This window comes from Bacillus cereus group sp. BfR-BA-01349 (assembly GCF_022663795.1).
Taxonomy (GTDB): Bacteria; Bacillota; Bacilli; order Bacillales; family Bacillaceae_G; genus Bacillus_A; species Bacillus_A cereus.
Genome location: NZ_JAKUGE010000006.1, coordinates 1 through 57,671, shown reverse-complemented (window position 1 = coordinate 57,671; position 57,671 = coordinate 1). Strand labels below are relative to the sequence as shown.

The following is a 57,671-nucleotide window of genomic DNA, read 5'->3' as shown; positions in this document are numbered from 1 at the left end:
ATTTTATCCGAACTCTTTTTTATTTTTATTTCACATGAACGACTAATTCGTTATTTTCTACATCAACAACTACGTGACTATTATCAGTAATTGTTCCTGCAATTAATTCTCGTGCTAATTTCGTTTCCACTTGACGCTGTACGTATCGTTTTAATGGACGAGCTCCGTACATTGGGTCGAAACCAGCTTCTACAACAAATTCTTTTGCTGCATCTGATAATTCTACTGTAATGTGACGGTCAGCTAGACGACCTTGTAGTTCTTTTACAATTTTATCAACAATGCCTTTAATTTCATTCGTTGTAAGAGGTTTGAATAAAATAATTTCATCAACACGGTTTAAAAATTCAGGGCGGAAATGTCCTCTTAATTGCCCCATTACAAGGTCTCTTGATTCCTCTTTAATCGAACCATCTTCTTCTAATCCATCTAGTAAATGAGCAGATCCGATATTTGAAGTCATAATAATAACTGTATTTTTAAAATCCACTGTACGACCTTGCGAATCTGTAATGCGTCCATCATCTAACATTTGTAATAAAATGTTGAATACTTCTGGATGTGCTTTTTCAATTTCATCTAATAAAACAACGGAATATGGTTTACGTCTTACCGCTTCTGTTAATTGACCGCCTTCCTCATATCCTACATATCCAGGAGGTGCACCAATTAAGCGTGACACTGCGTGTTTCTCCATATACTCAGACATGTCAATGAGAATCATTTGCTCTTCACTATCAAATAAAGACTGGGCTAACGTTTTTGCAAGTTCTGTTTTACCAACACCTGTTGGTCCTAAGAAGATGAAAGAACCAATCGGGCGGTTCGGATCTTTAATACCAGCGCGAGCACGAAGAACTGCGTCTGACACTAGGCTTACTGCTTCCTCTTGTCCGATAACACGCTCTGATAAGATTTGCTCTAAGCGTAATAATTTCTCGCGTTCACCTTCCACGAGTTTCGCAACAGGAATACCAGTCCAGCGTGAAACAATATCTGCAATTTCTTCTTCACTTACTTCCTCACGTAATAAACGATTTTCTTGTTTATTATGCCCGCCCATTTCTTCCGCTTCTTTTAACTCTTTTTCAATTGCTGGAATTTTCCCGTGACGAAGTTCGGCTGCTTTATTTAAATCGTAATTACCTTCTGCTTCTTCTAATTCACGACGCAGACGTTCTAAATGTTCACGTAAGTCACGAACTTTGTGAATTTCTTCTTTTTCTTTCTCCCATTTCGCTCTCATACCACTTGCAACTTCTTTTAAATCCGATAATTCACGTTGCAATGTTTTTAGACGCTCTTGGCTACCACGATCCGTTTCTTTTCCAAGAGCCGCTTCTTCAATTTCCAGCTGCATAATGCGGCGCGTTACTTCATCTAATTCTGTCGGCATAGAATCAATTTCTGTACGAATTGTTGCACATGCTTCGTCAACAAGGTCAATTGCTTTATCAGGTAAGAAGCGATCTGAAATATATCGATCTGATAAAACTGACGCTGCTACAATCGCACGGTCATGAATATTTACACCGTGATAAATTTCAAAGCGTTCTTTTAATCCACGTAAAATTGAGATTGTATCTTCAACAGTTGGTTCTTCTGCTAATACTTGTTGGAAACGTCTTTCTAGCGCTGGATCTTTTTCAATATATTTGCGATATTCATCTAGTGTTGTGGCTCCAATACAATGCAGTTCACCACGTGCAAGCATCGGTTTTAACATATTTCCTGCATCCATGGCTCCTTCTGTTTTACCAGCTCCAACTATTGTATGAAGTTCATCAATGAATAATAAAATGCGGCCCTCACTCTTTTTAATTTCATTTAATACAGCTTGCAGACGCTCTTCGAACTCACCACGGAATTTCGCACCTGCTACGAGCGCACTCATATCTAACGCAAAAATCGTTCTATCTTTCAATCCTTCAGGTACATCTTTTTTCACAATACGCTGTGCTAGCCCTTCAACGATTGCTGTTTTACCAACACCTGGCTCCCCAATTAAAACAGGATTGTTTTTCGTTTTACGTGAAAGAATACGAATTACACGTCGTATTTCACTATCACGGCCGATTACAGGATCGATTTTCCCTGCTCTCACTTCCGCCACTAAATCACGGCCATATTTTTCTAACGCTTCATAAGTTGCTTCTGGATTTTGACTAGTCGCTCTTTGATTCCCCCGAACTGTCATTAAAGACTGTAATAAGTTATCTTTCGTAATATACAATCTTGTAAATAATTGATTTATATCGCCTTTTTCTTCAGAAAAAGCAAGCAATACATGTTCTACTGAAATGTAATCATCCTGCAGTTTTTCTGCTTCTTTCCCTGCTCTTACAAGCAGTTGTTGCAGAGCGCTCGTTACATACAATTTTCCAACTTCTGCACCGCTCCCCGTTACAGAAGGTTTCTTTTTAATTAAACTTTCAGCACCTTGCTTTAATGCTTCTATATCAACATTCATTTTTTGAAATATACGTACTGCTAATCCATCTTGCTCTTCTAATAATGCAAGTAATAGATGAACAGTATCCACCTCTTGGTGATGATGAGATACCGCTAAAGATTGGGCACTCATAATCGCCTCTTGTGTTTTTGTTGTCATTTGATTTAAGTCCATCTTTACAGCCCTCCAAAAGTTTGACTTTCTTTGACCTTTTATTTGATTATACGCCAACTGACTTTTTTATACAATAATTTTGCCTATGTATTTTCAAACTTATTATTTGAAAAAGAAAAAGAGAGCATTCATTATACTGCTAAAAATACGGTAAATGAAATTACAATGTGTAACGACAAAAAAGCCGCAATAATGATTGCGGCTTCTGTTACGGTTTTCTTTTATATGTCCACTGGCGGTTATGATTCGTGTTATCCGGAAACTTTTCACCGGCAGTTAATTTCACCATTTGCGGATCTTTCACCATACTTCCCGTTTCACCAATTTCTACGTAAATGCCATCATTCGGCGCTTTTTGTCCAGAACGAAACCTGCGATTTTGTCCCATCTTCATTCTCCTTCCATGACGTCTTGCCTCATTAGTATATCCATTTTAAAAGAAAGCTTTTCTGTCATGTTTAGGAAACAGTACTACATCTCATTCTTGTACATATATATGAATGACACAAGCGTAAGCAGGGATTTCTTTCTTACTTGTAGAAAAAAAAGAAACCAACCTACCCTAGGCTAGTTTCAAAGGAGAGTCAAACATATACGAGAAGATTACATGTTCATTGTATGTCTCATCACACGAGCAATGTAACCCTTTTCACAATTTGTACATAATGAAAGAAACATTGTTTGAACTTTCTAAAAAGATGTTGACTTTTCTTAATTTCCAACGATAAATAGTAGACACCACAGCACTTTGAGACGTAAGATGGATATATAGTGAAATTTCCATCTATGGTGATTTCACCGAGTCTAACCTCTTATTTCTGCATATTAAAAACGGAAATACAGATAGATACAAAAAAATTATTATAAGAGGTGAAATTATGAACAAACAACATTTAATCGCATTAGACTTAGACGGCACTTTATTAACAGACAACAAAATAATTTCCACTCGAACGAAACATACAATTGCAAAAGCAAAGGAACAGGGACATATTGTTGTTATTTCAACAGGACGTCCATTCCGTGCTAGTTATGATTACTATAAAGAACTTGATCTTAACACACCTATTGTAAACTTTAACGGCGCTTACGTACATCATCCTCTTGATTCAAACTGGGGAACACATCACTCTCCTCTTGAGCTAGCAACAGCGCAAGAAATTGTCCGAGCTTGCTTTGATTTTGGCGTAAAAAATATATACGCGGAAGTAATGGACGATGTGTATGTTCGTGAAATTGATGAAGATAAAAAACATATTTTCGAATTCGGCTCTCCTAAGATTTTTACGGGAGACTTATTAAATATTTTAAACGATCATCCAACTTGCTTATTAATTGACGCACATGACGAGCATTCTACTGCAATTCGTCAACATTTAACCGATATGCACGCGGAAGTAATCGACCATAGAAAATGGGGCGCACCTTGGCCAATTATTGAAATTGTGAAAAGCGGATTAAATAAAGCGGTTGGATTACAAAAAATTTCTAGTCATTACAACATTCCACAAGAGCGAATTATTGCTTTCGGTGATGAAGATAATGATTTTGAAATGATTGAATTCGCTGGTCACGGCATCGCAATGGGAAATGCCATCCCTGAATTAAAATCACTCGCAAACCATACGACGTTAACGAACGAAGAAGATGGTATTGCTTTATATTTAGAAGAGGTTCTTGGGTTGTAATCTAAAAATTCCCTACTTATAGTTTCCTGCCAAATGTCCATACTATAAGTAGACGCATGAGACATTGCGTCGATTGTTTTCAGCTAAATAAAGGGGGTTTTTCGAATGGGTAAAAAGAACAAATCAAAACGTTTTATCCAACAAGGAGCCGATACTGTTATGAAGCATGATGCAAGATTCCCGTACAGAGGTACATTAGCTGAGGCAGAAAAAGCAAGAAGTAACTCTTGTTTTGGAGGGGTTTAAATGGGGAACTTACTATTCCAACAAGCTAGAGATGCTGTTGAAAATGCCGTATCTTGTTCAAGCGGTACTGAGCAACAAGATCTCGTGTATAGAGCAAAAAATGCTTTGCAATCCGCTTACGCAAACTCTTCAACTGCTGAAAAAGTTCAGCTCCGTGAAATGCAAGAGCAATTGCAAAACATCACGAATTTACATTAAAAAAGAGGACCAACTTTGGTCCTCTTTAATCTTTCCGAAACAATCCGAACACCCCAACTGTTTGCAGTATATTTGTAAATGCACCTGGGTCCACTTGTTTAATAATCCTCTCTAATTCGTATAACTCGTAACGGGTAATAACCATCATTAACATTTCTTTATTTTCATTCGTATAAGCACCTGTTGCTGGTATCGTTGTAATCCCTCTTACTAATCGCGAGTGAATCGCCTTTCTTACGTCTGTCCCATTCTTCGTAACAATTAATGCTGTAATCTTTACATGACGAGTATGAATTGCATCAATAATTCTCGTTGATACATATAAAGTCACTAGCGTATACAACGCTTTTTCCCATCCATATACATAGCCAGCAGCGATAATGATAATTGCATTAAAAAAGAAAAAGTATGTACCGACAGGCTTATCTTTTATTTTTGATAAAATCATGGCGATAATATCTAATCCACCTGTAGAAGCACCCCACTTTAAAGCAATCCCTACTCCAATTGCCGAAATAATCCCGCCAAAAATCGCATTTAATATGATATCATTCGAAACCGCTCTAACAGGGATGATTTCTAGAAACAGAGTCATAAATATAACACAAAGAAAACTAAAAAAGGTGAAGGCCTTTCCAACCTTTTTCCACGCTAAAATAACGACAGGAATATTAAATAAGCTAAATAATACTCCCGTAGATATGTGAATCGATAAAAAATCACCTAATATTTGCGATAATAATTGAGACAATCCAGCAAAGCCGCTCGCATACACTTTTGCTGGCGTTAAAAATAAATTCATCCCAATCGCGTTTAATAAACCTGCGATGATTACAACGATTAACTTCTTTATAAGTTCAGTATAATTCAACTTCAAATCCATTTGGAATCCACCTTTACCCTTCATAAATGCACCGCTATACATAGTCTTTACGAAAAAGGAAATGATAAACGTACAACGTTTAGAAATGGAGTTGATACATATGCCACATACGAGTGATAACGACAAAAAAGCACGCGATAATAACGCAAAACGCACACAAAAAAATGAGCAAGAGCAAAAAAATATTCAGCAAGGTAAACGTGCATACTCTAAAAAGACCGATCACCTTTGATTCCATCGTACATCAACAATTATGTTGATGTACTTTTTTACATTTTAAAGGAAAAAAACATTAAAAATTCACTTCATGTTCACTTCTATATTCTACAATAGCGATAACATATTCGGATGAGGTGTTGGCATGAGAGGGAAACATATTTTCATTATTACTGCACTAATAAGTATATTGATGTTATCTGCTTGCGGACAAAAAAACGGCTCAGCTACAGTCGCTACAGCAACAGACTCGACCATTACAAAGGATAACTTCGAAAAACAATTGAAAGATCGTTACGGAAAAGACATGCTATACGAAATGATGGCACAAGACGTCATCACAAAAAAATATAAAGTATCTGATGAAGAGGTAAATAAAGAAGTAGAAAAAGTAAAAAAACAATATGGAGATCAATTCAAAAAAGTATTAGAAAATAATGGTTTAAAAGATGAAGAGGATTTTAAAAATCAAATTAAGTTCAAACTTGCTATGAATGAAGCGATTAAGAAAAGCATTACAGAGAAAGACGTAAACGACCACTATAAGCCAGAAATTAAAGCGAGTCACATTTTAGTAAGTGACGAAAATGAAGCGAAAGAAATAAAGAGTAAACTAGATGCTGGTGCTTCATTTGAAGAATTAGCAAAACAAGAATCACAAGATCTACTATCAAAAGATAAAGGCGGAGACCTTGGATACTTCAATTCAGGTACAATGGCTCCTGAATTCGAAACGGCTGCCTACAAACTAAATGTTGGACAAATTAGCAACCCCGTAAAATCATCAAACGGTTATCACGTTATTAAATTAACTGATAAAAAAGATTTAAAACCTTACGATGAAGTAAAAAACTCTATTCGCAAAAACTTAGAGGAAGAACGTACTGCTGATCCTGTATTCAGCAAAAAATTGTTACAAGAGGAATTAAAAAAGGCAAATATTAAAATAAATGATAGTGATTTGAAAGATACATTTACTCTTGTTTCTCCGCAAGGAAATTAAAAAAAGCACAACCTTATTTTTTTAGATAAGGTTGTGCTTTTTAATCTTTTATCTTATTTCTTAAAGTAAGTCCAACCTTCTTCTTGGTAAACCTTTTCTTCTTTCATCAACTTACCAAGTGCACGCTTAAATGCAGCTTTACTCATGTTAAAGCGTTCTTTAATATCTTCTGGATGGCTCTTATCCCAAAACGGCATTGCTCCGCCTCGTTCTTCCATATAATATGCATAAATTACTGCAGCATCGTCTTCCATTCCTTCTTCTTTACGAGGAAGAAGTGAAATGTTAATTGTACCGTCATCTTTTACGTCAATAATACGGCCTGTTACACGCTGACCGATGCGGACTTGTTCTTTTCTTTCTGTATGGTGTAAGAAAGCACGGAAATGTTCATCTGTTAAAACGAATGAACCTACTTGAAGCGAACGATATACACGTCCATTTACGTTTTTATTACGCATAGATGGCGTTGCATCTACGATAATTTCTTGCATATCACTGTCTCTTGCCGGAAGAGCAATTAAACGATCACGATTCGTTAATTTTAACGTACAATATAATTCGTCGCCTACTTCTGGCCATACTGGCATATAAATCGGGAACTCATCAGCTGGAATTAGTATATCTTTTGACACACCAATATCAACAAACACACCTAAACTAGGAATAACTTCTACAACCTTTACCCAGTTCCAATCATAAGTTGTAATAATTGGTTCCTTCATTGTTGCTGAAATACGATTTTGGTGATCAAGGTATAAGAATACATCAATCGTATCGCCTTCTTCAATTTCTCCAGCTACTTCGTTTTTATGTAGGAAAATTTCTTCTTCTTCATTCCCAACCATATATCCGATTTCCGTTTCGCGTAAAACAGTTACCTGTTCAATCGATCCTATTTGCAAATACATATTTTTTAATTCCCTTCTATATATATAAAATTATCTTTTTTATCATTCCAAACAAAAGTTAATTATAACATGATTTTTCCTATATTTGTCCAACTGCCCAAAATTCACTATAATAAAATGAGGTTACATGAATATAAGTACGAAAACACTTAAGTCTAGACTCGTTTTCAGATATACTTTAGTATGTACAGTACATAACAAGATTAGAAATTTATTTGGAGGTGCTAACTATGGCAAAAGATAGTTCTTTTGACATCGTTTCGAAAGTAGAATTACCTGAAGTAACAAACGCAATTAACATCGCATTAAAAGAAATCCAAAACCGATATGACTTTAAAGGAAGTAAAAGTGATATTAAATTAGAAAAAGAAGTACTTGTTTTAACTTCTGATGACGAGTTTAAATTAGAGCAAGTAAAAGACGTTCTTATCTCTAAACTTGTAAAACGTAACGTTCCAATTAAGAACTTAGATTACGGAAAAGTTGAAGCTGCAACTGGCAACACTGTTCGCCAACGCGCAACACTTCAACAAGGTATCGATAAAGATAACGCGAAAAAAATTAACAACATCATTAAAGAAATGAAATTAAAAGTAAAAACACAAGTACAAGATGATCAAGTACGTGTTACAGCAAAAAGCCGTGATGACTTACAAGCAGTAATCGCAGCTGTTCGTAGCGCTGATTTACCAATCGACGTACAGTTCATTAACTACCGCTAAAAAGAAAACTCCTCTTAATTAGAGGAGTTTTCTTTTTTGTCTTGTAGAGACAATATTACGAGAACAAACTATAGAAAAAGGTATATGCGGTGAAAATTGCTAAGTGAACAGGGTCTAACCATACGCATACTTTACAAGTGACCGTATGATTAAACTAGGCCTTATTGTAGAATTTGTTTTATACATGTATTTAGCAGACCTTATTGAAAATAAGAAAAAGACACCTCAAGACGTTTCCCCCTTCGATTTGAATTACTTTTCTTAGTAACTACACCCTAGACCAAAGTCATCTTAAAAATCGCTGTAACTCATAATTCCTCCCCCGCCAAAACGTAACAATTTATGAGTATAAGAATATTTCCCAACCTTTAATGTAATGTAAAATTAATAAGGAACTTAAAAAATGTTAATTAAAAAGAGTTAGAAGTGGTTATATGAAGAAATTAATACTCTGGTTTTTATTGGCCACATTCTCCCTAAATACTGTAGGATGTTCTAATAATGCGAATTCACTAACGGATAAGTCTAACTGTATCAACAAAGCTTGGTACAAAAAAACTATGTCATGTAATCATTTAAAAAAACATTAAATAGTTAATGATAAAGGTCTAAAGAAAAGACACCCCAAAGTGCCTTCCTCCGACTTGAACCAATAATATTCGGATGGATTTAAAAAGAAGCATACATCGTTAATAAAGATGCAGACTTCAAAATAAAAAGTACACTAAGTAAACTCTTATTCAAAAATTTATATTAAACACTAATATTTTAGAAGAAAGTTTATAAGTTTAGAACCTACAGGGATTTTCCCTGTAGGTTCTATTATATTTCAAGTAATCCCCAAATGAATTATGAGTGGCTTTTTTCATTTTGGTTTTCAAAATATTTTTCTTTAACCATTTTTATCAGATTTTCTTTTTCTGTTAGTTCAAATATAAATAATGCTTTTTTCATGTTATTTGCAATATCTTCTTCATTCTGTTGTTTAAATCTTAATAAATTCCATCCCTTTAAATAGTAAAGTTCACCTAATAAGTATAAAGTATTTAGATTAATAGCTAATTTGATTCCTTTATCAATGTATTTTACCGCCTCTTCATATTGATAGGTCATACCTAAACATTTCGCTAAATTAAAAATGATTTTTAATTTAATCGCTTTATCTCTCGGAAAATCTAACTTATTAAAATTAGTTAAACACCTTCTTAATATAGTAATACTTTTATCATATTCTTTATTTTCCGCATAAAATATAGACATTGTCTGCATAATATCTATTTCTCTTTCTGATAAAAAATCAACATTGGTTAAAGTTAGTTTTAATGCATTATTTAAAAGCTTTAAAGCAGTTTTTATGGATCTGTTCGCCTCAAATATAGCAATTGCTTCATGCCATAGGAGAAATTGTTTATCTTCTTTTGCCTGGAAATTCTTTTCATCTTTCTCTTTTTTCACGATTTCATAAAGTTCATTATATTGTTTTTGCTTTAAGCAATCTTTTATTACGCATTTTACATTTTCTACATATTTTAGTTTTTTGTTTTGAGTTAATGCAAATATATTATTTGGGTCAATACCAAGTCTTTCTGATAATTGATATAACAATATACTAGATGGATAAATCACACCTTTTTCTATTTTGCTAATTTGACTTTGCGAACATATTCCATGACATAATTCGGATTGTGATATATTTTTTTTAATTCTAAGCTCTTTAATGGTAATACCCAAATCGTAAAACTCCATTTGCTCACCTACTATTTAGCACTATATTAGTATAAGAGTATTCTCTAACTTTTAATGTAATGTAAAATTAATATAGTTGCAATTATTGTTTGTTTCAAAGGTCTTCCTCTATCCGTATGAACACAAAAACAGGTTAGAAAGAAGACTTTTTCTCCCTAACCTGAAATCCCCCTCTCATTAGAGAAGTTTTCATTTTCGCATCGTTTCTCTTAAGAAATTTCATATCAACAGAACAAACACTATTGCCCCGCCGAACAAACTTACAAATACAATAAGAAGACATGAACATAGAACGAGCAACTTCTCATCTACGTTTCCTTTTAACTGCAATTAAAAACGCAATAAATAATACATTTACACCAACGATTAAGGAGATAAATAACCAATTCACACCTGTTTCGCCGTTAACTTTATACACGTTTGATTCTTCACGCTTTAAAACGAGATAAAATTTCCCGTTTTCTTCTCTTATAATTTCATCCTGTAACAATCCTCTTAACTCTTGTTTTTCACCAATTGCACTTGCAGGTAAGGAGACTTTTTGTGTTTCTTTCGTATTATTAATTGCTACTAAAGTTACTTCATCTTTATATTTTCGTTTTAGTATGCTCATCCCGCTCTTATCATACAGAAGCTCAAACGTACCGCGTCGTAAAGACGGTCTCGCCTGCCTAAGTTCACCTAGTTTTGCTATGTGTTGCATAAACTTTTCGTCTGACTTAAAATCCATTAATCGTCTATTATCGGGTACACTTCCTCCATCTAATGCAATTTCAGTTCCGTAATAAAAATTCGGAATTCCAGGTGATGTTAACAAATAAGTAAGCGCCAGTTTTAAACGTGATGGCGGATAATACATATGTTCTTTTGCAATACGCGCATATCTTTTTGTTTCTTGATTATCTAAGAACGTAACAAATTCTCCTTCTTTTTTACTCACATCGTATAACGATTTCACCGATACATCTGCTTTAGAAAACGACTCTACTATTTTTTCGTTGTATTCGCTATCCTCCTTTGTCATAATACGAAAATCTTTCTTTATCACTTGCATATCTTTTTGCGCGTTATCCCAAAAGGAACGCGGCTTTTTTTCACTATGTATAACATAACTTCCGTCTAAATCAACTTCTTTTATCCACCATTTCATTGCGTTAATTACCTGTTGTTTGTTTTCTCCAAGCGGAAATTGAAATACAACTTTCATTCCTTTTGCATGAACTTCTTTTACAAGTTCTTTCACATCATTGTCTGTCCCGAAATGTTCATTTACCTTTTTAAAATTTCGCACGTCTAATCCATCGTACTTTCCACTTTCAAAAAGTGGTGAAAGCATAACGGTAGTAAAACCCATTTCTTTTATGTAATCCAACCTTTTTATAATTCCTCTTATATCCCCTCCTTGATACCCTTCTAAATTACCAACTTCTAACTGTTTGTCATTTTTCGGTTCTCCATTATTGAAGCGATCAATCATAATGGAGTATATAACTTCATCTCGCCACTCTCTTTTTTCGTCTGCAAAAGTATGTATTGGTACAAACAAAACAATAGCTAAGCAAAAACAAATGAATAGTTTCCTAGTCCGTATTTTTCCCACACGCATCCCCCAAGTTTTTTAATTGTAAGAATATTATACCAATTATCCGAATGAAACGCATATGTCGATTTTAATCCTCACAAAATAATTCATGTTAGGTTTCATGACATCATTCATATAATTTTCTGAATTTTTAGTTTATTTTTAGTTTAATTTCGAATATGATATGAAACATAACAAATAGATGTTATTTTTTCTAACATTACAGGAGGAGAGATCATGGATATGGGAGATACAGTTTTTATGTTTGTAACGACAGTAATGGTCATGTTGATGACACCAGGATTGGCACTTTTTTATGGAGGTATGGTTCGCAGCAAAAATGTACTCAGCACAACGATGCATAGTTATAGCGCAATGGCTATCGTTTCGATTCAATGGATTGTTATCGGCTATTCTTTATCATTCGGACCAGATTGGCACGGGCTTATCGGTACACTTGATTGGTTCGGTCTAAACGGAGTTACCTACGCACCAAATCCAGACTACTCCTCTACTATTCCTCACAATTTATTCATGATGTTTCAACTCATGTTCGCCATTTTAACTCCAGCTTTAATTTCAGGTGCATTTGCTGAAAGAATGCGATTTTCTGCCTTTCTTATTTTTATCCTTCTATGGACAACGATCGTTTACAATCCTGTCGCTCATTGGGTATGGGGCGTCGGCGGGTGGCTAAGGGAACTTGGTGCACTCGACTTCGCTGGCGGAAACGTCGTTCACATCACTTCTGGAGTTGCCGGTCTTGTATTAGCTATTTTCCTTGGAAAACGAAAAAACATAAATGGTTCTTCTCCTCACCATTTGCCATTTACAATGTTAGGAGCAGGTTTATTATGGTTTGGCTGGTTCGGTTTTAACGTCGGCAGCGCATTATCCTTAAACGACGTAGCGTTAACTGCATTTATTAATACAAATATAGCCGCCGCTGCCGCCGCTCTAACTTGGATGCTTTCTGAATGGTTCTTCCAATCAAAACCAACCGCAATGGGAGCTGCTTGCGGAGTTGTTTCTGGTCTAGTCGCTATTACACCAGCTTGCGGGTTCGTTACACCTTTCTCCGCCCTTCTTATCGGAGCAATTGGTGGCATATTATGCTTTGGCGCCGTTTTCTTCTTAAAAACAAAATTTGGGTATGACGATACACTTGATGCCTTTGGATGCCACGGCATCGGAGGAACTTGGGGCGGTATTGCAACAGGACTATTTGCAACTACTACCGTAAACGGGGATGGTGCGAACGGATTGTTTTACGGAAACGCCGCGTTACTGTTTAAACAACTTATAGCGATTGGCGCAACATATGCATTCACAATCATCATGACGTATGCCATTATTAAAGCGATCAACTTCTTCCTCCCTGTTCGAGTAGATGAATATGAAGAACACATGGGTCTTGATATTTCAATGCATGGTGAGAAGGCTTATGAACATGCAGAGCGAGCAAACTAAAAAAGAGATGCAATCTATCGATAGTAGATTGCATCTCTTTTTAATATACTGTCAGGAATATATCGACGTTCCGACACAGGATACCTATTTACCAACAAATTCCAACATGAAGAAGATGAAAAATACCCCGGCATAAATTTACACACAAAAAAGACGACCGAAGCCCGGTCGTCTTTTCCTATTTATTTCGGAGCATCTCCTACATATTGCGTAATATCAACATTTAATGCCTGCGCTAAACGCATACCGTATTCTTGATCTGCACGGAAGAAGTTACAAACAGCTAATAATTTTGTGCGTTCATTTACGTCTTTTAGATCATTTGTTAAGTTTGCAATTAAGTTATCTTGCTCTTCTTTAGAGAATGAACGGTAACGCTCACCTGCTTGTTTGAAGTCATTTGGTTTCTCGATTTTTTCACGAGATACATAACCTTCTACTTTCATAGTTGAATCGCGGTAAGCTTTGTCTTCAACCGGATTCTCTGCATGACGGCTCGGTTCGTAGTTGATTGTAGATGGGTTTTGATTTACTTGCATCGCACCATCACGTTGTTGATTCTGAACAGCTGCGTATGGGCAGTTTACAGGAATTTGTAAGTAATTTGCACCAAGACGATAACGCTGTGTATCTGGGTAAGAGAATAAACGACCTTGTAATAATTTATCTTCCGATGGCTCAATACCATTTACAGTTGCACTTGGAGAGAACGCTACTTGTTCTACTTCTGCAAAGAAGTTTTTCGGATTACGATTTAACGTCATTGTCCCTACTTCCATTAATGGGAAGCGATCTTCTGGCCATACTTTCGTTGGATCTAGTGGATCAAAGTCTAAAGAATCCATTTCATCTAATTGCATAACTTGTACGTGTAAATCCCATTTTGGGTAATTTCCTTTCTCGATTGCATCGAACAAGTCACGAGTTGCATGATTGAAGTCTTTCCCTTGTACTTCTTGCACTTCTTTCGCATTTAAGTTACGTACACCTTGCTGTGGTTTCCAGTGGTATTTAATATAAACAATTTTACCTTCTTCATTAATCCATTTAAATGAATGGACGCCGAAACCTTCCATTTCACGATAGCTTGCTGGTGTACCGTAATCAGAAAATACCCATGTCATCATATGTGTAGATTCTGGACTTAACGTCATGAAATCCCAATAACGATCTGGCGTTTGAATATTCGTATCAGGTGCTGGTTTTAAGGAATGTACCATATCAGGGAATTTAATTGCATCACGAATGAAGAAAACTGGTAAATGATTACCTACGATATCGTAGTTTCCTTCTTCTGTATAAAATTTAACAGCAAACCCACGTGGGTCACGTGCTGTTTCAGGAGAACCTTGACCATGAATAACCGTTGAAAAACGAACAAATACAGGCGTTTCAGTTCCTTCATTTTGTAAAAATGCTGCTTTCGTATATTGCTTCATACTATTTTTCGTTACGAATACACCGTGAGCACCTGCACCACGTGCATGCACAACACGCTCCGGAATACGTTCACGATCAAAGTGCGCAAGTTTTTCTACTAAATGATAGTCTTCTAATAATACTGGTCCACGACGACCAGCTGTACGAGAATTTTGGTTGTCTCCAACTGGAGCACCTTGGTTTGTTGTTAAGCGATTATTTGGATTCATCTAGGGGGATCCTCCTCTTTCTTTCGTAGTAATCATTATTTATTTAAAATTATTATAAATTAATTATTATTTAAAACTAAATCTTTGTCAACTATTTCCTTCACTTTTTTGGAAACAATTTCAGCCAAACAGTCGATAAATGCAGATTGTGCATTCGGCATATTTGGTCTGAAATATTTGGCATTTAATTCATCCGTTACAACTTTACATTCATAATCGTTGTCATATAAAACTTCTAAATGCTCCGCTACAAAACCAACTGGGCAATATACGAAAGATTCGTACCCATGCTCTTCATATAAATCTTTCGTTAAATCTTGCACATCTGGACCAATCCACGGATCTGGAGTATTCCCAGCACTTTGCCAACCGATTGTATAGTTTTGAATATTTGCAGCTTCTGCAATTAAATCTGCCGTATGCTTTAGTTGTTCTACATATGGGTCTCCTGTTGCAATAATTTTTTCTGGCAAACTATGCGCTGAAAAAATTACGACTGCTTTCTCTTTATTATCAATTTCTGTAAACGTCTCTTTTATTTGGTCTGCCCAATACGAAATAAATTTCGGTTCATCATACCATTGTTCAATTGGTTCAATAACAGGACCACCAATTTCTTGCGAAAGACGAATAGCACGGTCATTATACGCTTTAATGCTAAATGTAGAGTAATGTGGCGCTAATACGATACTAATCGCTTGCTCAATCCCATCACGCTTCATTTCTTCTACCGCATCTTCTATAAATGGTGCAATATGTTTTAAACCTAAGTAACAAGTAAATTCATACTCTGTAAATATGTTATTCATTGAATCTGTTAATTTATGCGCCTGTTCTTTCGTAATTTTTGCAAGCGGCGAAATTCCACCAATCGCTTTATAGCGCTCGATTAAATCTTGGAGTGCCTCTTTGGAAGGTTTACGACCGTGGCGAATATGTGTGTAGTACGCTTCTACATCATCTAATGATTCTGGCGTTCCATACGCCATTACGAGTAAACCTATTTTTTTCTTTGGCATCTATATAACACCTCAATTTTATAAATGAGAATCTTTTTCAAGAACATTTGTTTCCAATTATAACAAACAATAATAAGTACGTAAAGATAATTATTCTAAATAAGTATTTTTTCTAATATGATTTTAAATTTCATTTGACAATTTCTTTAATAAAAAGCGACTTACATAAAAGTAAGTCGCTTTTCCCTTATTCCCTAATATTTACCCCATACTCTTTAAACCAAACGTGAATTTGTGCTAAATGAGCTAAAAGTTGAGGACCTGTCATTAATTGCCCGAACCAAGGTGATTGAAATGCACTGCCGCCAGACTGAATCAATCCGCTCAACTGCTCTTTATCAAATAGTTCGTGTAAAATTGAACCTTTATCTGTTAATAAATCTTGTAGCCATACTGTGACTGCTTTCGTATAGTGCGGATTATGCGTTTTCGGATAAGGACTCTTCTTTCTATATAAGATGTCATGTGGAAGCACATCTTCTAACGCTTTACGTAATAGACCTTTTTCGCGGTTTTTATACATTTTCATTTCCCAAGGAATATTCCACGCATATTCGACAAGACGATGATCCGCAAATGGAACACGTACTTCTAAGCTTGCCCCCATACTCATGCGGTCTTTTCTGTCTAATAATGTTGTCATAAACCATACCATATTTAAATAAAATAATTGGCGTCTTTTCGCTTCTAGCGGACTTTCTCCCTCTAAAATAGGAACTTCTTGAATCGACTCTTCATAGCGCCTTTGTACATATTGTTGTAAATTTAATTTATTTCTCCATTCTTTTTTTAGAAGTTGTTCACGCGCTTCTGTAGAGCGCATCCACGGAAATGCACTCGATTGTAGATCATCTTCTCTATAAAACCACGGATATCCACCAAATATTTCATCTGCACATTCTCCAGATAAGCCGACGACAAAATCTTGTTTAATTTCGCGGCAAAACCATAATAATGACGAATCGATATCTGCCATACCAGGCAAATCACGAACGAGTACCGCCTCCGTTAAATACTCTGCTAGTTTTTCATTCGAAATGACGCAACGATGATGGGTTGTTTGAAACGTCTCTGTCATCAAATTAATAAACGGAGCATCTGAATTTGGCTGAAACGCATTCGCTTTAAAGTATTTGTCATTATCTTCGTAATCAATTGAATACGTGTGTAATTGTCCTTTTCCTGATCTCTCGTATTCTTTCGCCGCAATAGCTGTAATAGCGCTCGAATCTACACCACCTGATAAAAAGGTACATAGTGGTACATCAGAAACAAGCTGTCTTGTAATGGCATCTTGTAGTAAAAAGCGCGTTTTCTCTACTGTTTCTTCAAAAGAGTCTTCATGTTTTTTACTTTCTACATTCCAATATCTCCATATACACAAACCGTTCTTTGAAAATGTCATCGCATGACCTGGACGTAATTCTTTTATACCAGCATAAATACCGTGGCCAGGCGTTCTTGACGGTCCGAGTCCGAATATTTCTGATAACCCTTCTAATGTTACTTCCGCCTTCACATCTGGATGCGACAATATCGCTTTTAACTCCGAACCAAATAGTAAGCGTCCGCTATCATATTTATAAAAAAGTGACTTTACACCTAATCGATCTCTCGCAATAAATACTTGTTCTTTCTGTTCGTCCCATACTGCAAACGCATATATACCGTTTAAATGATCGACACATTCTTCTTTCCATTCAATATAAGAAGCTAATAATACTTCTGTATCAGAATGACCTTTGAACGTATACCCTCTTCTTAATAATTCCTTTCGAATGTCTTCTGTGTTATAAAGTTCACCGTTATAGCAAATGGCGTAATTCGTTTCATCTTTTAAACAAGTCATCGGCTGTTTACCGCCCTCAGGGTCTACAACGATTAACCGTTTATGCCCAAATGCGACATTTCCTTTAATCCAAACTTTATTATCATCCGGCCCCCGCTTCGCTAACGTCTCAGCCATCTTCGTAACGACATCTCTTTCTCCTTCTAATGAGTGTTTATAATCCACCCATCCTGTAATCCCGCACATATAAATCATCCTTCCATCTTATTTCTTTTCTTGAACGTGCAGTAATCCCCACCCTAAGAGTGCGGATCAAAAAATGAAAAACTTGACGATAACCTACTATCCACATATGGAATAGCATTCTCACTCAGTAAAACGTGTTTTATTGTATGCCCACCTATGTCTAGATGTGTCTAGTTATAAAGAACGCACGAACTGTCTATAACAGGAATAACTACTTTTCATAAAGGAGAAATCGTATATGATACAACGTAAACATATTTTATATAACCAGCCCCGTGCTCATACAGTCGGTAATGTAGAATATATAAACAATGAATGGGTATTCTTTGATGATGAAAATGATGAAGCGTTTCTATTAGAAGATATTGCCGAAGATGGGTTTGAAATTTTGTATAATAACAATTGGTTACCAGCCCGTTTCTATGAACAAGATGTATTACAAATCGCCAACGAGCAACACCATTTGCAAAATGGTGAAATGGTACGTATTCGAAAAAAGTTACTTCTTAGCTATAATGAATGGCTCGAGGAATTACCTGACTCTGTCTTCACATTATTAACTGAATCATTGCAATCACTTCACTACTCTTTATATGATTGCATGTATTGTCATAATTATTTATCTTTCTTACCGAAAGAGGAGTCACGCGAAGGAGTAAATATTCTTTTGTTTGATAACGAAGAAATGATCTGTACACTGCAACACCATTTCGTCCGTCACACTACGTCAAATAAAAATATGTTCCGTTTTACGAAAGTAAATGGAGAAGAGTTGCATATCGATGCGACATAAAAAATAAAAACCACCTTATCTCCCAAGTCTTTGAGATTATAAGGTGGTTTTATTTTTATTTGAATACGTACCAGCCAAGTGGCAATTTCAGTCCTAAGTATAATACTGCTACTAGCGCAACAATAAATAAGCCCCAAACCGCCCCTGTTGGTTTGTTTTTGCTCATTTTTACAAGAACCATTTCCATTCCGCCGATAACTAAAATACCAGCTAACATTTTCAGGCCGTACCACATGTGCATGCTACCTGTTGCTGTCTTCACAATACTCATGTACAACATGAAGCCTGTCACAATAATGATGATATACATTAGGCGAAGCCCCATATGTACACCTTTACCTTTTCTTCCTGCTGAATAAAGTGAATACGCAACGAAGAATAAAATTAAACCTAACGCCCATGCTGTAATATGCATATGTACCATCGTATCCCTTACCTCCTCTTTTCACACTTTTTCACTCTATATGATAACATGTTCATTTATTTTCAGGAAATGTTTCGCTTTTTTACATTTAAATGATATAATATTTAGAGTATTTACAAACTTCTTGTAATAACAAAAGGGGGAACAATCATGATTCAAACTAAGGATATTATCGAACTTACAGACACATATGGAGCAAATAACTATCACCCACTTCCAATCGTTATTTCTAAAGCAGAAGGTGTTTGGGTAGAAGATCCTGAAGGAAACCGCTATATGGACTTATTAAGTGCATATTCTGCAGTAAACCAAGGTCATCGTCACCCGAAAATTATTAACGCTTTAATTGACCAAGCAAATCGTGTTACGTTAACTTCTCGTGCTTTCCATAGCGATCAATTAGGTCCTTGGTACGAAAAAGTTGCGAAACTAACTAATAAAGAAATGGTACTTCCAATGAATACAGGTGCTGAAGCTGTTGAAACTGCAATTAAAACAGTTCGTCGCTGGGCTTATGATGTGAAGAAAGTAGAAGCAAACCGCGCTGAAATCATCGTTTGTGAAGATAACTTCCACGGACGTACAATGGGTTCTGTTTCTATGTCTTCAAACGAAGAGTACAAGCGTGGATTCGGTCCAATGCTTCCTGGCATCGTTGTAATTCCTTACGGTGATTTAGAAGCATTAAAAGCCGCAATTACACCAAACACAGCAGCATTCATTTTAGAGCCAATTCAAGGTGAAGCAGGAATTAACATCCCGCCAGCTGGTTACTTAAAAGAAGCTTTTGAAGTATGTAAAAAAGAAAACGTTTTATTCGTAGCAGATGAAATCCAAACAGGCTTAGGCCGTACTGGTAAAGTATTTGCTTGTGACTGGGACGATGTAACTCCTGACATGTACATACTTGGTAAAGCACTTGGTGGCGGCGTGTTCCCGATCTCTTGTGTTGCAGCAAACCGCGATATTTTAGGTGTATTTGAGCCAGGTTCTCACGGTTCTACATTCGGTGGTAACCCACTTGCATGTGCTGTTTCTATCGCAGCTCTTGAAGTGTTAGAAGAAGAAAAATTAACAGAGCGTTCTCTTCAATTAGGAGAAAAATTAGTTGGGCAATTAAAAGAGATTGACAACCCAATGATCACTGAAGTTCGCGGTAAAGGTTTATTCATCGGTATCGAATTAAACGAGCCAGCTCGTCCTTACTGTGAACAACTAAAAGCAGCTGGTCTACTTTGTAAAGAAACACATGAAAACGTAATTCGTATCGCACCACCTCTAGTAATCTCTGAAGAAGATTTAGAGTGGGCATTCCAAAAAATTAAAGCTGTATTATCGTAATGATAGAGAGGTTGTCCGACATGTTGGGACAACCTCTTTCTTTTTATATTCATTTATATTAAGATGAAATTTTAATTTTCTGTATTTTAAAATCGTAAAGGAGGTGCGATATGCTATTAAAATATGGTAAACATATTAACTATTTAGCTACATCTTTTATTTTAGTTACATTCTTTGGCTTCCTACTTTCCACAACATGGCTTACTCACTACTCAACTCCTACTACATTCACACTACTGAAAGCATCATTTTGGACTGCTGTTATTCTTACTATCATTGGTTTTGGACGAGAAAAAAGCGCACTTACGGTTATACTATTTGGCATTTGCACACTTGCATTCATTGGTCTTTACACTTTTTCCGTTATTGATTACCTCTATAACCCAAGGCCATAAAAAAGAGCTATCTTTTAACAAGATAGCTCTTTTCTTCACTTCACTACATTTCGCAAAGTACCAATTCCTTCTACTGTAATAACCACTTCATCACCAGCATGTAAAAACTTCGGTGGTGTGAAACCTTTTCCGACACCAGCCGGGGTTCCTGTTGCGATAATATCGCCTGGTTCTAAAGTCATTCCTTTACTTATCGTTGAAATAATTTCTTCTATTGAAAAAATCATTTTATTTGTGTTGGAAGTTTGCCTTACTTCTCCATTTACTACCGTTTCAATGTGTAATGCATTCGGCGCATTAACCACCGATTTATGAATTAAATACGGTCCCATCGGACAAAATGTATCGAAGCTTTTCCCAAGGAAAAACTGTTTATGTTTTCTTTGAATGTCTCGAGCTGTTACATCATTGATAATCGTATAACCAAAAACATGCTCAAGCGCTTTTTCTTTTTTAATTTGTTTCCCTCGCTTACCAATAACGATAGCTAATTCTCCTTCGTAATCTAGTTCGTCCGTTGCATGAGGGTGACCATTAATTTGCTCATTTATGCCAATAACTGTTGTTGGTGCTTTCGTAAAGATCATTATATTTTCTGGAATAGACTCTACTCCACCCATTTCTACCGCATGCTCACGATAGTTTTTTCCAACGCACAAAATATTCTTTCTTGGCCTTGGAATCGGTGCTAATATTTTCACCTCTGTTAACGGATAATACGCCGCTTCCCCGTTTTCTTTTGCCCAATTTACAATTTCACATACTTTCTCAAAGCATTCAGTCCCTCTTTCAATACACTCTAACATTGTAATAGGGATTGTAACCTTTTCCCCTTTTTGTCTTTGCGCTTCTCTTAAGTGTAATACCTTTTCTTCTTCTTCATCCACAATACCTACAAATACCTTTTCTTCTTTCTTCGCCGTTACAAAACGCAATATTTCCACTCTCCATCCTAAAACTCATGCCCTTTAATTGTATTCGCATCCTTAAGAAAAAAACCTTCTCATGCACGCTAATTTTTACAATATTCTTCTCATACCCTATTCGTTACCCTTTATCATTTGGCATAAAATGTAGAAATTTTACTTTTTTTAGCGAATGCATTTCTTTTTTATGAAGTTTTTGTATAATATGTACTACATATATACTAAAAATTTCATTTAGAGATGGAGCCGATTTCAATGTTTGAGCAAGCGATTGAAAAAAAACGTGAAAAAATGATTTATTTTGCTGAACGCTATGGAATGACTTCTCAAAAAACAGTGGATTGTAGCCAAGAACTGGACAGGCTCTTAAATGTAATTTGTCATGTACATACGGATTTACACCCTAATCAAACATTCAAAACACACACGCAATAATGCGTGTGTTTCTTTTATTTCAAAAAAATACACATTTTATTGGAAACGCCCATACAATAGTAGAAAAGAAAATTTTAAAAACGAAGGGTGTTTTGTATGCCAGCTATGGTCGGACATATTCGTATCGTCAATATTGGATCAAGTGGTATTTTTCATATTGGAGATGTATTTGCGATTAGGCCTATTAGTTACTCACGTGCTTTCGCCGGGGCCGGCTCTTTTAATGTTGGAGATAACGTTTCTGTCTACAATTATCAAAGTGCAACGACTGTCAACGATTCAGATGTCGTCGATCAAGCGATAATTGGTTCAACTTAAAGGGGGCGATTGTATTGAATTTTTACGTAAACCAAAGCATCATCATTAACAGCATTAAAATTGATAGCATTACAACCTCTTCTGTGTTCCAAATTGGTACTGCCGGAAGTATTAAAGCCCTATCTAAATTTTCAAATACGGGCGGATTTACGGAGCCGCTTCGCCCATTACAAGCGAAAGGACAAATTATTTCTATCAAACCATCAACTAGTTCTTCTTAAGACATCCTTGTCATAAATATATAGCAGGAATATTTTTACCCTCCCTATTGAAAAGGAGGTTTCACAAATGAATCAAGATATATATACTTACTTACACCAACTTCAACAAGCTCTTCAAACACAACAAGCAGCCATCCTGAATTTAGAAGATCAAGTGCGCCAACTCCAAGAAGAGCTTAACGAATTAAAAAATCGCCCCTCCTCTTCTGTAGGAAAAGTGGAATACAAATTCGATCAATTAAAAGTCGAAAATTTAAATGGTACTCTAAATATTGGTTTAAACCCATTTTCAGCAAAAGGACAACAAATTGAAGACCTTCAAGTGGATACAGAAACATTGAAGGTAAACCCTGAAACCGAAACAAACCCAGACTTTTATCAAGGTATCCTCCAAGAAATGCATCGATACTTAGATGAAGAAGCATATAATCGTATTCTCCATTTTGAACAAGAAGAGCGAACACCGCTTGATGAAATGTATCGACAAATGATGGTGGATGACATAAAAAAACAGATGGAGCATCGACTCCCTTATTATTTATCACAAGCGCAATCATATGAAGGTATTTCAACAGATCCAGATTATTTACGAGATATCATTATTCAGGCAATGAAACAAGATATTGACAAAGCCTTTCTCTCCTTTATTCAGCACATACCGGGAAATTTCCGAAAGGAGTAAGTATGTATGAACCTTAACGTTGTAAACCGTGAGTTAAAAGTCGGACAGATTAAAATGAACGGTGTATCGTCGTCCGCACTCTTTTTAATTGGAGATGCAAATCTCCTCATTCTATCTTCTATTCTCGATACACCATTTGAAACAGTTACAGAGGGTCCATTTGTACCATTAGTAACAGATGTCCCTCCTACTCCAGGTTAAGGAGACTGAGAAATTATGTTGCATCATGTGTCTATTGTCCAAAATGTTTCTATTATTTCTTTAGGGATTGCTGCTGTATTTCAAGTTGGAGATGCAAACCAAATGGAATTAAAAATTGCCGTCCACCGTGAAATTCCTTTTTATATACGGGGAGAAGGTCGCTTTGATGCTTTTGAAATCTTTACAGATGAACACATTACAATTCCAAAACGAACGACAGATGTAAAATTAAACATTGTAAATGAATGCCCTTTTATTGAAGTTAATAACGTTGAATTACGCACACTTTTAAATTCTGGTTGCTTTCAAATTGGAAATGTTGATTATGGTTTTAATAACTCTCGTATTATACAAATCCGCCAATATATTACGGATGAACCTTCCGCACAATAATTCATATAGTAATTAAAAAGCTTAGTAAAGTAGGTGGATGGTATGCCTTCGGTTGTAGGAAATCTCGTCGTGCAAAACAGTAACGGCTCTTTCAACTTAGGAGATTTTTATAACGTATCTCCGAAAGAAAACACGAAAGCCTATAACGGATCTGGAGCTTCCAATGTTGGGTTTGTCGTGAATACGTTTAACGGTGTTAGTGCAACGAATACATTTGATTCTGATGTGGCAGATCAAGATCAGATTGGAACAGCGTAAAAAAAGTAGGAGAATATCTCCTACTTTTTTCTTTTATCTAATTCAAAATTATTAAAATAAAATTTTAATAAGCAAGAGCTTTACTGTCCACAAATAGTGGTATAAACAAGTAAGTAGTGAAGAGGCACTATTTCATTTTATTTAAATGATAACCCGCTCTCCTCCAAAGCCTTCCTAAGCTTCGGCAAAGACGCAGGCCCCATACCATGCAGTTTTGAAATTTCTTTTTCACTATATTTTGAGAGTTCTTCTACAGTTTGAATTCCATGGTGTTCTAATGCCCTTCTTGCTGGCGCTGAAAGAAGAGAGAGAAAACCTTCTTTTGGTTTTCTCTCTTTCTCACAGGTTGGGCAAGTTGGACAAGTTGGACAATCGCTACTTTTATAGTACTCGTGTCCCTGTTCACAAGTTCTTAACGTTTTTTCCGTTACCATTTTCAAGCCCCTCTATTCTTCAATATTTACAACGTGATTCCCATCAAAGAAATATAAACATTTCTCTTTCACAGGATGTTGTAAGCTTTTCTCCAGTGCTTTTGCATATAACGAAAGCTGCACTTTATATCGATCTTCTAAAATTGGTTTCGCTTGTTCGAATCCGCCTGGGAATTTCCCTTCAATCGTATCTGTTTTGAAGTCGATTAACGTAATGCCATCTTCCTCTTCAATCATGCAGTCGATAACCCCTTGGACAAGGATCGATTCCCCGCTATTCCCTTTCCAATCTTGATATGCTTCTTCTGCTGCAAGCATCATCGTAAATGGTACTTCACGCTCAACACTTTTCGCCGCTAATACCCTTTTGCCTAAGTCACTGTCAAAGAATGAAATTACTTTTTCAATCGCTATTTCTTCCGCCTGCTCGAATGTTAATAATTCCTTATTTACCATTCCAGCAATTTGCTCTTGAAGAACTTCAACCGTAATCGGCTTCTTCAAATCAACATGCTGCATAACGGCATGGACTGCTGTTCCGCGCTCTGCGTACGTTAACCCTTTTTTCTCCATAAAGCGCGGACGTGTTTTAATTGGTGCACGTAGTTTTTTAATAAAGGCGTTATCGCTACCTTCTTCAGATTGATAATTTCTCTTTATTTCTGTAACAGATTGCTTCGCACGATGAGATGTCGCATCCTCATATCCGTACTTCCACATTAATCTGTCGTACACTTCTTCTTTCCGTTCACTTTGTAATGGCACAGCCTTTTTCTCACGAAGCGCTTCTAATAATTCTTGTTTCTCTTCTTGAACTGGCTCTGGTGCAAGTAGCGTATTACCGTCCACAACTTCTACTTTCCAGCTCGTGTCATACCCGTAAATTTCATCCGGAATACTTCCTTGTCCTAATTCAAGAAGCATTTCACTATCACGGTGTCTATATAATGAAGGTGCAATCCAGTCTAAATAACAAGACGACCCGGCACGTATATGATCTGGTAATAACCATTCACTATGTTCCCTCGCATCAAGCCATTTTTCCATTTCCTTATTTGCATCCTTAACTGTTCCAATTAAAATTAACTTCTCTTTCGCACGCGTCAATGCTACGTATAGTACGCGCATTTCTTCCGCAATTAATTCCATTTTCATTTTACGCTTAATCGCAAGCTGTGATAATGTTGTATATTTAATTCGTTTACGCGGATCGATAAATTGCGAACCGAAACCGAAATCTTTATGCAATAAGAAACGTTTCATTAAGTCTTGTGTATTAAAACGACGACCGAGTCCAGCTACAAATACAACTGGGAACTCTAACCCTTTACTTTTATGAATCGTCATAATGCGAACAACGTCTTCTTGTTCACCGAGGGCCCTCGCCGTACCCATATCATCACCGCGTTCTAAAATACGTTCAATAAAACGTAAGAAGCGGAATAATCCTCTAAATGATGTTGCTTCATATTGTCTTGCGCGGTCATATAGTACGCGTAAGTTTGCCTGCCTTTGCTTTCCAGCTGGTAAACCGCCAACGAAGTCGTAATAACCTGTCTCACCGTACACTTTCCAAATTAAATCAGAAAGTGATTGTTGGCGCGCGAATTCACGCCATCCTTGCAGTAAGTTATAAAACCACTCTAATTTATCATGAAGTTCTTGCTCCTCTTCAAGTGGTGCCCCTTTTAAGAATGAGCTCATTACTTCATAAAATGACCCTTTCTTTCCGTGAGCACGAAGCGTCGCAAGTTCTTCGTCATTTAATCCAACGATCGGTGAACGAAGTACTGCTGCAAGCGGGATATCTTGCATCGGATTATCAATAACGCGGAATACGTTCATCATAATATTTACTTCTGTCGCTTCAAAGTAACCAGTCGCAAGGTCTGCATATACTGGAATTCCTTGTAATTTTAACTCTTCCATAATTTGCGGTGCCCACGGCATGGAGCGAAGTAAAATAACGAAGTCGCGGTATTGTACTGGGCGCATACCATCATTTTTACGGTCATACACTTCATAACCTGAATCAACCATCGCTTTAATGCGCTGCGCCATAAGACGAGCTTCAAGCTGTGCTTTTTCGACTTCTGCACCTTCTTCTCCGTCTATTACTTCTTCTTCCGTTTGCTGAATGCACAGTAGTTCTGCCGCTACATCTTCACCTTCTGGATAGGTAGCACCTAACTTTAATTCAGCGTCTGCATCGTAGTCGATTTCTCCGACTTCTTCACCCATAATTTGTTTGAAGATAAAGTTCGTACCTGCTAGTACTTCATGACGACTACGGAAGTTTTTCGCTAAGTCGATCTTCATTCCGCCGCCCAATCCTTCTTGTGTGAAGCGTTTATATTTTCCTAGGAATAGTCCTGGTTCGGCTAGTCGGAAACGATAAATCGATTGCTTTACGTCACCAACCATGAACAAGTTTCCTTCACTCTCAGAATCTTTCGTTACGAATTTAATAATGGATTCCTGTACAAAGTTCGTATCTTGATATTCATCGACTAATACTTCAGCAAATTTGTTACGATATTGGAGCGCCACTGCTGACGGATTCATTTCACCATTTTCACTTTGTTCACTTAAAATTTGCAAACAAAAATGCTCTAAATCTGTGAAATCGACCATTCCTTTATCTCGCTTCATCGCTTGGAAACGCTCTGTAAATACTTTTACAAGTTGAACAAGCTTTTCTAATACTGGGTGCATATCTTGAAAATCTCGTAAGAAACTTTCAGGTTTTCGGCTAAATAACTCTTCTTGTAATTTCTTCACCTCATCTTTCGCTTTATTACGAAGAGAGTCTACTTGTTTTACAACATCTTCATTGTAATCACTTTTCTTAATACGCTTTAACGTTTGCCACGATACGTTTTGCATCGCTTCATACAAACTTGTCCACGACTCATGAGCAGCTGATGATAGCGTTCCAAGTAAAGCTAGATCTGCTTGCAGGGTTTCAATGCGAGGCGCTGGACCGTCAGGAAGCATTGCGAGTTCAGTTGCCTTACGAATATGCTGTTCCGCTGTTTCAAGCTGGAATTTCACATCTTCTAATAAATAAGAAGCATATACTAAGTCTTCAATTGTCTTTCCTTCTACGTCATATGCTTCTACTAATTTATCAAGCCATTTTTCCGGATTTGGATGCGCTCTTGACTCTGTATGAAGCGCTAAAATCATACGTTGTAAGTCATCATCACTACGGTCACTCGTATAACGATCAACAAGTTCAAAGAAGATTGTATTATCTTCGATTCCGTACTCTTCTTCTAATATGTCATCTAGCACTTCTTCTTTTAACAATTCATTTTCTGTTTGATTCGCAATACGGAAACGAGGATCAACATCAAGCATGTAGTAATATCCTCTAATTACTTGTAAACAGAATGAGTGAATTGTTGAAATGGAAGCTTTATTTAATAGGCTCAGCTGCTTTCTTACGTGTTGAGAGCCTGGTTCATCAATTAATACCTTTTCTAACGCTTCCCCGATTCGGTTTTTCATCTCTTGCGCCGCTGCATTCGTAAATGTTACAACGAGCAGGCGGTCGACATCGACTGGATTCTCTTCATTAATAATCTTTTTAATAATACGTTCAACTAATACTGCTGTTTTACCTGATCCAGCTGCAGCCGCAACTAAAATATCACGCCCGTTCGCTACAACAGCTTTCCACTGGTCATCTGTCCATTGACTATCTTCTGGTTTTTTAGGCCAATTTTCTATCATTCTCCGCCAACCTCCTCTCTTATTTTCTCCATCGCTTCGCTATCTTTCATATCTTTTAACGATCGGAACTGATTATCTTCAAGTGACTCATCAAATTGACAAACAGATTTGAAGTTACAGAACGTACATGCTGCTTTATTTCCCATTTTATAAGGAGCAATATCGATAACACCTTCTGTAATATCTTTTCCGATATTTTCAAACGTATGGTGTACATATTTTTGCAGTACGTTAAACTCTTGCTCACTTGCAATACTTGAACGCGCACTAAAGCTACCGTCTTTTTTCAGGCCAGCAGAAATAATATCTGAACTTCCTGTTGAAAGTTTGTTATCCATTAAACGAACAACGTCAGCATCTCCTAATACGAGTCCTTTCATTTTAAATTTCTTTAAAATTTCTTTTTCAATTTCAGCTTCAGATGCGTCACCTTTCATCTCAACGATTGGGTTATGAATATGGAAATACAATACACCAGCTGGTGATGCTGCGTGACCTTTTTTCATCCACGTCTGCGCATTCGAAGTAACAACATCTAAATACGTTAACATTTGAAGTGCTAATCCGTAATACACTTCCGTTAAATCTAACGCTTTTGAACTTGATTTATAATCAATAATACGTAGGAACGTCCCGTTTTCATCTTCTGCCTTATCAACACGGTCAATACGGCCGACAACTTCCATCTTCACACCATTTGGTAATGAGAATTCCATCGGCGGAAGTGAGCCTGTACCACCCATACCGAACGGCACTTCTAAATCAACTGGTACGAATCCGCTTGACTTCGCATGTTCACGAAGAATGATTGACGTACGGAAAATGATTTGTTGTAGTTTTTGTTTTAAATAGAAATGACGGTTTGAACTTAATAAAATTTGTCGTTGTAATAACGGTGCGATTTCTTCTATTACTAAAACAGAAAGATGCTCACACTCTTTTATGGATAAATCCGCCCAAGTACGGTTTTCACGCAATAACTTGTCCGCAATTTTCTTTAATGCCGCATGGAATAATTCGCCGATATCCGGCGCATCAAGCTTGAAAATATCACGCTCTCTAAGCGATAAACCGTGCTGCGCAAAATGAGCGTATGCACAACGGTTAAATAGTTCCATACGAGAGACGCTTCCTTTAATTATATCTCCGTATAAATCTCTACTTACTGCTGTACTTAGTTTCTTCGCACGATTTCGATAGAATAAACTTGATAAGACGCGGCTACTTTTTTGTTTCCATTCATCTGAAGTTACGTAGAAATTATATACGTCCCACCAAAAGTCTAAATTCCCTTCAAATCCGTATCGCTTCCACGTTTGTAGTTGCTGCATAACGTAAGATAACGTTACTTCTGGCGTTGCTACGTATGAAATTTGTTCTGAACGTGATAAATCGTTTACGTCATTCGTAATAAATAAATCTTTCACATTAGGGAACATTCTTTTTATTTTCTTAATAAAGCTAGACGCAAGTAACGTCTTTCCTTCTTCATCTGCAAGCGGGCATGAAATATATAACTTCTCAGATGCTCTCGTTACCATTTGATACATAACGAACTGTTCTTCTAACAAAGTTTGTCTCGTCGTTGGCGCTAATTCAATCCCTGCTGCACCAAGAACTTCTCTTTCTTCATCAGAAAGCATACCTTCGTCCATAGGTGCTGCTGGAATAACACCCTCATTTACACCTATAATAAACGTTGCTTTCACGTCAGATAACCTGGAGTGATCAATATTAGCAATTAACACTTGGTCTAATGACGGCGGAATGTTAGCAAATTGAAGTGCCTCAAGACCTGTCGACATAACGTCCGTAAACATAGAAAGAGACATTTTCTCTTCACCAAGCATCTCTACAAACGTATCAAGAAGGCTCATTACTTCTTCCCATACTTGTTCATGATCTGTCGCAAATAAGAAATCTCCACTTTCTTCTGCACGTATACGTAATTCTTCTAGTTTTTTCGGAACATCCAGCTCTTCTAGAAATAAGTAAACTGCTTCACACATTTGCATAACTGTTCCTGCACGCTTTAACCTTTTTTGCATGCGAATAACAGGTGTTCTTACAACGTCACGTAACCTATTTATTTTCTCTTCCATTTCACGTTCACTGTCTGTAATCATCCCGTTCGTATCATCAAGAGAACGATAACGGCGATACATCCATGAATCCTCTGAAGTCCACCTCTTTCCTTGTACACCGTACGCTAAACAGTAATTTTCAAATTCATCCATTTCTTCACGCATCGTTTCTTTTCTTACGTCTAATGGATATAAAAGCTCTGTTTTCACGCAGCGGAACACCGCATCATAACGCCAATTCCCACCAATAATCTCGAGTGCAGAACGAATACATTCTACTAATGGGTGGTGTGACATCGGGCGCTTTTCATCGATGAAGTGCGGGATATTGTAATCTGTAAATAACGTGCGCATCACATCGTAATAACTTTCCCCATTACGAAGAAGCACTGCAATATCTCGGTAACGATATTTTTCATTCGCAACAAGTTTACGAATTTCACGAGCAACACCTTCTACCTCCGCTCGTAAATTCGCAGCTGTGCTAATCGTTACACTCGCTTCACCGTTAAATTTTTCATTCGGACGCGCTTCATAATGAGCTTCTAAATGCGCTAATGCGGGAGAATGAAAACGCGGCTGTTCCATAAGTGGAATTGTTTTTTCAATTTCTATTTTCTCTTCACGCGCTACTTGTTTTATTTTTTCATACGTTAACGTCGTTTCATAAAATAAATCGAGTTCATTTACTGGCTGTGCTAACGTTTTTTCATCTATCGTTAACGTGATCGTAACTCTCGCTCCGCAAATCATAAGCTGTCTTACAATCTCTAACTCTTGCGGGGAGAATGAATGAAATCCATCTATATAAATTTCCGCACCATTTACATATTCAGACTGCGGAAGCTTTTCCACTAGCAATTGCAGGTAGTCTTCTGAATCTAAATATTTTCCAATTAAAGCACGTTCAAAATCATCGTATAATAGCTGTAAATCATACACTTTATTCGCTAGTAACTTTTGTTCGGCACTGCTACTATGCGCATCCAATTGTTGCCACATTTCATATACGTTAGATGGCGTTACATTGTAACGTTTAAACTCTGCAATCATACTGCCAAGATGTTCAAAGAAACCGTTTTGCTCCGCTGCTTTTTGGTACACCGATAATCCATCTTTACGAGACTCTACAATTTTACGGAGTAACATATGTACACCCGCTTCATCAATATGAAGACGACTCGCTCCGCCAACTTCTTGTAGTACCTTCCACGCTAATCGTGAAAAACTAAAAACTTGTGCCCGAATAGAACCTCTTACATCCTCACTTCCAATTAACGCCTGCTGCGTCTGGAATGTCATCTGTTCTGGCACAAGATATAATATTGTTTTCCTTCTCGGGCGTTGTTTTAACTCTTCTTGCACTTCGCGTAAACAAAGTGTACTTTTTCCACTTCCCGCTCTACCAATTACAAATCGAAGTGACATGTAACCCCACCTTTCACTTACATAACGAACGTTAGTTTGCTACTATAATTGTATTATAGTACACGAAAAAAGACAAACTGAGTTGTTTGTCTTTTCTATACTTCTACTTCATTATATCAACCTTTTGAAAAATTCGTTTGCACCTCTTGAATTGGCCAATATCGCAAATCAACTTTACCGACAACTGTATCAGCTTTTACAAAGCCAAAGTGTCTACTATCCCAGCTCCCGAGCCGGTTATCACCTACTACAAAAATAAACCCGGGTGGCACCAGCTTTTCTTTCGTTAACTCTTCTAATGTAAAGTCGCCTGTTAGTTGCCTTCCATTTATCTCTTTCTTATACTTCTCTAAATACGGCTCATCAATAAATTGACCGTTTATATATAACTTATCCTGCTTATATTCAATATGATCTCCAGGTAAACCGATAACCCGCTTTACATAGTCCTCTTTTTTATTCGCATGAAATACCACAACGTCAAATCTGTTCAAGTCCCCAACTTGATAACTCACCTTATTTACAACTAGCATATTGCCATCTTGCAATGTCGGCATCATTGACTTCCCCTCTACAACATACGTTGAAAAGAAAAACGTTCGAAAAAATACAGCTAATAATACACCAATTAAAATTGTTCGTATCCACTCTATGCCTTCTTTTTTCAAAGTTTTCTTCATCTGCTTCTCCCCTTATCCTTTAATACTGAAGCTTTCCTTTACAAAGAAGACTATTCTTAATGTAGTTCTAACTTTACTTCGATTTTCTTACCGACATACCATAAAATAAAAATACCAATCCCTACAATAACTGATTTCACTGGATTATGAATAAATGACATTAAATCATGACCGATATACGTTAAAATAAAAATCATCACAAGTTTTCCGAATGCTAACGCTAGACCAAACTGTTTTACACTAATTCGGGATAAACCAGCAACAACATTTATTAGCGCTGACGGTGTAAACGGAAAACAAAATATAACAAAAATCGGTGCGAATCCTTTCCTTTCAATCCACCCCATTGCTTTTCGTACTCTCTCATGCTTATTTACAAACGAAAAGAAACGACTGCGACCAAAATGGCGGATGATGAAAAAGACAAGTAATGCACCCATTACTGATCCAAGCCATGAATAAAGAAAACCGAGCCAAAAGCCAAATGCAACAGCATTCGCCAGTACAAATACAATAAGCGGTAATACCGGAATCAACGCCTCTATCATCGGTAAACCAATACCAAGAAGTGGTCCGAACGCTTTATAACTCTCAACAATATGATCCATATTTTCTGGTGAAAAATACTCTTTGATTGTCTGAAAATCCATTCTACACTTTACCCCTTTACTCTAAATACTATCCCTACTGTATCATTGCTTATATGAAAGAGGAAATGGTAGATACGACATACGGAGATGTATTTATTAAAGTTTCCATATCTTTCATAAGAATTCCTTCATTATTTAGCTATGATAATCTATCAATATTTGACAAGATATTACATATTAATAACACCCTATCCAACAATATCCTTATATCCCTTCAAAAATAGTATATTACAAATAATTTATTTAAATATAAAAAAATAGTATTTTTTACATTTTTTATTAAAAAAAACAACATAAATCTGTTATACTAAATATCGCAATATATTTATTTTATATTTTTAGGAGGAAATACTTTGAAAGACACAGTAAAATTATTAAAATGGGTTACTGGTGCCTTAGAGGCTTTACTGGGAATACCTGTACTCGGAGGAACTATTGTTGTTTCTTTACTTTGGTTACCACTTCTTTTCATGCTAGTATTACATATTGTTACTTTAGTATTGGCTAAAAAAGCTAATATGAGCGCTAACGGTAATGTGCTAGGAATTGTAACTTCTTGCCTTGCATGGATTCCGTTTGTAGGAATGATTTTGCATATTTTATCAGCTATCTTCATTATGATGGATGCTGCCCGTAAGGAAGAAACTTATTAATATTTAAATAGCAAAAAAGCTGTCCTAGAATGCCGCTTAAAGCAACATTCTAGAGGCAGCTTTTTCTATATTACACTTCTTCTTCTCTAACAAAATACACCTTCTCATAAGCGGGTCTTAATGTTGATTCCTCTTTTTTATCGACCTCTTTAAAACAAGGATTCCCTTGTTTTTTCCTACGATCTTCATATTCAGTACGTAATTTCGCTGTACGATTTTGTTGATTTTCAAAACTAGTTTTTGATATTTCTAATTTCACAGCAAAGCCATTTATAAATCTAATAATAAGATTTCCATCTTCTAATTCTTTATTACTTTCAATATAAAAATGAGACAACCAAGCGCACTCTTTTCTAGAGTAAGAATAGGTAGGGAAAAAATAAAGTTGATCTGCTGGACTAATCGCAATCGGTGCTTTATGTGTAATATGAGTTAACTCTTTCGTTCCTTCTTTTCTGCCTAAGAAACTAGAGCCATGCTTGCGGCAACTTCTTTCTATAATATCTAGAGGTTTTTGAAATACGAAAAAAGAATCATTCATTTCAACGACTCGCGTAACAATTTTCTTTTCACTTAGAATAACAGGAAGTAAGGCCATCGTATTTTTCGTTACAACATAATTTTCGACATAGCGTTCCACTTTACTTTCCATACTCCATTATCTCCTTTTTTCCATTTATATTAGCAGCTGTATATATAATTTTAGCATCTATGAAAAGGAAATAGCTTACAAGTTCCGCTTTTTTACAATTTTTTATCATTTATCAAACATTTGTTAAACAATAAAATCACAATATAGAAATTAACTAATTTTAAAGTTATAAAAACAGCATTTATACTACCTATAAATATTTATTATCCATTCCTCATTTCACATCATTACAACAACTAACTTTGCTATAATTAAAATGTAAATCCAATATATGGAGGGCCACTATGGAAGAAAAAGAGATCCAACCATCGATTCAAATGAAAAATAGTAGCGTCATTATCGTGAAAAACTCAGCTAGTATTATATTCGGTTTATTTTTCATTCTGCTATTCTTTGCCAAACCGTTTCGTAAATCAAAATGTCCAGAATGTAAAAAACGTGAGAAGAAAAAATCAGGGCAAGAACAATAAAAGGCCTTCCTTTATGGAATGCCTTTTTACATTCGTAGTATCATTTTATTTATTCTTCTTCCCCCTAAAAAACGACTATATTTTCTTCCAAGGTTCTCTACATCTTTTTTGATTTGTAATATGATCCTTATATAAAACATGAGAAAGAGTATTTGTACTTGTTACCCGCTTTTAATTTTTATTAAAAAATTAAAATTTGTACATCTTTATCCATCACTAACAATTCGTTAATTAGTTAACTTTGCAATATAAGTTTTGTATATAATGTCATTCAAAAACACAATATATATAAGTAGCTATTTATAATTACATTGCTTTTTATCGAATTCTACAAAGGAGTTGTATACTATGGATAAAGAAAATCCATTAAATCAGCAGGTTAATAGCATTCCCTCAGATGCTCTGAATACCCCTAGTAAGGAACAAGAACAACTGTTAGAAACATCATCTCAAAACGTACAAAATTCCAACAACAACGCTAACAAAAAAGATGTTACTCAAGGTCTATCTGGAAAAGATTTCCCCATTTCAACAGAGAATACAAATTTATAGTTATTTACTATCATACGCAGCAAATGCTCTTGCTGAACTAATTCTTCTACAGAAACTAATACGCATTCCAGATAATTTTTTACCAGTTGTAACATCGAAAAAGAGATTTAGATATAAAAACAGGCTCTAAAAAAACTTTCTCCACAACAAAAAAAGGATGGCATTAGCCATCCTTTTTTCCATCATCAACTATAAAATTATAGTTTGATTACGTTTTTAGCTTGAGGTCCACGGTTACCGTCTTCGATTTCGAAGCTAACTTTTTGACCTTCTTCTAAAGATTTGAAACCGTCAGTTTCGATTGCTGAGAAGTGTACGAATACGTCGTTTTCGCCTGGAACTTCGATGAAACCGAAACCTTTTTCGTTGTTAAACCATTTTACTTGTCCTGTTACTGCCATAATTATTTCCTCCTAAGAAAATACAAATTTTAAATTTTTTAGTCTTCCTGTCTAAAAAAAGAATCCACACATTATCAAATACGAAACATAAACTAGTTCTCACATACTTTTTCTCGTTCGTTTTCAGCACTTGATAACATATGGATTGCTTAATTTAACTATTCAACTGACATCATCATAGCACATTAAAATAAAATGTACAATCTTTTTCGAAAATAGAATTTCTAATTTTTAGTATTTCTTATAAAATATAATTATCTCTATTCTAAATAAGGAGGAATTTATGACCAATAAAATTCCTAGAAAAACATTAAAAAGAATTGAAGAGGATATTGAAAATAATAATCTTGGAAAAGCAAGAGATAGGTTGCATGGCCTCATCTTTACATACCCAAATGAATTACATCTTCGAAAACAACTCGGAGATATTTATTATAAATTACAATATCCAGAAATGGCTGGACGTTACTGGTATCTAGAAGAGCATAAAACAGATATTATGCATGAATCATGTTTATTATTTGAAAAATCAATGGGAAATAGTCCTCATCATATTGCACGTGCTTTAAAGTTTAAAGGCGATTCTAACCATATAAAAGGTTTGTATAAAGATCAACCTTTATCTTCAGTGCAGAAGAAAGTAGCAGAGGAGTTAATTTATGAGTATAAAGAAACATGGAAAGATAAGCTAGTTCCTTTTGGCTGTCTAGCATTGCTTGCTTCCCTTCTCTTTTCTGCCGTTGTTGGTCTATTCACTATTTGGAATTGGATTTTTTAATCACAGGGGGAATTTTCACATGTCAAACTACGCTAAAGAAGAAAGGCTAACAGGGGGAAACGTCTCAAGCGTATATCGTTCTGAAAATACTGTTCGGCGAGAGTTAAAGCCAGGCAGTGAAAAGATTCATAAGCTATTGCAACATTTAGAAAACAAAGGATTTCATTATGCTCCAAAGTTTTTAGGTGTAGATGAAAAAGATAGAGAGATTTTATCCTTTATTGAAGGAGAAGCTGGCAATTATCCTTTAAAAGAATATATGCGATCTAATGATGTATTAAAAAAAATAGCAAAGATGCTCCGCCTTTACCATGATGCTGTAAGTGATTTTCCGTTATTAGCTGATTGGAAACCGATGGATCATACTCCAAATAACATTGAGGTTTTATGTCACAATGATTTTGCCATATATAACATTATTTTTAATAATGAGAAGCCAGTAGGGATTATTGATTTCGATGTTGCTGCTCCTGGTCCAAGACTATGGGATATCGCTTATACACTCTATACTTGTGTGCCTTTAAGTAGAGTGTATTATACTGAATCCGGTGAAGCCGTTCATTATGACTCATCGCAACATGCAGATCGTATTAAAGAGAGAGTGAATTTGTTCGTTCAGTCCTATGATAAAAATATGGATGAAGATTACTTAGGAATGGTGTTGCTTCGATTAGAAGGGTTATGTACATATATGAAACGAAAAGCTCCAGAAGGCGACTTGAATTTCCAAAGAATGATCGATGAAGGACATCTAGAGCATTATGAGAAAGATATGAAGTTTATTCGTGATCATAGGGCTGAGTGGAGTTGATTTAGTAATAAAGAAAAGTTAGTATCGTTTTTTGCCGACAACTCAATCTCTCTTTTCGAATCGTTTAGAAAATAACAAGGGGCACCTTTCAAAAAGGTGCCCCTTCCTTTTATTTCGTAAACTGTGCTTCTTCCGTAGATCCTTTTAACGCTGTCGTTGATGAAGTTCCGCCTGTAATCACTTGTGCCACTTCATCAAAGTAACCTGTTCCTACTTCGCGTTGATGACGTGTTGCAGAGTAGCCATGTTTTTCAGCTGCGAATTCTGCTTGTTGTAGTTCAGAGTATGCTGCCATGCCGCGCTCTTTATAGCCACGTGCTAGTTCAAACATACCGTAATTTAATGAATGGAATCCAGCAAGTGTTACGAATTGGAACTTGTAACCGTAAGATGCGATTTCCTTTTGGAAGCTTGCAATTGTTTTTTCATCTAGTTTTTGTTTCCAGTTGAATGAAGGTGAGCAGTTATATGCAAGTAGCTTCCCTGGATGCTCCTTATGAATTGCGTCCGCAAATCGTTTTGCATCTTCTAAATTTGGTTCTGACGTTTCACACCAAACGAGGTCTGCGTACGGTGCATACGCTAAACCGCGCGCAATTGCTTGATCAAGACCTGCATTCGTACGGTAAAACCCTTCTGGTGTTCTTTCTCCTGTAATAAATGCTTTATCAACAGGATCAATATCGCTCGTAATTAAATCAGCTGCATCCGCATCTGTTCTTGCAACGATAATTGTCGGCACTCCCATTACATCTGCTGCAAGGCGTGCAGAAATTAAATTGCGTACTGCTGTTTGCGTTGGTAGTAGTACTTTTCCGCCTAAATGGCCACATTTTTTCTCTGAAGATAATTGATCTTCAAAATGCACACCTGATGCACCTGCTTCAATCATACCTTTCATCAGTTCGAATACATTTAATTGCCCACCAAATCCAGCTTCTGCATCTGCTACAATCGGTACGAAATAGTCTGTATCATCGCTTCCTTCCATATGCTGAATTTGATCCGCACGTTGAAGCGTTTGATTAATTCGTTTTACTACAGCAGGTACGCTGTTCGCTGGATATAAACTTTGGTCTGGATACATATGCCCAGAAAGGTTTGCATCAGCTGCTACTTGCCAACCACTTAAGTAAATCGCTTTTAACCCAGCTTTTACTTGTTGCATCGCTTGGTTTCCTGTTAATGCGCCAAGTGCGTTAATATAGTCTTCTGTATGAAGCGATGTCCAAAGCTTCTCAGCACCACGACGCGCTAACGTATGTTCAATATCAATTGACCCGCGCAGGCGAATTACATCTTCTGCCGAATATGGACGTGTGATCCCTTTCCAACGCTCATCTAATTCCCAGCTTTCTTGTAACTTCTCGCTTCTTTCGTTTTTCATTTGTTCCATCCCCTTTTCATTTTTTATAAAATTTCATAACCCGGTAATGTTAAAAATGGTACGAATTCATCATTTCGAACGAGATTTGTAAACAACGTTGTCGCCTCTTGGAATCTCCCTTTCTTAAAGGCTTCCTTACCAATCTCTCTTTCTATTTTTGCTAATTCTTCTTCTTTTAATTCTTCCATTAATTCAAGCGTAATATTACGACCATCATTTAGTTTTCCACCTTCATGACGAATCCATTGCCATACTTGTGCTCTTGAAATTTCAGCTGTTGCCGCATCTTCCATTAAGTTATAAATGGGTGCTGCTCCCCGTCCGCTTAACCAAGATGCAATATATTGAATACCTACGCTAATATTCATGCGAAGGCCCTCTTCTGTAATCGTTCCCACCGGTACCTCTAGTAAATCGTTTTCTGTTACACATATTTCTTCACGTTTTCTAAAAATTTGATTTGGTGTTTTCATAATGTGATTAAACACTTCCATTGCAACCGGTACAAGTCCAGGGTGGGCAACCCAAGTCCCGTCATGACCGTCTAAAGCTTCGCGTTCCTTATCAGCACGCACTTTTTCAAAAGCTGCTTCATTTGCTTCTGGATTATTTTTAATCGGAATTTGTGCCGCCATTCCTCCAATTGCTGGTGCATTACGGCGGTGACATGTTTGAATTACTTTCAAAGAATACGAACGCATAAATGGCGCCGTCATCGTGACTTGTGCTCTATCTGGTAGTAAGAATTTATTATGATTACGGAAACTCTTTAAAAAGCTAAAAATATAATCCCATCTTCCGCAGTTTAAGCCAGCAGAATGATCTTTTAGCTCATACAAAATTTCATCCATTTCAAACGAAGCGTGAATCGTTTCCAGTAACACAGTTGCTTTAATCGTTCCATTTGGAATGCCGATATATTTTTGAGCAAATACGAATACATCATTCCATAATCTCGCTTCTAAATAACTTTCCATTTTCGGTAAGTAAAAGTATGGGCCGCTCCCTTTTGCTAAAAGAGCTTTCGCATTATGGAAAAAGTACAAGCCGAAGTCTACTAAGCTACCCGACATATTTTTCCCATCAACTTGCATATGCTTTTCCTCTAAATGCCATCCTCTTGGACGTACAATGAGTACAGCTGTTTTCTCATTTAATCTATATTCTTTCCCTTTATCATTTTCATGTGAAATCGTTCCCTTTACTGCATCTCGTAAATTGATTTGGCCTTCCACTGCATTTTCCCAAGTTGGTGAATTCGAATCTTCAAAATCCGCCATAAAAAGATGCGCTCCTGAATTTAAAGCGTTAATGACCATCTTTCTATCTACCGGTCCAGTAATCTCTACACGGCGATCCTCTAAGTCTTTTGGCAGCTTGGCAATTGTCCAATCCGCTTCACGTATGTGTTTTGTTTCTTCTAGAAACTTCGGAAACTCCCCTGCATCAATTCTCTTTTGTTTTTCTACACGTTTTTGTAAAAGTTCTATGCGGCGCTCATTAAAATTCTCATGTAGTTCCTTCAAAAAACTAAGCACCTCAGGTGTCAATATTTCGCTGTACGCTGGTAACATTTCTCCAACGAGTGTAACCCGTGAAGTTTGCGTCGACATATTAGCATCCCCTTCTTAAACTGTTTTATAACAGATTTGATTTCATGTTTTATATTATATAACAAATCTTCAGAAAAGGAAGTTTTTTCGAAAATTCATTTCGTTTTTTTTCAAAACGCCATTCTTTCGCGCTTTATTTCATACAAAAAAGGCCGCTGTTATACAACAACGACCTTTTTGTATTATTTTTGAATTTCACTTTGACTAGTTAAACTTTATTACTGCCCTTGTTCCATATCATGCAATATTGCTCTATGTAAAAACTGTGCGTATTGTTCTCTCGTTACCTTCATAGACGGACCGAATTTACCTTCTCCGATTCCCATTGTAATACCATTTGTTTGTACTGCACTAATTGCATTCGTTGCCCATGAATTTGCTGAAACATCATTAAAGTTATGAGATCCCTTTGCCTGTAGGTCAAAAGCATTCGTAAGAACTTGTGCCATTTCCGCACGCGTTAACGTCGCCTTCGGTCTAAAGTTTCCATTCTCGTCTCCCTGGAAAATTCCGATTTCCGTTAGAGCCAATATCTCCTCGATAAAGCTTGTTGAATTTTCATCGATATCTCCATATGGGTTTTCATATTCATCTTGTTCTTCCATATCAAACACACGGTAAATTAAAGCTGCAACTTGCTCACGTGTTACATTATCCCCAAAACCGAATATTCCATCGCCATATCCCAAAATTATTTCTTGTTCCGCTAATTCATGAATTGCCTCATATGCCCAATGTCCTTTTGGTACATCTTTAAATACAATTGTATTTGCCTTTTGCAACGGTGCACTTTCCGCTTTTACACTATTACTCTCTGCTGAGAATAACACCCCACCCATAATTGTTAATGCTGTAGCTGTTTTTAATAATTTTTTGCTCATCAAATTATCTCCCCAATATGTATATGTTTTTTTAAAAATATACAGAATAAATGGTATAGTGACAATATATTTTCCGACACATTTCGTGACGGTTTTGTGAATCATATTACACATCATGTCTTTTTCATCGGGTTGATTATAAAGCTTGTTTATAACCATAAAAATACATAAATACGAATAATAATTCTTTTTTAAACAAACAAAAAAGCACAAATTTTTCTATTTGTGCTTTCATATTTCACTCTACTTCCAATCCTCTTTCAAATGATAATTAATAATCGCATTATTAATAAACTGAGCATATTGTTCTCTAGGTACAGGGCGATTTAATTCATACATGCCATTCCCAGTTCCTCTCACAACATTATTAGATTGTAACGCACTAATTGCATCTTCTGCCCAGTGACCTTTTGGAATATCTTTAAATGTATGTTTTTGTTTCGTTTCAAAATTAAATGCTCGTTTTAAAATGACAGCCATTTCCGCTCTAGAGATTGGTGCTTTCGGCCTAAAATCCCCTTGGCCATCCCCTGTAAAAACACCACGTTTTGTTAACGCTAAAATTTCCTTTTTAAAAGTGGTTGTACTATCAGAAACATCTTTATATGGATTCCCTACTGGCCCTTCTTCTTTTATCTCAAGTGTTCTGTAAATAGTCCCAGCTACTTGTTCACGTGTTATAAGATCGCCAACACCATACTTCCCGTTTCCATACCCTAATATAATTTTATGATACGCTAAATCCATAATAGCATCATATGCCCAAAATCCGTATGGAACATCTTCAAACACAATCATTTGTGGATACTCTTCCGCTTTTACAGGTGTCACATTCGCCCCTGCAAATATACCTCCTGCCATTGTCGCAATCATCATTACACCCAATATTTTTTTCTTCATTATCCTCTCTCCCTATTTCATTCAAATAAAATGAACTTCATTGTTTCAGGAGTACTATTTTTTGTGAATGTAAGATAAAATGCAAATCTTCTAGAAGAAATATTTCCACTACCTTTCTGCTTTATACCCCCTTCTTTCTTTTTCAAAAAGGAAGTTGTCACATCTAAGGTGTTATATACTAAAACATTCTACAATCTCTTTATAAACTCCTTTTCACTTTATAACTTCCCTTTATTGGCACCTAAAGGAGATGCCTAATGGAGGTTACTATATTCATGGTTTATATTTCAGAGGTAGCATTTTTCACTGAATTTTGAGGTGGGGGTCTTACTGCCCAGCAAATAACAGGATAAAAAAATCATCCTTTTTTCTTAAAAGAGGATGATTTTTTTATATTTATTAACACTCAAATATGCTACTACTTTTGAAGAGTAAATTGGGCAACTATTTGTTTTAATTTTCCTGCTGCGTTATGCATATGTTCAATTGAAACCGAAATCTCTTGAACAGATTTTTCTTGCTGTTGAATAGACTCTTTTACCCTATCAGTTCGGTCAGATGATCTTTGGGAAATTTGAGCCATGTCTTCTGCAGAAGCCGAGATTTCCTCACTACTCGCTGCAATTTCATCTGTAGACATAGATACCGTTTGAATTTGCTCAGATACTTGCTGTACTTTTTCTGTAATTGTTCCAAATACTTTTTCTGTATGCATTACTACTTGTGTACCTGCCTGTACCTCATTATCTACTTTCCCCATCATATGTACCGTATGGTTCGTTGTTCCCATAACTTGAGTAATAAGATTCTCAATTTGTTTTGCAGAATCACTAGATTGTTCTGCTAATTTCCGCACTTCATCTGCCACAATTGCAAATCCTCTACCACTTTCACCAGCACGTGCAGCCTCAATTGCGGCGTTTAATGCTAATAAGTTAATCTGGGAGGTAATACCTTGCATAACATCAATGATTTTAACAATTTCTTCTGATTGTTCTTTCATAGTCTCTACTTGTTTCACACCGCTATGTACCGAATTTTGGATTGTATCCATCTGTTGAATCATTTGTTTCATTAATTTGTTACCACTCTCTGCATCTAATGCTGATTGAGCAGATAATTCATTTACAGAGGATGATGTATTGACTATACTCTGCATTCCTTGCGTCAACTCTTCCATCGCACCCGCAGTTTGTTCCATTGCTTGCATTTGACTCTCTGCACCATTTGCAACTTCTTCAATATCCATAGTGATTTTCTTCGCTGCACTACTAGATACTTCTGATGCAGATACTACTCCGTCTGCATGTTGGAATAAAAGCTGAATATTATTCTCTACTTCTTGCATATTTGTTCTTAGCCCTGCAATCATCTCGTTAAAATTACTTACTAATATACCTAATTCATCCTTAGCAGTATAATCACCATGTACGGTTAAATCTCCTTCTTTCGCTCTTTCCATCATACGACTAACCGTTTGTAAAGGAGCAACTATGAGCTTGCTAATAATATAACTTACTATACATATAACGATTGTAGTAACTACTACAAGAATGATAAAGGTAATAACGGAACGATCAATCATTTTTTGAGAATCTTTAAATACTTGGTCAGCTAAATTTGAAACATACGATTCTAGATCCACTGCATAACCAGCTAACTCTATTCCCTTCGGTTTTAATTCCTTCTGAAATTCATTTACCATTTGTGGCTCATTTGTTACCTTCGCCTTTTCAAATAATTTTTTATATGTATCTTTATAACTTGGCAAAGATTTCTTCATCTTCTGAAATAGTTCATCCTCTTGCTTACTTAAATTAAAACCATCATCATATTCTTTTAATAAAGAATCATATTTTTTAAGATCCTTTTCAATATTATCAATTATCCCCTCTTTATTTGCCACTTCATTTTGTGATGCCGTAATTAATTCTAGTAAGTTATATTCTAATGAATTTTGTGTACGAAGCATTCCTTCTAATAAAATTGCAGAATATTGATAATCATCTACTACAACCTCTGTATCGTGCTTAATCTTATTAATAGAATTAATTGCTACACTGCTCATAATTACCATACCTAAAACTGCTAATGAAATAAGCGCTAATAATTTATATTTCACTTTTAAATTTTGTAAAAAATACATTTTTCCACCTTTATTCCTTTATATATAGATTTTTAGAATTTTATAGCTTATTATTTACAAAATCGCAATAAAAAGCAATGATAAATATTCCCAATATCAAACTTATATCCCTATAAAAAAAGAAGTAGCTATCATGCTACTCCTTTTTGCTTTGTTTCTCATATTGTTCAAACGTATGAATTCTTTCAAAAATTGGTGGGTGCGTGTATAAGAAAAATTTTACTAACGCAGGCGGATTTACTTGGCTTAAACTTGTTTTTGATAAATATTGAAAAGTTTTCACACCAGATTTCCCGTCCTTCGTCATATTTAAAGCATATTGATCTGCGGCTCTTTCTTCTATACGTGAAACGTAGTTTGTTGCTGGTTGTGCTGCAAAAGAGAGGACAGAAGAAATTAAGAAAAATAAAGGTAAAATGGAGAAACATGCTACTTTTGAAATTTGCAATGTATCTCCCCATTTGCGAATACACATATTTATAATACGACTAATTAAAAACATACCTATAAACGATAGCAATACATAACTTGCAACGCCAAAATATATATGTTTCATAACATAATGCCCCATTTCATGAGCCATTATAAATAAAATCTCTTTATCTTTTAACTGCTTAAGCGTTGTATCCCACATTACAATACGAGCGTTAGGACCAATTCCTGTTACGTAAGCATTTAATGCATTCGTTTTTTCTGACATGTTTACTTCATATACGTGTTTAGCAGGAATGTCCGCTTTGTCTGCTATCGCTAAAATTTTCGTTTCTAATTCTTTATTTTTCAGCGTCGAGAAGTCGTTATACAGTGGATCAATAACGACAGGCTGTATGAATGTTAAAAAGATTGTAAATGGAACAGAGAGCGCCCATCCTGCGAGCCACCATCTCTTCGGAAATTTACGGATAAGCCATAATAGAACGGTAACTACGATTAACATAGTCGCATAACTTTCCCAAAAACCGATAACATGATCTTTTATCCAGCTTTGTGTACTTTGTGTTGAAATGCCGTAATCAACGGACACTTTCCGGCCAATCCATTGCATCGGTAAGGCAAGCACTGTTGTCAATAATGATAAATAAAAGAAATAAATCGCAACTTGCAAAACACTTATTTTAGTCGTTTCCTTCGACCATTTCTCAAACTTTCTTGAAATACCTAGCACAAGTACAAATAATAAAATAATCCATTCAAGAGGCGTCGCTAAAAAGTATAGTAAATTTTTCACGCGCGAATAATCTTGGCTTAGCGTAAGCTCTCTAGCACTCATAAACGTTTCTGGATCTGCACTCGTTCCTTTATACATGTCCGGAATAAGTTCATGATTCCATCCAAATAAATACCAATATATAAGTAACGCAAATCCAACGTACAAAAAAAACGACCAACCGATAACCTTCCTCACGCTATTCCCTCCTCTATGCTGCCTGTCTATTATTATTGTAAGTTCGTATACGCTAAATTAGAACAAGCTTATTATGCGAATTGCTCGAGAGCCTTTTATTTACATAAAAAAACTCTTCTACAAATAGAAGAGTTTTACCTACCTTTAGACACTTTCTTCGGTTCACAATCCGTAATAAGGACCACACTTACAAACCAACACGTACCCTACTTGCTTTTTAGATAAAATAAAAAGCCTCTTTAAGGAAGTACATCTATTAATAAACTAAAATCTTGTAAAGAGAAAGAACTATATTTCATAATACCCTGTACAGCTAAAAGTAAAACAAGACCGATCACACACATATAGTTAACGCTTTCTTCATTCTTTTTTTCAGTAACCACTCCACCACTTATACATAAAATCCCTAGCAAATGGAGCGCTAAATACATGAAAAAATAAGCTTCCTCCCAGCGCAAAATAACATTCACTGTCGTTATTAACACTAGACTAAGTAAAATCAAATAAAAAAACTTATTTGATGATATCGTTTCATTCATATAATTTTATACATCCCTTTCAAATTTCGAATTAATGATGTTTCAAAGCTATAAAGTAAATGATTGTTTTCATACCATAAAACAAAAGGAAAGCCACCATTACTTTCTCGAATACTTTATGAATCCACATATACTTCTCTTCATTCTTTTTGAAGATGCGCTTCATCATTTCTTCTACAATTAGACCAAATATTAGTAAAACCCCGAACACAATAAGAAGAGAAATAATATTTTCTTTTAAATGAGTACTAGAAAATACGTAATACTCTGGAAACACAATCGTATCTACTACAGGTTGAAGCCAATGACAAACACTTCTATCACACATATCTGTAATAGACGTAGCATCTATAATGTCTTTTAATATTTTTTCAACCGTCTTCTTCATCTTATTTACTCCCGACTACATCTGAAAAGCTCTTTTTCTGCTCTGCATATATAACTGGCACTTCTTTACTCCAATATTTGCGATTAACAAATAAAAAGATAAGTACTAAGTTTAATCCTGTTATAAAAATAATAAGTCCAGGAAAGAATGTCGTATAATTTGAGAAATCGGCAAAACTCATAATTTTTTCTCTACTTATTAGAAAAGACGCACCTATTACAAATGCATTGTTTAACATATGTATTGCAATTGGCATGAGTAAACTTTTCGTACGAATATATACGATTGACAATACGATGCTGAATATGGCTGCACCGAGGAAATCAACATGTAACAACGCAAACAATATTGCTACAACGATGGTCGCTATGCTCGTTCCCCATTTTGTTGCAAAACGTTGAAGTAAAAATCCGCGAAAAACAAATTCCCCGATAATTGGTGCGATGAATACGACCCTAATGACTTGAGATACATATCCCCCAGTACTATCTACAATTGGTTCATGCAGGGCGTTCATAATAAAGTCCGGTGTAATCCATGCAAAACTATACATATACAAAATAAGATACCCGTAACTAAACATGCATAACATAACCGTAATGTATAAAACTTGTACCAAGTTAAATGTTTCATTTTTATTAACAAATAATGAAAATGAAATGTGGTGCTTTCTATACTCATAAGAAATCCATACCATCGGAAGGATATAGAATATAAGGATATTTATAAAAGAAGAATTTTGTATATGAAATATACTTGTTAGCAAATCGCCACTACTTCTCGCTATTAAAATTAATAGTGCAAATACAATTAAAAAATATCTAGCTCGCATCACTTGAAACGGGTTCACACTCATCTCCTCCCCTATGTTACTTTTATCATATCATTTGATTCTTAATTTTTTGCGAAAGAAAACCTTAAAATTTCCTTAAAAATTCCATAAGTTACAAAATGATGATATGATATTCGAGAAAATTAGGAGGGATATTTATGTACCAAGCAAATATTTTACTCGTTGATGATGAAACAGCAATTTTACAATTACTAACTACCATTCTTGAAAAAGAAGGCTTTTCTCATATTACAACTGCAACATCAGCTGAAATAGCTTTATCTCTAACTAAGCAAAACCATTACGATTTAATTATTTTAGATGTAATGCTTCCTGGACAATCTGGTTTTGATATTTGTCCAATCATTCGCCAACAAACAGATTGTCCAATTTTCTTCCTATCAGCAAAAGCATCTGATTTAGATAAAATATCCGGATTTTCATACGGTGCAGATGATTATATTACGAAACCATTTAATCCATTAGAAGTAGTAGCACGTATGAAAGCACAGCTTCGGAGACATATGAAACAAACCGTACCACACGAACAAAAACCACACTCAATTTCATTTGGAAGATTTGAAATTAATCAGCACTCTGCAGAACTAACAGTAGATGGGCACATTGTCGAATGCTCCGCTCAACTCTTTCAACTACTACTCTTCTTTTGCGAGAATCCGAACTACGTATTTTCGAAAGAGGAAATATATGAAAAAGTTTGGGGAGCACCTGCCTATAATGGCGATGACAACACTGTTATGGTCCACATTCGAAAACTACGTGAAAAAATTGAACACGATCCAAGTAAACCAGAATATATAAAAACCGTTCGCGGGCTTGGTTATAAGTTCGTTACAAAGTAGGGTGACGATATGAATTTTAATAAACGACTTATTATTCAATTTATCATGCAACACGTTTTTGTTTTAGTTACATTACTTATCGCTGTAGTTGCTGCTTTTACTTATTTAATTTTTCTTCTTACTAGTACTTTATACGAACCTAACATTCCGGATTCTGATAGTTTTACAATTTCAAGATACATCTCTTCAGAAGATGGGCATATTTCGTTACAATCTGAAGTACAAGATTTAATAAAGGAGAAAAATGATTGGCTCCAAGTTGTAGATGAAAACGGAAAGATCCTCTACCACTTTAATACACCAAATGATGTTCCGGATGCTTATACGAAGACATCTTTAGTCGCATATATACAACATCATATCGAAAGCAATTATAAATTTACATATTGGGAAATTGAATTAGAAGAAAAGAAAGCACTTGTTATTTATGGTGGTATGTTAAAAAGCAATGCGTTACTGACAGCAATTCAAAAGGAGCATTCCTCTTTAACGATGGATTCGTTCGCATTAACAGACCAAGAAAAACAGTTACTATCTAAAGAAAAAGCAACACTTCAAATATTTAATCAAAATGGCGAAGAGGTTTTTTCCTATCCAACTGGAAAGAAAAAAATATTTTCAGCAATACAAATTGCCCTTAATGAAAAAGAACCGTGGAATCATAAAGAAAACACTTCTAGCTTTTACGATGCAAATAGCGGCAACCTTCTCGTTGTAACTGCAAAAAATGAGCACTACTATCCAAATGACGAAATTGAAGATGTATTTACTAAGAAGTTTCTCATCGGATGCGGATTAATCCTTCTTATCGTATTTGTTTATTTAGTCATTCTTTCTATTTGGTACGGTAATAAATTCGGGAAACCATTATTACATGCGATGCGCTGGCTTAAAAATATCGCTGGTGGAAAGTATGAAGAACCTATTAGTAAAAAAGGAAAACCTGTCAGGTTCCGGCGATCTGGTAAAGAAAAATGGTCATTCCGTTTGTTTAGAGATGTAACAAGTTCACTAGAACACCTTTCTATTACACTCAAAAAAAATGATGCGATGAGACATGTCCTCCAGCAAACACGAGAAGAATGGATTACCGGTCTAACGCATGATTTAAAAACACCACTTAGCTCTATATATGGCTACGCATTATTACTCGAATCGAATCAATATAACTGGACTGATCGTGATATTCAGCAATTTGGTAGTGTTATGAAAGAGAAATCTCAATATATGACGACATTAATTGATGATTTAAGCTTAACGTATCAATTAAAAAATAACAGCCTTCCTGCCCAACACGTAAACGTTGAAATCAATCAGTTCGTTCAAAAAGTATTATTGCAATTTATTAACAATCCAACACTCCAAAATCAAAATATTGAATTCGTACCGAGCTCAAATAAAATTCAATATTTCATTGAAGAAAAATGGTTCCAGCGTATTATCGAAAACTTACTCGTAAACGCGGTAAAACATAATAACGAAACAACTACTGTCACCGTCAAACTATCACAAAACGCTAATTCCTTTACACTCTCCATTTCAGATGATGGAAAAGGAATGGATGAAAAAACGAAAGAACTTCTATTTGAACGATATTACCGCGGAACAAACACAGAAGAAAGCAACATTGGAACTGGACTTGGCCTAGCCATTACAAAACAGCTCGTTCATGCTCATAACGGAACAATTTCCGTTGATAATGCACTCGGAAAAGGAACGACGATTATTCTTGTATTTCCGTTTCGTTCGTAAGAAAGACGCTATGTGGCGTCTTTTTTTCTTTTCTGGGAGAGTTTTTCGGTAATTGAAATTATGCAGATCGTTTTTTTTGAGGTGTTTTAGCGGTATATGAAATTATATCGGCGATTTTTTGAATATATCGGCGCAACTCGAATTATATCAGCGATTTTTTGAATATATCAGCGCAACTCGAATTATATCAGCGATTTTCTAGATATATCGACTTACCGACAAAAACCGACAATACTAACCTACCTCCCTACTATACAAAGTAAAAATAAAACTATTAACAAATACATTTCTAAACTGTTATACTATAAATAGAAGTATAAACTAGCTAAGTTTTGCATAAAATGAAGTAGACGAGGTGCTTCCAACACCCCGTCACTGCAACTAATTACCGTAAGGTGGAAGGTTGCAACTAAAGCTTATTTGAGCTTAGAAGACTTCCCACGCTTCGCAGGCAGACGGGTGGTCTTCTTTTTACGCTTTTTTGCCGTTAATTTCTTAAATCCCAAAACTATACCTTCTCTAGCTATAGTTTTTGTGACTTCCAACAAAATTTGCAAAAGAAATTCCATACGATTACACCTCCTTTCTTCACCAAATGAAGAAAGGGCATAACCTTCCACCCGCAATATTTAATTGCTGTTTTATTTTACCATTTTCATATGTATTACAGATAAAAAAATACAAATTTAACAATCCACTTATAAAGTGAAACTTTAATCAGTGGAGATTTTGTTCATCCTGCACTGATTATTAGCCCTCACCAATCGGGCTGCCCGACAAATAGCGGGATAAAAATAATCTTTCATAACTCACTATGAAAGGTCACTCCATATTTCAGCTATTTCCCTACTAACACAAACACATTCTCATCAGGTGCTTCCATTACGGCAACATGTCCTGATTCTGTTGGAAATGGTTCGCGAATCCACTTTACATCTTTATTATCTTTTAAACTCTCATACGTTTGTTGTACATCTTCTACTAATACTTCGACTTCCATAAAATTAATATCCGGATGATTGCTTATTACTAACTCCGAACTTTTTTCATCTGGAAACTTCAATCCTATTAACGTCCAAATAGCTCCTTCTTCTAGTTCTCTTTCTATCATCCAGTTTTGCTTCATTCCCATTTCTTTATAGAAAGAAACTGATCTTTCTATATCTTTCGTATGTATAGATACACATTCTAGTTTTTTGAACATTTTCCCATTTCTCCTTTTATGAAAAAGCGAACCATCTCCCAATGATTCGCTCTTACCCTATTATTTTTTCTTCACCGGTATCCAAAGTTCTACTTGAGCGAACTCACTTTTATCTTCGTGGCAACGCTCATCGTACAGTTCAAACTCTGTAACTCCGCAATGTTCATACCCTGAATGTGGGAACCATTCTGAGAATACTGCATTCCAAGTTTGGTGAATAGACGATACCATTTCTTTATGAGGAACTTTCGGCGTTGTAAATACTGCATATGTTGCTGCAGGGAAAGTACGCTTTGCAATTTCATTTGGTACATTTTCAAAGTCTGTAACTTCCATTCCGATAATATAAGTGAAGTCCCCTGTTTCTAAATTAAAATCAGTACATAATCCAAGCTCTACCCATTGGCTCGTATCTTTACGATTCGGAATCGTTGTTCCAAGATCTTTTTGTAAATATTCTTGCCAAAATGCTGGGATGTCTTGATGGTTTTTCCCTTCTTTACTTGTCGTCTTCAGTTCATAACCTACCATTAAAAATTCTGGTTTATTTACAATACGATATTCCATTTGTATGCCTCCTAAATACGGATTTAATTTTCTTTGCTTTACATTCACGCTGTAATACATCGGTGTTTCAATTTCTTGTTTTCGATATTCACTCGGTGTCATTTGAAATAATTTCTTAAAGGCTCTCGTGAACGTTTCGTGAGATTGAAAGCCATGCTCAAATGCGATATCAATAACTTTTTCATCCGTATGAGAAAGTTGATAAGCTGCCCGGGCTAACCTCCTCTTTCGAACATACTCCATTACTGTATCACCTACTAACGCCTGAAATACACGATGAAAATGCGCCTCAGAAAAACCTGCAATACGTGCTAAATTACGCAGCGTCTGTTTTTCCATGACATCTTCCTCAATATAATCAATTGACCTTTGAATTTGTGTTTCATAGCTTTCCATCTCTGTTCACCCGCCTTATATGTATTATGATAAAAGAGAATCCTATCCAATTCTTGACGTTTTTTACTATATTTTTAAAAACAAATGTAACTTTTTGATATGTATTTCGTTGTTATGTATGAAGGGAGGGAAATGTAGTGAAACGCAAACAATCATTAGAAGACATTTACTCCGAGCACATGCAAGATTTATTTCGCTATCTTCTCTCCCTAACCGGAGATTCTCACTACGCGGAAGATCTCATGCAAGAAACGTTTTACCGCATGCTCATCCATATTGACTATTATAAAGGAGAAGAAATTAGGCCGTGGTTATTTACAATTGCCTACAACGCCTTTATCGATTGGTATCGAAAAGAAAAAAGATATAAAACAACGACAGTGGAAGAATTCCATTTACCAAACGTACCAAGTACAGAACACTCTTATTTTGTAAAACATGAGATTGCTAGTTGGTTAGACAGTTTATCTTCGCTTCCCCTTGAAAGACGAAATGTTCTACTATTACGAGATTACTACGGATTCTCGTATAAGGAAATAGCAGAGATGACTGGTCTCTCACTAGCGAAAGTGAAAATTGAATTACACAGGGGACGAAAAGAAACACAAGGCATAAAGGAGTGATTAGGATGGGTTGTACAAAGTTTAAAAAACTATGGGAGAAATACGAAAACGGAACGCTCACGCAGGATGAACAAGAGCGGTTAGAAAGTCATATTGAAACATGTGAAGAGTGTGACGATTACTTAGATGATTTGCTTTCAAAAAGTGAACCGATAAAGAAAAGACTACCACCACAAAATCTAAAAGTCCCGTTTTGGAAAATAAAATGGAAACAGCGTTGGCAAACCGTTAGTTTTGTCCTTGCTGTTTGTATAGCAATCTATTTTGTTGGTCATTTTGCATCTTCCTTTTACTTCTATTCGAACGAAATGAAAAACTTCCGGAAAGTGGATGATATACCAGCACTCGCAATAGAAGCAACAATGCCAAATAGTCGTTCCGCTGGAGGAAATACGAAGGTTAAACCTTTCTTTCGTACAGAAACTGAAATGGATTTATATAAAACGATCGGTAAAAAAGAATTTCCAATTGGTACAGTAACAATGCGTAGTTTCTTATCATCTGTAACTGTCACAAATCAATCTTGGGAAAACAGAGCCTATTCAAAAAAACTTTCCTTTGTTCATCCAAAAATTAAGGAAGAAGCTTCTTTGAAAGAATCATCTAAAAAAGTTTGGGATACACTTGGAAAGATACATGAGGGTACCGTTGCAGAATTAGCGATATCTTTCGATAAAGTTTACACTTTACAAGAAGTCGAATCCATTCTATATAGCGCATTTGAAGCACAAGAAATGCCACCAACTCCTTTATGGTACGCCTTAGACACAGGACAAGAAAGAATAAATGAAGACGATTTTCTCTTGCATAGCGGAGAAGTTATCGGATTTCGAGAACATATAAATCTTCCTGAAAATGAAACAAAAAAACTACACACAAAAGAAGATGAAGTAATCGAAATGATGCGCATTCTTTCTATAAATAAAGAAACTGTAAGTAAAACGACTTGGACTCGTGAAAAGGATCTGAACTTAGATAAGCGCTATCAGTATATAAAAGATAACGGCGTTAAAGTATACGGCATGGTCATTACTGGCCCGTCGAAAGAATTATTGAAATTACAAAACTCACCGAATGTGCGTTATGCGACTCTTGGGGATATTGAGGTTTGGAATTGGTTTGATCAGTGATGAGGAAAAGGAGAGCAAAGATATGCTCTCCTTTTTAATCCGAAATCACTTTCACATACATCCCTCTCACCGCTTTTTCATAAGCGACCTCGCTCATCTGTCTTATTTTTTCCGACACAACAGACGATGGAACAACTTCACCTTCACGAAATAATGGAGAATCAATGAGACGGACTTTATTTTTCTGATACAAATCATAATCGTTTCTATCTTCTTTTACTTTTACATTCGGATGAACTTTTCTTAATAAAGCATGTACTTCTGAATCAGTACATTGCTGCAATTTCGAAATTAGCTCATCATCTTCAAGAAGAAAATCATCTGCATGAATAACCTTTTTGTGTAGAGCTAACTTTAGCGTTTTTGCTAACGTATCATTTCCGTAAATATTCATTGGTTGCATAAAGAAATCGATTACTTCTTTGTAATACGTTTCTGCAAACCATTCAGCTATTTCGATATTTTGAAGGACCATTTTCCCATCTACAGCAATGACATCCTCTAAAAAACTGTGAACTTCTTCTAAAGAAACATACCCATATGTATACATATCTCGTAACGTATAATCAACTCTGTCTGCGCATAATTCTGGTGCTGACCTTTCGAGTAACGTCCATTTCGAATCATCTAACAAAATATCTTTATAGTTATAACCATGCTTTGAAAGAATCACTGGAATTTCTGAGTTTTTCACAACGGAGCTAAATATCTCTTCATGATAACTTTCATTTATATTATCAAAAACATAATCAATCACATGAGAAAAAGCAGTATGTGATACGTCATGCAGTAAACCTGCAATTTGTTCTTCTACTGAACCACCAAGTTTTTTCACTAACAACATAACACCAACTGAATGATCAAAGCGCGTTACATTCCATTTCTCGTTCATTAAGTAACTTGCGCCTGCTTGATGAATTCCCTTTAGTCTTTGCATAGACTTACTTGAAATTAATTCTTCTACTACTTGATCCACTTCAAATTCTCCGTATAGTACATCTGATATGATCACTTACAATCCCCCTTTATTTTAATCTAGTCTTATAATCGTATCTCTTTTATGAAATTAGCACCAACATAAATATTTATTGTTATTTGTTTTTATTAAAAAAAATAGAGAGCCATCAGCTCTCTATTTCATAACCCCTATTCAAATGTAACTTCTACCTGCACAATCTCCGACCTACTACCAAGTCTAAGCGGTGGTCCCCAAAACCCAAATCCAGAAGAAACAATCGCGTGGAATGCACCTTTTTGTGCGTATCCCCAGTCTAATTCGTACATTCTTCTCGTTACAATATGATTCGGCGCCATTTGTCCGCGGTGCGTGTGACCTGATAATAGTAAATCAACACCCGCCTCCGCTGCTTGTTTCAACTCAAATGGCTGGTGATCCATTGCGATAACAGGCATCGATTTATCTACCGTACTCATTAATTGTTCAAAGCTTTGGCGATCTCGCTCTGTTTTATCTCTTCTTCCAACGAGATAAAAGTCACCTTCAATTGTAATTACTTCATCTAAAAGAATACGAATATCAATCTTATCCATCTCTTGTAAAAACTCTGGAACCGCTCTACCGTAGTATTCATGGTTTCCTAATACGCCATATACGCCTAATGGTGCTTTCATTTGTTTCATGATTGGTCCCATATTCTTTTGAATGAACACACCTGGATGATCATCGATAATATCACCTGGCAGTAAAATAATATCAGGTTCCATCTCATTTACATGACGAACAAGTCTTTTTAAATGCGAAACGCCAGACAGTTTACCGAAATGCATATCAGAAGCCATCGCAATGCATAAACTTTTACGCCCCTCTACCTTTTTCGGTATGTGCACCTCGTACTTTCTTACTACCGGACTATACGCATTAAATACTCCATACGCAAAGATAAAGATAAATGCAGCTATCACAGCCGCCCCTGTCCAAATAATTGCCGCTTCTTTCTCTACTGAAAACTGTAAAAGAAAGACCATAATATTAGCTAATGGCAACAGCATAAGCGCATATTGTATAACCGCAAACCAAATCGAACCTATCGTTCGCAGAAATGGCAAAAACTTAAACACTTGCACGAGAATGTACGCATATGAAATAAATGCAACTATAAAAGCATAATATCCCCAAGATTCCCAGCCAAATACCGCATGAAGCCAAACCCATCCGTTCCAGCCGATGTAAAACATAAGTAGTGTGTATATAATTAATATGGTAAATATATTGAGATAACGAAGATTCTTCACAGCCAGCCTCCTTATTGATTTCTTCTATTATAACTTGTTATGCACTTATAACGTAAATATTAAGCGCTTCAATCTTCAGAATAAGAACATTGATAAACATATTGTCTTAAAATTTTTAAGAACGGCTGTAATGGACATTTTTGAGTCTTAAGTGTTGGATGAAATTCTATTATCTTTATCCTTCAAAACTCATCTATGCAATTATGCATAACCATCCATTCCGTTTTATTTTCATGTTACGATATAAACGTAATACGACATATATCGACAAAGATAAAAGGAAGTGATTGTATGAAACGTTCTAAAACATACTTAAAATATTTAGCATTATCCGCTGTTTTTGCTAGTAGCGCTGTAACTCTTTCAACACCTGCTGCTTATGCTCAAACAACATCGCAAGTTGTAACAGATATCGGGCAAAATGCAAAAACACATACGAGCTATAATACATTTAATAATGATCAAGCTGATAATATGACAAGGTCTTTAAAGGTAACTTTTATCGATGACCCAAGCGCTGATAAACAGATTGCCGTTATTAATACAACTGGTAGTTTTCTAAAAGCAAATCCTACTATAAGTGATGCACCTATTGATAACTACCCAATCCCTGGCGCTAGTGCAACATTACGTTATCCTTCACAATATGATGTTGCATTTAACCTTCAAGATAACAGCGCTCGTTTCTTTAACGTAGCACCTACAAATGCTGTAGAAGAAACGACTGTAACATCTAGCGTATCTTATCAACTTGGTGGCTCTGTTAAAGCTTCTGTAACGCCTAATGGCCCTAGCGGTGAAGCTGGTGCAACTGGTCAAGTAACTTGGTCGGACTCTGTAAGCTATAAACAAACTAGTTATAAAACAAATTTAATTGACCAAACAAACAAAAACGTAAAATGGAACGTATTCTTTAACGGATATAACAATCAAAACTGGGGTATTTACACATCGCTATCAAGCTAAGCCCATACAACGTCAAGTATAGTAGAGGTTGTTTCTTTTTTCTAAAAGCTAGGTGTAGAGAATTTAAAGATTTGCATGCGAAATAAACCCTATCGGGTTTCATTTTTTGAATTA

At 35.9% G+C, this 57,671-nt stretch carries 58 protein-coding genes and 3 pseudogenes; 28 read left to right on the top strand and 33 right to left on the bottom strand.

Annotated features, from left to right (window positions below; translation table 11 throughout):
• Positions 1–25: 25 nt before the first annotated feature.
• Positions 26–2,626 (bottom strand): ATP-dependent chaperone ClpB, encoded by a 2,601-nt coding sequence (gene clpB / locus MR169_RS05435; protein ID WP_242319087.1) that lies wholly within the window; start codon positions 2,624–2,626, stop codon positions 26–28.
• Between the two features lie 208 nt (positions 2,627–2,834).
• Positions 2,835–3,014 carry a YjzC family protein gene (locus tag MR169_RS05430; protein WP_000531421.1) on the bottom strand — a complete coding sequence of 60 codons (180 nt, stop codon included), beginning with the start codon at positions 3,012–3,014 and terminating at the stop codon, positions 2,835–2,837.
• Between the two features lie 490 nt (positions 3,015–3,504).
• Here MR169_RS05430 and MR169_RS05425 point away from each other — a divergent pair, with 490 nt between their 5' ends.
• The 3 genes from MR169_RS05425 (at position 3,505) to MR169_RS05415 (ending at position 4,758) form a co-directional block, all read left to right on the top strand.
• A complete protein-coding gene (locus MR169_RS05425; protein WP_001041232.1) occupies positions 3,505–4,314 on the top strand; it encodes a Cof-type HAD-IIB family hydrolase in 810 nt (269 codons plus the stop codon).
• Positions 4,315–4,419: 105 nt separating this feature from the next.
• Complete coding sequence (locus tag MR169_RS05420; RefSeq protein ID WP_242319086.1) at positions 4,420–4,560, top strand: competence protein; 141 nt, start codon at positions 4,420–4,422, stop codon at positions 4,558–4,560.
• Entirely contained in the window at positions 4,561–4,758 is a 198-nt protein-coding gene (locus tag MR169_RS05415) for a DUF3813 domain-containing protein (RefSeq protein WP_000527407.1), read from the top strand.
• 25 nt (positions 4,759–4,783) lie between these two features.
• Here MR169_RS05415 and MR169_RS05410 read toward each other — a convergent pair whose 3' ends face one another.
• Positions 4,784–5,641, bottom strand: a complete 858-nt coding sequence (locus MR169_RS05410; protein WP_000364437.1) for a YitT family protein — start codon at positions 5,639–5,641, stop codon at positions 4,784–4,786.
• A gap of 100 nt (positions 5,642–5,741) precedes the next feature.
• Here MR169_RS05410 and MR169_RS05405 point away from each other — a divergent pair, with 100 nt between their 5' ends.
• Together MR169_RS05405 and prsA are read left to right on the top strand one after the other, a co-directional pair.
• A complete protein-coding gene (locus tag MR169_RS05405) occupies positions 5,742–5,873 on the top strand; it encodes a DUF3941 domain-containing protein (RefSeq protein WP_001120851.1) in 132 nt (43 codons plus the stop codon).
• A 129-nt stretch (positions 5,874–6,002) separates the two neighbouring features.
• The gene (gene prsA / locus MR169_RS05400) at positions 6,003–6,860 is read left to right on the top strand and encodes a peptidylprolyl isomerase PrsA (RefSeq protein ID WP_242319085.1); all 858 of its coding nucleotides are present in this window, start codon (positions 6,003–6,005) and stop codon (positions 6,858–6,860) included.
• A gap of 53 nt (positions 6,861–6,913) precedes the next feature.
• On the opposite strand, the gene MR169_RS05395 is transcribed toward prsA, so the two are convergent.
• Complete coding sequence (locus tag MR169_RS05395; protein ID WP_242319084.1) at positions 6,914–7,771, bottom strand: CvfB family protein; 858 nt, start codon at positions 7,769–7,771, stop codon at positions 6,914–6,916.
• Positions 7,772–8,001: 230 nt separating this feature from the next.
• On the opposite strand from MR169_RS05395, the gene MR169_RS05390 reads away from it, so the two are divergent.
• Positions 8,002–8,493, top strand: coding sequence for a YajQ family cyclic di-GMP-binding protein (locus MR169_RS05390; protein WP_001040149.1), 492 nt, complete (start codon positions 8,002–8,004; stop codon positions 8,491–8,493).
• An 849-nt stretch (positions 8,494–9,342) separates the two neighbouring features.
• Here MR169_RS05390 and MR169_RS05385 read toward each other — a convergent pair.
• Together MR169_RS05385 and MR169_RS05380 are read right to left on the bottom strand one after the other, a co-directional pair.
• Positions 9,343–10,239: a helix-turn-helix domain-containing protein gene (locus MR169_RS05385; RefSeq protein WP_000397894.1), complete on the bottom strand. Its 897-nt coding sequence runs from the start codon at positions 10,237–10,239 to the stop codon at positions 9,343–9,345.
• A 304-nt stretch (positions 10,240–10,543) separates the two neighbouring features.
• On the bottom strand, positions 10,544–11,845 hold the full coding sequence (locus MR169_RS05380) for an alpha-amylase family glycosyl hydrolase (RefSeq protein ID WP_242319083.1): 1,302 nt from the start codon (positions 11,843–11,845) through the stop codon (positions 10,544–10,546).
• Positions 11,846–12,058: 213 nt separating this feature from the next.
• Between MR169_RS05380 and MR169_RS05375 the strand changes: the two genes are divergently transcribed.
• Complete coding sequence (locus MR169_RS05375) at positions 12,059–13,291, top strand: ammonium transporter (protein WP_000367132.1); 1,233 nt, start codon at positions 12,059–12,061, stop codon at positions 13,289–13,291.
• A 182-nt stretch (positions 13,292–13,473) separates the two neighbouring features.
• Here the strand turns inward: MR169_RS05375 and katB are convergent, their stop codons facing one another.
• From katB to asnB, 3 genes are all read right to left on the bottom strand, one after another.
• Positions 13,474–14,940, bottom strand: a complete 1,467-nt coding sequence (katB, locus tag MR169_RS05370) for a catalase KatB (RefSeq protein WP_242319082.1) — start codon at positions 14,938–14,940, stop codon at positions 13,474–13,476.
• A gap of 59 nt (positions 14,941–14,999) precedes the next feature.
• Positions 15,000–15,959, bottom strand: a complete 960-nt coding sequence (gene hemH, locus MR169_RS05365; protein WP_001124849.1) for a ferrochelatase — start codon at positions 15,957–15,959, stop codon at positions 15,000–15,002.
• A 187-nt stretch (positions 15,960–16,146) separates the two neighbouring features.
• Positions 16,147–17,994 (bottom strand): asparagine synthase (glutamine-hydrolyzing), encoded by a 1,848-nt coding sequence (asnB, locus tag MR169_RS05360; RefSeq protein ID WP_242319081.1) that lies wholly within the window; start codon positions 17,992–17,994, stop codon positions 16,147–16,149.
• A 238-nt stretch (positions 17,995–18,232) separates the two neighbouring features.
• Here asnB and MR169_RS05355 point away from each other — a divergent pair, with 238 nt between their 5' ends.
• Positions 18,233–18,787 (top strand): DUF2777 domain-containing protein, encoded by a 555-nt coding sequence (locus tag MR169_RS05355; protein WP_000616050.1) that lies wholly within the window; start codon positions 18,233–18,235, stop codon positions 18,785–18,787.
• Positions 18,788–18,842: 55 nt separating this feature from the next.
• Here the strand turns inward: MR169_RS05355 and MR169_RS05350 are convergent, their stop codons facing one another.
• Positions 18,843–19,211 (bottom strand): YisL family protein, encoded by a 369-nt coding sequence (locus MR169_RS05350; RefSeq protein ID WP_000233495.1) that lies wholly within the window; start codon positions 19,209–19,211, stop codon positions 18,843–18,845.
• A gap of 150 nt (positions 19,212–19,361) precedes the next feature.
• Between MR169_RS05350 and rocD the strand changes: the two genes are divergently transcribed.
• Together rocD and MR169_RS05340 are read left to right on the top strand one after the other, a co-directional pair.
• Positions 19,362–20,552 carry an ornithine aminotransferase gene (gene rocD / locus MR169_RS05345; RefSeq protein WP_000616657.1) on the top strand — a complete coding sequence of 397 codons (1,191 nt, stop codon included), beginning with the start codon at positions 19,362–19,364 and terminating at the stop codon, positions 20,550–20,552.
• 110 nt (positions 20,553–20,662) lie between these two features.
• Positions 20,663–20,947: a hypothetical protein gene (locus tag MR169_RS05340; protein WP_000925342.1), complete on the top strand. Its 285-nt coding sequence runs from the start codon at positions 20,663–20,665 to the stop codon at positions 20,945–20,947.
• A gap of 35 nt (positions 20,948–20,982) precedes the next feature.
• On the opposite strand, the gene MR169_RS05335 is transcribed toward MR169_RS05340, so the two are convergent.
• Entirely contained in the window at positions 20,983–21,882 is a 900-nt protein-coding gene (locus MR169_RS05335) for a fumarylacetoacetate hydrolase family protein (RefSeq protein ID WP_001213075.1), read from the bottom strand.
• Positions 21,883–22,128: 246 nt separating this feature from the next.
• Between MR169_RS05335 and MR169_RS05330 the strand changes: the two genes are divergently transcribed.
• The 7 genes from MR169_RS05330 (at position 22,129) to gerPF (ending at position 24,381) form a co-directional block, all read left to right on the top strand.
• Positions 22,129–22,308 (top strand): aspartyl-phosphate phosphatase Spo0E family protein, encoded by a 180-nt coding sequence (locus tag MR169_RS05330; RefSeq protein WP_000462841.1) that lies wholly within the window; start codon positions 22,129–22,131, stop codon positions 22,306–22,308.
• Positions 22,309–22,404: 96 nt separating this feature from the next.
• Positions 22,405–22,626: a spore germination protein GerPA gene (gerPA, locus tag MR169_RS05325; protein WP_001111188.1), complete on the top strand. Its 222-nt coding sequence runs from the start codon at positions 22,405–22,407 to the stop codon at positions 22,624–22,626.
• Positions 22,627–22,640: 14 nt separating this feature from the next.
• Complete coding sequence (gene gerPB, locus MR169_RS05320; RefSeq protein ID WP_001012508.1) at positions 22,641–22,847, top strand: spore germination protein GerPB; 207 nt, start codon at positions 22,641–22,643, stop codon at positions 22,845–22,847.
• A 67-nt stretch (positions 22,848–22,914) separates the two neighbouring features.
• On the top strand, positions 22,915–23,529 hold the full coding sequence (gene gerPC, locus MR169_RS05315) for a spore germination protein GerPC (protein WP_001070762.1): 615 nt from the start codon (positions 22,915–22,917) through the stop codon (positions 23,527–23,529).
• A 6-nt stretch (positions 23,530–23,535) separates the two neighbouring features.
• Positions 23,536–23,730 carry a spore germination protein GerPD gene (gene gerPD / locus MR169_RS05310; RefSeq protein WP_001052807.1) on the top strand — a complete coding sequence of 65 codons (195 nt, stop codon included), beginning with the start codon at positions 23,536–23,538 and terminating at the stop codon, positions 23,728–23,730.
• A gap of 15 nt (positions 23,731–23,745) precedes the next feature.
• Positions 23,746–24,123: a spore germination protein GerPE gene (locus MR169_RS05305; protein ID WP_242319080.1), complete on the top strand. Its 378-nt coding sequence runs from the start codon at positions 23,746–23,748 to the stop codon at positions 24,121–24,123.
• 42 nt (positions 24,124–24,165) lie between these two features.
• A complete protein-coding gene (gerPF, locus tag MR169_RS05300) occupies positions 24,166–24,381 on the top strand; it encodes a spore germination protein GerPF (RefSeq protein ID WP_001141566.1) in 216 nt (71 codons plus the stop codon).
• A 137-nt stretch (positions 24,382–24,518) separates the two neighbouring features.
• Here the strand turns inward: gerPF and MR169_RS05295 are convergent, their stop codons facing one another.
• The 5 genes from MR169_RS05295 to MR169_RS05275 all read right to left on the bottom strand — a co-directional run bounded on the left by MR169_RS05295 (position 24,519) and on the right by MR169_RS05275 (position 33,395).
• Positions 24,519–24,815 carry an RNA polymerase alpha subunit C-terminal domain-containing protein gene (locus tag MR169_RS05295; RefSeq protein ID WP_242319079.1) on the bottom strand — a complete coding sequence of 99 codons (297 nt, stop codon included), beginning with the start codon at positions 24,813–24,815 and terminating at the stop codon, positions 24,519–24,521.
• A gap of 12 nt (positions 24,816–24,827) precedes the next feature.
• A complete protein-coding gene (addA, locus tag MR169_RS05290) occupies positions 24,828–28,553 on the bottom strand; it encodes a helicase-exonuclease AddAB subunit AddA (RefSeq protein ID WP_242319078.1) in 3,726 nt (1,241 codons plus the stop codon).
• A complete protein-coding gene (addB, locus tag MR169_RS05285; RefSeq protein ID WP_242319077.1) occupies positions 28,550–32,065 on the bottom strand; it encodes a helicase-exonuclease AddAB subunit AddB in 3,516 nt (1,171 codons plus the stop codon). The genes addA and addB overlap by 4 nt, the downstream gene beginning before the upstream one ends.
• A 116-nt stretch (positions 32,066–32,181) precedes the next feature.
• Complete coding sequence (lepB, locus tag MR169_RS05280) at positions 32,182–32,745, bottom strand: signal peptidase I (RefSeq protein ID WP_000751910.1); 564 nt, start codon at positions 32,743–32,745, stop codon at positions 32,182–32,184.
• Positions 32,746–32,801: 56 nt separating this feature from the next.
• Complete coding sequence (locus tag MR169_RS05275; RefSeq protein WP_000347520.1) at positions 32,802–33,395, bottom strand: TVP38/TMEM64 family protein; 594 nt, start codon at positions 33,393–33,395, stop codon at positions 32,802–32,804.
• A 353-nt stretch (positions 33,396–33,748) separates the two neighbouring features.
• On the opposite strand from MR169_RS05275, the gene MR169_RS05270 reads away from it, so the two are divergent.
• Positions 33,749–34,048, top strand: coding sequence for a hypothetical protein (locus tag MR169_RS05270; protein ID WP_000655757.1), 300 nt, complete (start codon positions 33,749–33,751; stop codon positions 34,046–34,048).
• Between the two features lie 70 nt (positions 34,049–34,118).
• Here MR169_RS05270 and MR169_RS05265 read toward each other — a convergent pair whose 3' ends face one another.
• Positions 34,119–34,700 carry a competence protein ComK gene (locus tag MR169_RS05265; protein ID WP_000444440.1) on the bottom strand — a complete coding sequence of 194 codons (582 nt, stop codon included), beginning with the start codon at positions 34,698–34,700 and terminating at the stop codon, positions 34,119–34,121.
• 284 nt (positions 34,701–34,984) lie between these two features.
• Here MR169_RS05265 and MR169_RS05260 point away from each other — a divergent pair, with 284 nt between their 5' ends.
• Positions 34,985–35,170: a hypothetical protein gene (locus MR169_RS05260; protein WP_000391373.1), complete on the top strand. Its 186-nt coding sequence runs from the start codon at positions 34,985–34,987 to the stop codon at positions 35,168–35,170.
• A gap of 348 nt (positions 35,171–35,518) precedes the next feature.
• Entirely contained in the window at positions 35,519–35,722 is a 204-nt protein-coding gene (locus tag MR169_RS05255; protein WP_000356922.1) for a hypothetical protein, read from the top strand.
• A gap of 197 nt (positions 35,723–35,919) precedes the next feature.
• Here the strand turns inward: MR169_RS05255 and cspA are convergent, their stop codons facing one another.
• Positions 35,920–36,123: an RNA chaperone/antiterminator CspA gene (gene cspA / locus MR169_RS05250; RefSeq protein ID WP_000301518.1), complete on the bottom strand. Its 204-nt coding sequence runs from the start codon at positions 36,121–36,123 to the stop codon at positions 35,920–35,922.
• Between the two features lie 283 nt (positions 36,124–36,406).
• Between cspA and MR169_RS05245 the strand changes: the two genes are divergently transcribed.
• Both MR169_RS05245 and MR169_RS05240 read left to right on the top strand, forming a co-directional pair.
• The gene (locus MR169_RS05245; protein ID WP_000182391.1) at positions 36,407–36,901 is read left to right on the top strand and encodes a DUF6584 family protein; all 495 of its coding nucleotides are present in this window, start codon (positions 36,407–36,409) and stop codon (positions 36,899–36,901) included.
• Between the two features lie 19 nt (positions 36,902–36,920).
• Entirely contained in the window at positions 36,921–37,712 is a 792-nt protein-coding gene (locus MR169_RS05240) for a phosphotransferase (RefSeq protein ID WP_242319076.1), read from the top strand.
• A gap of 109 nt (positions 37,713–37,821) precedes the next feature.
• Here MR169_RS05240 and aceA read toward each other — a convergent pair whose 3' ends face one another.
• From aceA to MR169_RS05195, 10 genes and pseudogenes are all read right to left on the bottom strand, one after another.
• Entirely contained in the window at positions 37,822–39,099 is a 1,278-nt protein-coding gene (aceA, locus tag MR169_RS05235; RefSeq protein WP_000787378.1) for an isocitrate lyase, read from the bottom strand.
• A 23-nt stretch (positions 39,100–39,122) separates the two neighbouring features.
• Positions 39,123–40,712, bottom strand: a complete 1,590-nt coding sequence (aceB, locus tag MR169_RS05230) for a malate synthase A (protein WP_000107347.1) — start codon at positions 40,710–40,712, stop codon at positions 39,123–39,125.
• Between the two features lie 218 nt (positions 40,713–40,930).
• Complete coding sequence (locus MR169_RS05225; RefSeq protein WP_114159535.1) at positions 40,931–41,698, bottom strand: S-layer homology domain-containing protein; 768 nt, start codon at positions 41,696–41,698, stop codon at positions 40,931–40,933.
• A gap of 138 nt (positions 41,699–41,836) precedes the next feature.
• Positions 41,837–42,493, bottom strand: a complete 657-nt coding sequence (locus MR169_RS05220; protein WP_242319075.1) for an S-layer homology domain-containing protein — start codon at positions 42,491–42,493, stop codon at positions 41,837–41,839.
• 418 nt (positions 42,494–42,911) lie between these two features.
• Positions 42,912–43,703 carry a methyl-accepting chemotaxis protein gene (locus tag MR169_RS28460; protein ID WP_404978265.1) on the bottom strand — a complete coding sequence of 264 codons (792 nt, stop codon included), beginning with the start codon at positions 43,701–43,703 and terminating at the stop codon, positions 42,912–42,914.
• A gap of 156 nt (positions 43,704–43,859) precedes the next feature.
• Positions 43,860–44,639: pseudogene (locus MR169_RS28455) on the bottom strand (MCP four helix bundle domain-containing protein); the annotation flags it as partial.
• 136 nt (positions 44,640–44,775) lie between these two features.
• Positions 44,776–46,044, bottom strand: a complete 1,269-nt coding sequence (locus MR169_RS05210) for a M48 family metallopeptidase (RefSeq protein ID WP_001233273.1) — start codon at positions 46,042–46,044, stop codon at positions 44,776–44,778.
• 239 nt (positions 46,045–46,283) lie between these two features.
• Positions 46,284–46,583 carry a DUF2101 family protein gene (locus MR169_RS05205; RefSeq protein WP_001006050.1) on the bottom strand — a complete coding sequence of 100 codons (300 nt, stop codon included), beginning with the start codon at positions 46,581–46,583 and terminating at the stop codon, positions 46,284–46,286.
• Between the two features lie 31 nt (positions 46,584–46,614).
• On the bottom strand, positions 46,615–46,971 hold the full coding sequence (locus tag MR169_RS05200) for a hypothetical protein (protein ID WP_000754331.1): 357 nt from the start codon (positions 46,969–46,971) through the stop codon (positions 46,615–46,617).
• A gap of 1 nt (position 46,972) precedes the next feature.
• Complete coding sequence (locus MR169_RS05195) at positions 46,973–47,821, bottom strand: CPBP family intramembrane glutamic endopeptidase (RefSeq protein WP_001067986.1); 849 nt, start codon at positions 47,819–47,821, stop codon at positions 46,973–46,975.
• 140 nt (positions 47,822–47,961) lie between these two features.
• Here MR169_RS05195 and MR169_RS05190 point away from each other — a divergent pair, with 140 nt between their 5' ends.
• Both MR169_RS05190 and MR169_RS05185 read left to right on the top strand, forming a co-directional pair.
• Positions 47,962–48,666 (top strand): response regulator transcription factor, encoded by a 705-nt coding sequence (locus tag MR169_RS05190; RefSeq protein WP_000283862.1) that lies wholly within the window; start codon positions 47,962–47,964, stop codon positions 48,664–48,666.
• Positions 48,667–48,675: 9 nt separating this feature from the next.
• Positions 48,676–50,418, top strand: coding sequence for a sensor histidine kinase (locus MR169_RS05185; RefSeq protein WP_242319074.1), 1,743 nt, complete (start codon positions 48,676–48,678; stop codon positions 50,416–50,418).
• Positions 50,419–50,834: 416 nt separating this feature from the next.
• On the opposite strand, the gene MR169_RS05180 is transcribed toward MR169_RS05185, so the two are convergent.
• The 3 genes from MR169_RS05180 to MR169_RS05170 form a co-directional block, all read right to left on the bottom strand.
• A complete protein-coding gene (locus MR169_RS05180) occupies positions 50,835–50,987 on the bottom strand; it encodes a hypothetical protein (RefSeq protein ID WP_000394953.1) in 153 nt (50 codons plus the stop codon).
• A 269-nt stretch (positions 50,988–51,256) separates the two neighbouring features.
• On the bottom strand, positions 51,257–51,622 hold the full coding sequence (locus MR169_RS05175; RefSeq protein ID WP_000473642.1) for a VOC family protein: 366 nt from the start codon (positions 51,620–51,622) through the stop codon (positions 51,257–51,259).
• Positions 51,623–51,682: 60 nt separating this feature from the next.
• Positions 51,683–52,585 (bottom strand): AraC family transcriptional regulator, encoded by a 903-nt coding sequence (locus MR169_RS05170; protein ID WP_242319073.1) that lies wholly within the window; start codon positions 52,583–52,585, stop codon positions 51,683–51,685.
• 137 nt (positions 52,586–52,722) lie between these two features.
• Here MR169_RS05170 and MR169_RS05165 point away from each other — a divergent pair, with 137 nt between their 5' ends.
• On the top strand, positions 52,723–53,208 hold the full coding sequence (locus tag MR169_RS05165; RefSeq protein WP_000823978.1) for an RNA polymerase sigma factor: 486 nt from the start codon (positions 52,723–52,725) through the stop codon (positions 53,206–53,208).
• A gap of 5 nt (positions 53,209–53,213) precedes the next feature.
• Positions 53,214–54,338, top strand: a complete 1,125-nt coding sequence (locus MR169_RS05160) for an anti-sigma factor (protein WP_000501953.1) — start codon at positions 53,214–53,216, stop codon at positions 54,336–54,338.
• A gap of 34 nt (positions 54,339–54,372) precedes the next feature.
• Here the strand turns inward: MR169_RS05160 and MR169_RS05155 are convergent, their stop codons facing one another.
• Both MR169_RS05155 and MR169_RS05150 read right to left on the bottom strand, forming a co-directional pair.
• The gene (locus MR169_RS05155; protein ID WP_000587062.1) at positions 54,373–55,350 is read right to left on the bottom strand and encodes an HD domain-containing protein; all 978 of its coding nucleotides are present in this window, start codon (positions 55,348–55,350) and stop codon (positions 54,373–54,375) included.
• 134 nt (positions 55,351–55,484) lie between these two features.
• Entirely contained in the window at positions 55,485–56,591 is a 1,107-nt protein-coding gene (locus MR169_RS05150; RefSeq protein ID WP_000793733.1) for a metallophosphoesterase, read from the bottom strand.
• A gap of 34 nt (positions 56,592–56,625) precedes the next feature.
• Between MR169_RS05150 and MR169_RS28300 the strand changes: the two are divergent.
• Together MR169_RS28300 and cytK2 are read left to right on the top strand one after the other, a co-directional pair.
• A pseudogene (locus tag MR169_RS28300) lies at positions 56,626–56,739 on the top strand (TetR family transcriptional regulator); the annotation flags it as partial.
• Between the two features lie 143 nt (positions 56,740–56,882).
• Positions 56,883–57,542, top strand: a pseudogene (gene cytK2 / locus MR169_RS05140) (beta-channel forming cytolysin CytK2); the annotation flags it as partial.
• Positions 57,543–57,671 lie beyond the last annotated feature (129 nt).

Excerpts from the sequence above, each read along its gene's own strand:
- clpB (WP_242319087.1), bottom strand. The coding sequence starts at position 2,626 with ATGGACTTAAATCAAATGACAACAAAAACACAAGAGGCGATTATGAGT.
- MR169_RS05430 (WP_000531421.1), bottom strand. The coding sequence starts at position 3,014 with ATGGGACAAAATCGCAGGTTTCGTTCTGGACAAAAAGCGCCGAATGAT.
- MR169_RS05425 (WP_001041232.1), top strand. The coding sequence starts at position 3,505 with ATGAACAAACAACATTTAATCGCATTAGACTTAGACGGCACTTTATTA.
- MR169_RS05420 (WP_242319086.1), top strand. The coding sequence starts at position 4,420 with ATGGGTAAAAAGAACAAATCAAAACGTTTTATCCAACAAGGAGCCGAT.
- MR169_RS05415 (WP_000527407.1), top strand. The coding sequence starts at position 4,561 with ATGGGGAACTTACTATTCCAACAAGCTAGAGATGCTGTTGAAAATGCC.
- MR169_RS05410 (WP_000364437.1), bottom strand. The coding sequence starts at position 5,641 with ATGGATTTGAAGTTGAATTATACTGAACTTATAAAGAAGTTAATCGTT.
- MR169_RS05405 (WP_001120851.1), top strand. The coding sequence starts at position 5,742 with ATGCCACATACGAGTGATAACGACAAAAAAGCACGCGATAATAACGCA.
- prsA (WP_242319085.1), top strand. The coding sequence starts at position 6,003 with ATGAGAGGGAAACATATTTTCATTATTACTGCACTAATAAGTATATTG.
- MR169_RS05395 (WP_242319084.1), bottom strand. The coding sequence starts at position 7,771 with ATGTATTTGCAAATAGGATCGATTGAACAGGTAACTGTTTTACGCGAA.
- MR169_RS05390 (WP_001040149.1), top strand. The coding sequence starts at position 8,002 with ATGGCAAAAGATAGTTCTTTTGACATCGTTTCGAAAGTAGAATTACCT.
- MR169_RS05385 (WP_000397894.1), bottom strand. The coding sequence starts at position 10,239 with ATGGAGTTTTACGATTTGGGTATTACCATTAAAGAGCTTAGAATTAAA.
- MR169_RS05380 (WP_242319083.1), bottom strand. The coding sequence starts at position 11,845 with ATGCGTGTGGGAAAAATACGGACTAGGAAACTATTCATTTGTTTTTGC.
- MR169_RS05375 (WP_000367132.1), top strand. The coding sequence starts at position 12,059 with ATGGATATGGGAGATACAGTTTTTATGTTTGTAACGACAGTAATGGTC.
- katB (WP_242319082.1), bottom strand. The coding sequence starts at position 14,940 with ATGAATCCAAATAATCGCTTAACAACAAACCAAGGTGCTCCAGTTGGA.
- hemH (WP_001124849.1), bottom strand. The coding sequence starts at position 15,959 with ATGCCAAAGAAAAAAATAGGTTTACTCGTAATGGCGTATGGAACGCCA.
- asnB (WP_242319081.1), bottom strand. The coding sequence starts at position 17,994 with ATGTGCGGGATTACAGGATGGGTGGATTATAAACACTCATTAGAAGGA.
- MR169_RS05355 (WP_000616050.1), top strand. The coding sequence starts at position 18,233 with ATGATACAACGTAAACATATTTTATATAACCAGCCCCGTGCTCATACA.
- MR169_RS05350 (WP_000233495.1), bottom strand. The coding sequence starts at position 19,211 with ATGGTACATATGCATATTACAGCATGGGCGTTAGGTTTAATTTTATTC.
- rocD (WP_000616657.1), top strand. The coding sequence starts at position 19,362 with ATGATTCAAACTAAGGATATTATCGAACTTACAGACACATATGGAGCA.
- MR169_RS05340 (WP_000925342.1), top strand. The coding sequence starts at position 20,663 with ATGCTATTAAAATATGGTAAACATATTAACTATTTAGCTACATCTTTT.
- MR169_RS05330 (WP_000462841.1), top strand. The coding sequence starts at position 22,129 with ATGTTTGAGCAAGCGATTGAAAAAAAACGTGAAAAAATGATTTATTTT.
- gerPA (WP_001111188.1), top strand. The coding sequence starts at position 22,405 with ATGCCAGCTATGGTCGGACATATTCGTATCGTCAATATTGGATCAAGT.
- gerPC (WP_001070762.1), top strand. The coding sequence starts at position 22,915 with ATGAATCAAGATATATATACTTACTTACACCAACTTCAACAAGCTCTT.
- gerPD (WP_001052807.1), top strand. The coding sequence starts at position 23,536 with ATGAACCTTAACGTTGTAAACCGTGAGTTAAAAGTCGGACAGATTAAA.
- MR169_RS05305 (WP_242319080.1), top strand. The coding sequence starts at position 23,746 with ATGTTGCATCATGTGTCTATTGTCCAAAATGTTTCTATTATTTCTTTA.
- gerPF (WP_001141566.1), top strand. The coding sequence starts at position 24,166 with ATGCCTTCGGTTGTAGGAAATCTCGTCGTGCAAAACAGTAACGGCTCT.
- MR169_RS05295 (WP_242319079.1), bottom strand. The coding sequence starts at position 24,815 with ATGGTAACGGAAAAAACGTTAAGAACTTGTGAACAGGGACACGAGTAC.
- addA (WP_242319078.1), bottom strand. The coding sequence starts at position 28,553 with ATGATAGAAAATTGGCCTAAAAAACCAGAAGATAGTCAATGGACAGAT.
- addB (WP_242319077.1), bottom strand. The coding sequence starts at position 32,065 with ATGTCACTTCGATTTGTAATTGGTAGAGCGGGAAGTGGAAAAAGTACA.
- lepB (WP_000751910.1), bottom strand. The coding sequence starts at position 32,745 with ATGAAGAAAACTTTGAAAAAAGAAGGCATAGAGTGGATACGAACAATT.
- MR169_RS05275 (WP_000347520.1), bottom strand. The coding sequence starts at position 33,395 with ATGGATTTTCAGACAATCAAAGAGTATTTTTCACCAGAAAATATGGAT.
- MR169_RS05265 (WP_000444440.1), bottom strand. The coding sequence starts at position 34,700 with ATGGAAAGTAAAGTGGAACGCTATGTCGAAAATTATGTTGTAACGAAA.
- MR169_RS05260 (WP_000391373.1), top strand. The coding sequence starts at position 34,985 with ATGGAAGAAAAAGAGATCCAACCATCGATTCAAATGAAAAATAGTAGC.
- MR169_RS05255 (WP_000356922.1), top strand. The coding sequence starts at position 35,519 with ATGGATAAAGAAAATCCATTAAATCAGCAGGTTAATAGCATTCCCTCA.
- cspA (WP_000301518.1), bottom strand. The coding sequence starts at position 36,123 with ATGGCAGTAACAGGACAAGTAAAATGGTTTAACAACGAAAAAGGTTTC.
- MR169_RS05245 (WP_000182391.1), top strand. The coding sequence starts at position 36,407 with ATGACCAATAAAATTCCTAGAAAAACATTAAAAAGAATTGAAGAGGAT.
- MR169_RS05240 (WP_242319076.1), top strand. The coding sequence starts at position 36,921 with ATGTCAAACTACGCTAAAGAAGAAAGGCTAACAGGGGGAAACGTCTCA.
- aceA (WP_000787378.1), bottom strand. The coding sequence starts at position 39,099 with ATGAAAAACGAAAGAAGCGAGAAGTTACAAGAAAGCTGGGAATTAGAT.
- aceB (WP_000107347.1), bottom strand. The coding sequence starts at position 40,712 with ATGTCGACGCAAACTTCACGGGTTACACTCGTTGGAGAAATGTTACCA.
- MR169_RS05225 (WP_114159535.1), bottom strand. The coding sequence starts at position 41,698 with ATGATTCACAAAACCGTCACGAAATGTGTCGGAAAATATATTGTCACT.
- MR169_RS05220 (WP_242319075.1), bottom strand. The coding sequence starts at position 42,493 with ATGAAGAAAAAAATATTGGGTGTAATGATGATTGCGACAATGGCAGGA.
- MR169_RS28460 (WP_404978265.1), bottom strand. The coding sequence starts at position 43,703 with ATGCAAGCAATGGAACAAACTGCGGGTGCGATGGAAGAGTTGACGCAA.
- MR169_RS05205 (WP_001006050.1), bottom strand. The coding sequence starts at position 46,583 with ATGAATGAAACGATATCATCAAATAAGTTTTTTTATTTGATTTTACTT.
- MR169_RS05200 (WP_000754331.1), bottom strand. The coding sequence starts at position 46,971 with ATGAAGAAGACGGTTGAAAAAATATTAAAAGACATTATAGATGCTACG.
- MR169_RS05190 (WP_000283862.1), top strand. The coding sequence starts at position 47,962 with ATGTACCAAGCAAATATTTTACTCGTTGATGATGAAACAGCAATTTTA.
- MR169_RS05185 (WP_242319074.1), top strand. The coding sequence starts at position 48,676 with ATGAATTTTAATAAACGACTTATTATTCAATTTATCATGCAACACGTT.
- MR169_RS05180 (WP_000394953.1), bottom strand. The coding sequence starts at position 50,987 with ATGGAATTTCTTTTGCAAATTTTGTTGGAAGTCACAAAAACTATAGCT.
- MR169_RS05175 (WP_000473642.1), bottom strand. The coding sequence starts at position 51,622 with ATGTTCAAAAAACTAGAATGTGTATCTATACATACGAAAGATATAGAA.
- MR169_RS05170 (WP_242319073.1), bottom strand. The coding sequence starts at position 52,585 with ATGGAAAGCTATGAAACACAAATTCAAAGGTCAATTGATTATATTGAG.
- MR169_RS05160 (WP_000501953.1), top strand. The coding sequence starts at position 53,214 with ATGGGTTGTACAAAGTTTAAAAAACTATGGGAGAAATACGAAAACGGA.